Source organism: Planctomycetaceae bacterium (genome assembly GCA_041398785.1).
GTDB lineage: Bacteria > Planctomycetota > Planctomycetia > Planctomycetales > Planctomycetaceae > JAWKUA01.
In genome coordinates, this window is the sequence record JAWKUA010000008.1 from 1 (window position 1) to 55,000 (window position 55,000).

44 protein-coding genes are annotated in these 55,000 nt (G+C 60.2%); 25 read left to right on the top strand and 19 right to left on the bottom strand.

The window, feature by feature from the left end:
- From R3C19_10915 to R3C19_10930, 4 genes are all read left to right on the top strand, one after another.
- Positions 1-317, top strand: a 317-nt coding sequence (locus R3C19_10915; protein MEZ6060866.1) for a hypothetical protein, incomplete at its 5' end; no start/stop codon positions are given.
- A gap of 16 nt (positions 318-333) precedes the next feature.
- Positions 334-528, top strand: a complete 195-nt coding sequence (locus R3C19_10920; protein ID MEZ6060867.1) for a hypothetical protein — start codon at positions 334-336, stop codon at positions 526-528.
- Between the two features lie 257 nt (positions 529-785).
- A complete protein-coding gene (locus R3C19_10925) occupies positions 786-1,106 on the top strand; it encodes a hypothetical protein (protein ID MEZ6060868.1) in 321 nt (106 codons plus the stop codon).
- 912 nt (positions 1,107-2,018) lie between these two features.
- Positions 2,019-2,699, top strand: a complete 681-nt coding sequence (locus R3C19_10930) for a hypothetical protein (protein ID MEZ6060869.1) — start codon at positions 2,019-2,021, stop codon at positions 2,697-2,699.
- A 110-nt stretch (positions 2,700-2,809) separates the two neighbouring features.
- Here the strand turns inward: R3C19_10930 and R3C19_10935 are convergent, their stop codons facing one another.
- From R3C19_10935 to R3C19_10975, 9 genes are all read right to left on the bottom strand, one after another.
- Positions 2,810-5,560: a cation-transporting P-type ATPase gene (locus R3C19_10935; GenBank protein MEZ6060870.1), complete on the bottom strand. Its 2,751-nt coding sequence runs from the start codon at positions 5,558-5,560 to the stop codon at positions 2,810-2,812.
- On the bottom strand, positions 5,557-6,402 hold the full coding sequence (locus R3C19_10940) for a universal stress protein (GenBank protein ID MEZ6060871.1): 846 nt from the start codon (positions 6,400-6,402) through the stop codon (positions 5,557-5,559). The genes R3C19_10935 and R3C19_10940 overlap by 4 nt, the downstream gene beginning before the upstream one ends.
- A 216-nt stretch (positions 6,403-6,618) precedes the next feature.
- Complete coding sequence (locus tag R3C19_10945) at positions 6,619-7,104, bottom strand: helix-turn-helix transcriptional regulator (protein MEZ6060872.1); 486 nt, start codon at positions 7,102-7,104, stop codon at positions 6,619-6,621.
- Between the two features lie 71 nt (positions 7,105-7,175).
- Entirely contained in the window at positions 7,176-7,766 is a 591-nt protein-coding gene (locus R3C19_10950) for a hypothetical protein (GenBank protein ID MEZ6060873.1), read from the bottom strand.
- Positions 7,763-7,972: a ribbon-helix-helix protein, CopG family gene (locus R3C19_10955; protein MEZ6060874.1), complete on the bottom strand. Its 210-nt coding sequence runs from the start codon at positions 7,970-7,972 to the stop codon at positions 7,763-7,765. Before R3C19_10955 ends, R3C19_10950 begins: the two co-directional genes overlap by 4 nt.
- Positions 7,973-8,281: 309 nt before the next feature.
- Positions 8,282-9,577 (bottom strand): amidohydrolase family protein, encoded by a 1,296-nt coding sequence (locus R3C19_10960; protein MEZ6060875.1) that lies wholly within the window; start codon positions 9,575-9,577, stop codon positions 8,282-8,284.
- Positions 9,578-9,771: 194 nt separating this feature from the next.
- Entirely contained in the window at positions 9,772-11,043 is a 1,272-nt protein-coding gene (locus R3C19_10965; GenBank protein ID MEZ6060876.1) for a hypothetical protein, read from the bottom strand.
- An 82-nt stretch (positions 11,044-11,125) separates the two neighbouring features.
- A complete protein-coding gene (locus R3C19_10970) occupies positions 11,126-12,325 on the bottom strand; it encodes an ABC transporter permease (protein ID MEZ6060877.1) in 1,200 nt (399 codons plus the stop codon).
- A complete protein-coding gene (locus R3C19_10975; protein MEZ6060878.1) occupies positions 12,325-13,170 on the bottom strand; it encodes an ABC transporter ATP-binding protein in 846 nt (281 codons plus the stop codon). The genes R3C19_10970 and R3C19_10975 overlap by 1 nt, the downstream gene beginning before the upstream one ends.
- 194 nt (positions 13,171-13,364) lie before the next feature.
- Between R3C19_10975 and R3C19_10980 the strand changes: the two genes are divergently transcribed.
- The 4 genes from R3C19_10980 (at position 13,365) to R3C19_10995 (ending at position 18,379) form a co-directional block, all read left to right on the top strand.
- A complete protein-coding gene (locus tag R3C19_10980) occupies positions 13,365-13,925 on the top strand; it encodes a YqgE/AlgH family protein (GenBank protein ID MEZ6060879.1) in 561 nt (186 codons plus the stop codon).
- 223 nt (positions 13,926-14,148) lie between these two features.
- Positions 14,149-15,114: an aldose 1-epimerase gene (locus R3C19_10985; protein ID MEZ6060880.1), complete on the top strand. Its 966-nt coding sequence runs from the start codon at positions 14,149-14,151 to the stop codon at positions 15,112-15,114.
- 147 nt (positions 15,115-15,261) lie between these two features.
- On the top strand, positions 15,262-16,920 hold the full coding sequence (locus R3C19_10990; GenBank protein ID MEZ6060881.1) for a DUF1549 domain-containing protein: 1,659 nt from the start codon (positions 15,262-15,264) through the stop codon (positions 16,918-16,920).
- Between the two features lie 37 nt (positions 16,921-16,957).
- Positions 16,958-18,379: a DUF1553 domain-containing protein gene (locus tag R3C19_10995; protein MEZ6060882.1), complete on the top strand. Its 1,422-nt coding sequence runs from the start codon at positions 16,958-16,960 to the stop codon at positions 18,377-18,379.
- 27 nt (positions 18,380-18,406) lie between these two features.
- On the opposite strand, the gene R3C19_11000 is transcribed toward R3C19_10995, so the two are convergent.
- Complete coding sequence (locus R3C19_11000) at positions 18,407-19,180, bottom strand: lysophospholipid acyltransferase family protein (protein MEZ6060883.1); 774 nt, start codon at positions 19,178-19,180, stop codon at positions 18,407-18,409.
- Positions 19,181-19,738: 558 nt separating this feature from the next.
- On the opposite strand from R3C19_11000, the gene R3C19_11005 reads away from it, so the two are divergent.
- Entirely contained in the window at positions 19,739-23,086 is a 3,348-nt protein-coding gene (locus R3C19_11005; protein ID MEZ6060884.1) for a sigma 54-interacting transcriptional regulator, read from the top strand.
- A gap of 15 nt (positions 23,087-23,101) precedes the next feature.
- Here the strand turns inward: R3C19_11005 and R3C19_11010 are convergent, their stop codons facing one another.
- The 4 genes from R3C19_11010 to R3C19_11025 form a co-directional block, all read right to left on the bottom strand.
- Positions 23,102-24,118, bottom strand: coding sequence for a DMT family transporter (locus tag R3C19_11010; GenBank protein MEZ6060885.1), 1,017 nt, complete (start codon positions 24,116-24,118; stop codon positions 23,102-23,104).
- A 1-nt stretch (position 24,119) separates the two neighbouring features.
- The gene (locus R3C19_11015; GenBank protein MEZ6060886.1) at positions 24,120-24,554 is read right to left on the bottom strand and encodes a hypothetical protein; all 435 of its coding nucleotides are present in this window, start codon (positions 24,552-24,554) and stop codon (positions 24,120-24,122) included.
- A complete protein-coding gene (locus R3C19_11020) occupies positions 24,551-25,507 on the bottom strand; it encodes a TIGR01777 family oxidoreductase (protein MEZ6060887.1) in 957 nt (318 codons plus the stop codon). Before R3C19_11020 ends, R3C19_11015 begins: the two co-directional genes overlap by 4 nt.
- 430 nt (positions 25,508-25,937) lie before the next feature.
- On the bottom strand, positions 25,938-27,209 hold the full coding sequence (locus R3C19_11025; protein MEZ6060888.1) for a beta-ketoacyl-[acyl-carrier-protein] synthase II: 1,272 nt from the start codon (positions 27,207-27,209) through the stop codon (positions 25,938-25,940).
- 187 nt (positions 27,210-27,396) lie between these two features.
- On the opposite strand from R3C19_11025, the gene R3C19_11030 reads away from it, so the two are divergent.
- The 5 genes from R3C19_11030 to R3C19_11050 all read left to right on the top strand — a co-directional run bounded on the left by R3C19_11030 (position 27,397) and on the right by R3C19_11050 (position 33,815).
- On the top strand, positions 27,397-29,493 hold the full coding sequence (locus R3C19_11030) for a prolyl oligopeptidase family serine peptidase (protein ID MEZ6060889.1): 2,097 nt from the start codon (positions 27,397-27,399) through the stop codon (positions 29,491-29,493).
- A 42-nt stretch (positions 29,494-29,535) separates the two neighbouring features.
- Positions 29,536-30,339, top strand: a complete 804-nt coding sequence (locus R3C19_11035) for a DUF4058 family protein (GenBank protein MEZ6060890.1) — start codon at positions 29,536-29,538, stop codon at positions 30,337-30,339.
- A gap of 56 nt (positions 30,340-30,395) precedes the next feature.
- Positions 30,396-31,010, top strand: a complete 615-nt coding sequence (locus R3C19_11040; GenBank protein MEZ6060891.1) for a hypothetical protein — start codon at positions 30,396-30,398, stop codon at positions 31,008-31,010.
- Between the two features lie 239 nt (positions 31,011-31,249).
- On the top strand, positions 31,250-32,935 hold the full coding sequence (locus R3C19_11045; protein MEZ6060892.1) for a cation:proton antiporter: 1,686 nt from the start codon (positions 31,250-31,252) through the stop codon (positions 32,933-32,935).
- Between the two features lie 67 nt (positions 32,936-33,002).
- Positions 33,003-33,815, top strand: coding sequence for an ankyrin repeat domain-containing protein (locus R3C19_11050; protein ID MEZ6060893.1), 813 nt, complete (start codon positions 33,003-33,005; stop codon positions 33,813-33,815).
- Between the two features lie 62 nt (positions 33,816-33,877).
- Here R3C19_11050 and R3C19_11055 read toward each other — a convergent pair whose 3' ends face one another.
- Positions 33,878-34,447, bottom strand: coding sequence for an SRPBCC domain-containing protein (locus tag R3C19_11055; protein MEZ6060894.1), 570 nt, complete (start codon positions 34,445-34,447; stop codon positions 33,878-33,880).
- A gap of 189 nt (positions 34,448-34,636) precedes the next feature.
- Between R3C19_11055 and R3C19_11060 the strand changes: the two genes are divergently transcribed.
- Positions 34,637-37,846, top strand: a complete 3,210-nt coding sequence (locus R3C19_11060; protein ID MEZ6060895.1) for a M28 family peptidase — start codon at positions 34,637-34,639, stop codon at positions 37,844-37,846.
- A 36-nt stretch (positions 37,847-37,882) separates the two neighbouring features.
- Here R3C19_11060 and R3C19_11065 read toward each other — a convergent pair whose 3' ends face one another.
- Together R3C19_11065 and R3C19_11070 are read right to left on the bottom strand one after the other, a co-directional pair.
- Positions 37,883-38,695, bottom strand: a complete 813-nt coding sequence (locus R3C19_11065; protein MEZ6060896.1) for a hypothetical protein — start codon at positions 38,693-38,695, stop codon at positions 37,883-37,885.
- The gene (locus R3C19_11070) at positions 38,692-41,124 is read right to left on the bottom strand and encodes a HEAT repeat domain-containing protein (protein ID MEZ6060897.1); all 2,433 of its coding nucleotides are present in this window, start codon (positions 41,122-41,124) and stop codon (positions 38,692-38,694) included. The genes R3C19_11065 and R3C19_11070 overlap by 4 nt, the downstream gene beginning before the upstream one ends.
- A 239-nt stretch (positions 41,125-41,363) precedes the next feature.
- Between R3C19_11070 and R3C19_11075 the strand changes: the two genes are divergently transcribed.
- The 3 genes from R3C19_11075 (at position 41,364) to tpx (ending at position 43,282) form a co-directional block, all read left to right on the top strand.
- Positions 41,364-42,245 carry a Gfo/Idh/MocA family oxidoreductase gene (locus R3C19_11075; GenBank protein MEZ6060898.1) on the top strand — a complete coding sequence of 294 codons (882 nt, stop codon included), beginning with the start codon at positions 41,364-41,366 and terminating at the stop codon, positions 42,243-42,245.
- Complete coding sequence (locus R3C19_11080; GenBank protein ID MEZ6060899.1) at positions 42,217-42,675, top strand: hypothetical protein; 459 nt, start codon at positions 42,217-42,219, stop codon at positions 42,673-42,675. The genes R3C19_11075 and R3C19_11080 overlap by 29 nt, the downstream gene beginning before the upstream one ends.
- A 91-nt stretch (positions 42,676-42,766) precedes the next feature.
- On the top strand, positions 42,767-43,282 hold the full coding sequence (gene tpx, locus R3C19_11085) for a thiol peroxidase (protein MEZ6060900.1): 516 nt from the start codon (positions 42,767-42,769) through the stop codon (positions 43,280-43,282).
- A gap of 162 nt (positions 43,283-43,444) precedes the next feature.
- Here the strand turns inward: tpx and R3C19_11090 are convergent, their stop codons facing one another.
- Positions 43,445-44,614, bottom strand: coding sequence for an LptF/LptG family permease (locus tag R3C19_11090; protein MEZ6060901.1), 1,170 nt, complete (start codon positions 44,612-44,614; stop codon positions 43,445-43,447).
- A 119-nt stretch (positions 44,615-44,733) separates the two neighbouring features.
- Between R3C19_11090 and R3C19_11095 the strand changes: the two genes are divergently transcribed.
- The 7 genes from R3C19_11095 (at position 44,734) to R3C19_11125 (ending at position 53,051) form a co-directional block, all read left to right on the top strand.
- Positions 44,734-45,519: an HAD-IIIA family hydrolase gene (locus tag R3C19_11095; protein MEZ6060902.1), complete on the top strand. Its 786-nt coding sequence runs from the start codon at positions 44,734-44,736 to the stop codon at positions 45,517-45,519.
- Between the two features lie 22 nt (positions 45,520-45,541).
- Entirely contained in the window at positions 45,542-46,447 is a 906-nt protein-coding gene (locus R3C19_11100) for a diacylglycerol kinase family protein (protein ID MEZ6060903.1), read from the top strand.
- A gap of 32 nt (positions 46,448-46,479) precedes the next feature.
- On the top strand, positions 46,480-46,920 hold the full coding sequence (locus R3C19_11105) for a hypothetical protein (GenBank protein ID MEZ6060904.1): 441 nt from the start codon (positions 46,480-46,482) through the stop codon (positions 46,918-46,920).
- A gap of 200 nt (positions 46,921-47,120) precedes the next feature.
- Positions 47,121-48,584 carry an ATP-binding protein gene (locus R3C19_11110; GenBank protein ID MEZ6060905.1) on the top strand — a complete coding sequence of 488 codons (1,464 nt, stop codon included), beginning with the start codon at positions 47,121-47,123 and terminating at the stop codon, positions 48,582-48,584.
- Between the two features lie 2 nt (positions 48,585-48,586).
- On the top strand, positions 48,587-49,945 hold the full coding sequence (locus tag R3C19_11115; GenBank protein ID MEZ6060906.1) for a sigma-54 dependent transcriptional regulator: 1,359 nt from the start codon (positions 48,587-48,589) through the stop codon (positions 49,943-49,945).
- Between the two features lie 401 nt (positions 49,946-50,346).
- The gene (locus R3C19_11120) at positions 50,347-51,912 is read left to right on the top strand and encodes a Do family serine endopeptidase (GenBank protein MEZ6060907.1); all 1,566 of its coding nucleotides are present in this window, start codon (positions 50,347-50,349) and stop codon (positions 51,910-51,912) included.
- A 230-nt stretch (positions 51,913-52,142) separates the two neighbouring features.
- Positions 52,143-53,051 (top strand): sigma-70 family RNA polymerase sigma factor, encoded by a 909-nt coding sequence (locus tag R3C19_11125; GenBank protein MEZ6060908.1) that lies wholly within the window; start codon positions 52,143-52,145, stop codon positions 53,049-53,051.
- Between the two features lie 116 nt (positions 53,052-53,167).
- Here the strand turns inward: R3C19_11125 and gdhA are convergent, their stop codons facing one another.
- Positions 53,168-54,520: an NADP-specific glutamate dehydrogenase gene (gene gdhA, locus R3C19_11130; protein MEZ6060909.1), complete on the bottom strand. Its 1,353-nt coding sequence runs from the start codon at positions 54,518-54,520 to the stop codon at positions 53,168-53,170.
- Positions 54,521-55,000: the final 480 nt, after the last annotated feature.

Consider the following 55,000-nt stretch of genomic DNA (forward strand, 5'->3'; position numbering starts at 1 on the left):
CAGCGAACGTTTCAGCCCATGTCGGGGCACATGCACTGCATGCTGCGGCCTTCATCGTAACCTACTTTCCTTCAACGATTTATCATTTCACGTCCACAGCTGCCGCCCAGTCTATTACTGCCAGCGGCACGATCAACGCCGGTGCGGGGTTGTTTGGGCGAGGCGTCTACGCCTCCTCTTTCAACAGCGCACTCTTGGCCCGTCTTATGGGAGCTGGCTCAACTGAAACAGTCATTGCGATATCCGTCCGCGGAATCTCGAGGGTGCCCACCTTGTTGCCTGGGGCGTGGCGAATTCTTCACGACGTCATTCTTTAAGTATCTGGAGTTAGCCATGAATGTCCTTGTCAAGTCGTGGTTCGCTGTCATGGCTGTCTTTCTTTTCCTCGCCATCATCGTACGTGTATTGCACGACCGTCACGGCTCCCGCTCACTGACCGGAATGTTGGCCCTCGCCTCAATCGTGTTCGCAGTGATTGCAGGAGAGCGAGTGTTTCGCTACTTCAATTCGTCAGACGGCCCGAAGTAGCCTATCAGCTGGCGACCTACAGCATTCGCGAACACGACGCTGACATGCAATGAGGGAGAACGCTAAGATGGCGAATTCTGCATTGCCACAAGACACAGCAGCTGCTTTCGACCCACGCGAGTGATATCGACATTCGTCACCGTCACGGCTCGACATGCCTGCCGCAGTAGCAACGGGCGAATGTGAGGGTGTCCGGCCACTGGAGGGGCGATTCACCCAACCGCAGCGCAGTTCACTGCCAACGTAACATGAACTCTATGAATGAGATTGACGCGATGTACGTTGCTCTGTTCACACGGGGAATGACTGCACTGGGGCTGGCGATTAAAGGAGACAACCTGCAATGGGCGAAAGCCGAGTATGAATTCCTTCATAACATCCCAAGCCTTATTTCTGAACCAAATCACCACCGACATCAGTACTTTTGGCAGGAGGAAAGAGTTACGTACCTCGAATGGGTTGAGAACCGAGGCCTGGACGGAACAGACGCAGCTCCGGATGTCCTGATTGGATTTTACGACGACCTGTTGGCAAATATGGAAGTTCAGTTCAGAACTCTCAACTGGTTTGCGGTTTAGCCTGCGCAGAACCTCATCCGACGATCGAGGACCATCCGGCACCGCGAGTGCAGTGTCGCCGCTCGGCTGGCTGAAGGAACGTGTGGCTTCGGATCGGGGGCCGTTGCCGTGGGCGATCCTTCAGTTTCAGTCGCTCCCGGATGAGGCTGGATCGCTGGCCCAAGCGCGCGATGCTGGGCTGGTCGGCTTGTTCCTTTCGTCGACGGCGACGGCGGCAGCACGGCGATCGGTCGCCACGGCGCGGAGTGTCCCACTTCTGAGTATGCGAGGGTTGGCACGGTGCGAACGCACTGGCACCGCCGGTGGCACACTTCAGAATTCTGTCAATCTCCAATCCTGCGACAGTGCCACACAGCCGTGACGGATGTTATCCTTGGGGCCAGAAGCTTCAGCCCGCCAAAGGCAAGGCGGCTCAGCGACCGTGCGATGGGTCGAAACAGGTGATACGTCGTTGGCCAAAGATGAATGGACAACCTACCGCTGGGCGCTTCGATGGTTCCTGGGAGCTTTCATCCTGGTTCCGGGGCTTCTCACGTTGCTCATGGGGTTGTGCTATGGTTTGGGCGTCGGCCCCAACATCACGACGGGTGTCTTCCTTGGCGCTGTCATGGTCTCGGGCGCACTGTGGGTCGCCAGTGCGATGACGATCTCCTGGTGGAGGTGTCCAAACTGCGGCCGGATGTTCTTCTGCAAGTGGTATATGTCCAATCATTTCGCGTCGTCATGCGTCCATTGCGGGCACGCCAAATGGCGAAACAAGCCACACCCGCATCCATCAGGTCCAGAGAAGTAAGAGCTGTCGAAGTTCCACGGAACGAATCGTCCGGAAGCCGGGGTGGCCGGTGGGGCGAAGGTCGCCGGAAGACACGATCCGCGAAGAGTCCGTGAGCCGATCATACGGAAGAAAGAAGCGTGTCTCCGACGCTCAGCGAGCCTGAAGTTATGTCCTGGTATCGGGCCGCATCTGCGGATGGAACGACCAACCGGGAATTTGAGGCGACGGGCGATGGAATCACTCCGCCGCGCGAAGTTTTCACGGCAGCAGAAGTAGACCTTGCATGGCTGCATCATGTCGAAGCCTGGCTGGGAACGATTCTCGGCACACTCCTGACACTTCTGGTCGGCGGCGTCATGCTGATCAGAACGCCCCCGATTCTGGCCGTTGTGGCGCTGGCCATTGCGTTCGGGGAGTATTCGTTCCTGAAACGAATGTGGTATGCCACAGTGACGGGCCGGCGTCCGATCGGTGTTGCCGTGGCGTCGGGGGCTTCGGTCGGGAACAGAGCCATCCGGATTCTCGCAGCCGGCTGGTGGATCTTTCACATTGCGATGGCGATGGGCTTCGTTGTGTTCCTGGAAGCAATGCTCATCGAGCGAGGTCAGGTCCGGCAGCTTGCGCCGACCGACGTGACCCAGACGTTGGTGGTCGGCACGATTGCCTTCGGAATCTCTATCTGCTGCAACACCTACCTTGCGCTGCTGGTGAAAGCTGTGTTTGGTTCAGACACAGCCGTCCGATTTTTCTGGCGAGGTCGCTTCATTGTGGACGTCGCCATGACGCTGCTGGCCATTTTGTTTGCAACTGCGGCGTGACGGCATCACGTCGCTGCGACGAAGCGAGTCGCACCAGACGAAACGTCCGGCCATTTCGCAGATTACCCTTCTTCATCGGCGTTCCGTTTCGATGCGGCTTTTGACAGCCATCACCGCGTGACAAGGCGTTTGCGAAGCAGGTCGAGCAGGAAGATCAGCGGGATGCCGAGGAAGGCGAGAGCATAGATTTCCGGAGCCACCGGTCCGGTCCGCAGGAATTCTCTGGCGGGCGGGAAGTAGAGGATTGCCCACGAGAACGTCAATTCCAGGACCATGCCGCCGACGATCAGCCGGTTACTGAACAATCGCAGGTCAAGTCCCGAGCGACGCAGTGATCGGCGGCCGACAACGTTTCCGATCTGCATCAGCATAATTGCCGACAGCGTGATTCCCGTCGCGGAATGATACAGCGGGTCGTGAATGCTGAGTTCCTGACCCCACTTCCAGTTCCCCTGATGCAGCACAAGAAAGAACAGCGTCAGCGACCACGCCGCCTGAATCATCCCCAGAAACAGATAGGACGTCGCCATGACGGGCAGCGACAACAGCCGCTGATCCAGTCGCCTTGGCGGCCGCTTCATGCATTCGCTGTCGGGAGGCTCCTGTCCGAGACCGATCGCGGGCAACAGGTCCGTCCCCAGATCGATGCACAGAATCTGCACGATGGTCAGAGCCAGCGGAACGGGCAGAACAACGTACAACAGAAACGGGACGATTTCCGGAATGTTACTGGTGAGCACATATGTGGTGAACTTCTTCATGTTGTCGAAGACGGCTCGCCCGCCGGCGATGCCGGCCACGATGGACGCGAAGTTGTCGTCCAGCAGGACAATGTCCGCAGCCTCGCGGGCAACGTCGGTCCCGCTCAGACCCATGGCGATTCCCACATCGGCGGCCTTCAGTGCGGGAGCATCGTTGACGCCGTCGCCCGTCATGGCCACTACGTGTCCGAGTCGTTTCAGGCCAGTGACGATCTTCATTTTTTGCTCGGGTGTCGTGCGAGCAAACACGGCGACTCCGGCACGCAGACGCTCAACAAGCTGGTCCTCGCGCATGGATTCCAGTTCGCTGCCGTGAAGTACAAAGTCTTCTTCGGCCTGTTCGGGACTCAGGATTCCACATGACCGTGCGACGGCGGCGGCTGTGTCGGGGTGGTCGCCGGTAATCAGCAGCACGCGAACGCCTGCGCCATGGCAGGCTCGCACGGCGCCGGGCACTTCGTCCCGCAACGGATCATCAAGGGCCATGAACCCGTGCAGACGAAGTGAACGTTCCAGCGGATCGGGCGGAAGTTCGGGATCCGGAAGAGCCACGAGTTGCCGCGACGCCACTGCGATCAACCGCAGTCCGCTGGCCGAAAGACGCTGCACGATTTCGTCGCACTGGCGGAGGGCGTCGTCGCTGGCGGGCACGGCTTCGTCAGCCTCGGACGTTTCCACCGTTCCAATCAGCGGCCGCAGCGATTCCCACGCACCTTTAACGGCAAACAGAATTCCATCCGGGCTTTCCAGAATCCCCGCTTCGCGCCGACGTTCCAGGTCGAAGGGGAAGTGGCGGCGAGTCTCCGCGATGATCCGGCCGGGATCTCCCAGGCGTCCGGCGTACATCCGGGCGACGGCAACGTCCAGCGGATCTCCCGACCAGCGAGCCTGATTTCCAGACTGTTCGCCGCCGGAAACGTCCGTCTCCACCGCTGACCGTGCGATGACGCCGGCGGCCTGATGTTCGCGAACTTCCGACGCGATCAAAGCCGCCTGGAGGAATGGTCTCACGCGGTTCTCATCGCTCAGAGGCCGGCCCGACATCGGATTGATCAGACCCGTAATCGCCAGCTCATTTCTGGTCAGAGTCCCGGTCTTGTCGGTGCAGACAACATGCGTCGCTCCCAGAGCCTCGATGGCTTCCAGGTTCCGGACCAGAACCTGGTGGCGGGCCATTCGAAGACCCGCCACCGACAGCGCCAGCGTGAACGTCGGCAGCAATCCTTCGGGTACGTTCGCCACAATGATTCCCAGCATGAACACGATATTCACCCACAGCGACCGGCCGATCGCGACACCGTAGGCGAAGAACAGCACGCCCATCACAACCGCGATGACTGTCAGCACGCGAATCATGTGGGCCGTTTCGCGTTCGATGGGCGACGGCGGCCGGCGGACGTCTCGCGACAGAGCCGCCAGACTTCCGAACTGAGTTCTGTGACCTGTGGCGACGACAACCGACGTGCCGTGGCCGCGCATGACGGAACATCCGGCGAACGCCATATTCGGACTGTCCGTCAGTCGTCCGGAAGCCCCCGCTGCCGTGGCCGCCTGAGACCGCGACTCACCGGTCAGCGGAGCGTTGTTGATCAGCAGTGCTTCGGATTCCACCAGCCGTGCGTCGGCGGAAATCCGGTCGCCTTCGCCGAGCAGCATCACATCGCCGGGAACGAGCTGTTCAGCGGTGATCTGTTCGTCACGACCGTCACGACGGACTCGGACAGATTGAGGCAGATAGCGCCGCAGTTCGTCCATCGCATGCTCGGCCCGCATCTCCTGAGCGAACGCGAACAGAGCATTCAGCACCGAAACCGTCAGCAGCGCCCATCCCAGAACCTGCATACCTTCGCCGGGCTGGACTGATTCCGCCACGAAGCAGGCGGCCGCCGCAACATCCAGCAACAGGCTGAAGAAGTTCAGAAACTGCCTGGCAAGAGGTCGCGCCCATCGCCAGCGATCGGGCAAATCCAGAGCGTTGGGGCCGACGTCCCGTTGTCGCTGCCGGGCTTCGTCCGCTGTCAGACCGGACGGCCGCGTCCGCAGCAGGTCAAACACCGCGTCCGGTTCGACTTCATGAATCTGGCCGCGCTCGGAGTTCATGTGACACCTCGATAGATGGCGACGTCACACGTGGCGGTCCGCAGAACCTGTTCGATCGGATTGCCGTGAAGTATTCGTTCCGTGAGATGCCGTTCCGATGCACCCAGCAGAATCAGTTGAGCGTGCAGACGGCTGGCCGCCACAACGATCTCCCGCGGCACGTTGTCGGAAACCGTCACCAATGCATCCAGCAAGGACGGCGACGAAGGCAGCTCCGTCAGGATCTCCGCTTCGATCCGACGGCAGTATTCGCGGCCCGCCGTCTTGAGCGATTCGACAGCCGATCCGGACAACAGCCGCAGGCGCCGGCGGCTGACGGGTTCGACAAACAGCAAATGCAGCTCCGCCGCATCGCGAGCCAGCATCTTCAGAAACGGCAGACCATGACAGAATCCGCGAGGATGACCGGACACCGGCAGCAGCAATCGGCGCGGAGCACCCAGCAGTCCGGGCAGAGCCACGTGGATAGCCAGCATCCGGCAGTGGCACAATCGCAGCATTCGTTCGGACAGACTGCCCGTGAACAGCCCGCGACTTCGCTCGCGACCCCGAGTTCCGCAGATCAGCACACTGTCCGGCCCGCGCGGCACGGTGTTGCAGATCGTGTGTTCCACCGAAACCTGCATGGGAACTTCAAGAACCTGAAGTTCGACCTTCAGCCGCCGCGACTCGGCCTGCAGATGTTGCAGTCCAATCTGACAGTCGCTGACAGAACGGCGTCCATCCTGCACATGGACCACGTGCAGTGTGCGTTCTGCGCACTGTGACACGATCCGCGCGGCATAGTGTGCGACCCAGTCCCCGTGAGTCGACGCGTCATAGGCCAGAAAGAAGTTCGCCACTGCGCCGCTGCCTCCCGATCACCCCGACCCGCTGCCCAGCCCGTTTCAGTGCACATCGAGTGCCGAACGGGTTTGCGGTTCTGCGGCGAACAAAAGGGCAGCCTCAAAGGCGGGAGTATCTTTCTGCAGCGTACAGGTGCCTCCCCGCATCCGGCAGATGCGGTGGACTGGGTCTCAACATGTGTCCGCTACTTCACTCCTGTTCCGAACATCCACTTACTCCACTTCTGTTGATTCAATGATGACCTTCACGAACTCTTCGTACGCTCGTTCTTCTTCCTCGGTCAGGGCGGCCATCGGTTCGGATCGCGCAGCGAACAGATATGCTGCATGTCCAAGGCGATCGTGTCTGCGCCGGACCAGCCCCGCAATTTCAGCCACCGCCCCGGTCGGCAACCGGAATATCTCCGCCAGTTTATGCACCGTTCGGGGACTTGGATCACAGCATTCTCCACGTTCAATCAGCACGAGTTCTTCGACATCGACGTCGGCGTCCGCTGCAAGCTGCTCAACGCTGAGCCGCAGGCGCCGACGAGCAAATTCCACAAGCTGGCCGAATACGGCTGGCCCCTTCTGGTCATCGGGATCATAGAATCCAAACCGTGTTGCCAGGCCGCCAACGGAGATCGATCCGCATTCTGCTTCGTTATTCGCTGATGCCTTCAGCCATTCAGGATTGGTTCGTTTGTTTTGATCTGTCATTGTTCCGCACCCCGCGAGCCGGGTGAATAAGTCCGTGACTCCAAGCTCCGCAAACCGAGCGGATCCTTCGGTCAGGGTTTTTCGAAGTACAGCAACCCCTGTTTCGATGCGTCCCTTCCAAGCGGCGTCATCCCGCATTTCTCCTCGTAGAACCGCTCTGCCTGAGGCAATGCGTGAAGACCGATTCGCCCTTTGAATCCCTCTTCCCTGCTCTGCTGCTCAACGCGATCAAACAGAATCGGCCCACAGGCACCAAATTCAGCCGTCTGCCCGATTTCGTCGATTGTCCAGTTCCACGGAGCAACTTCGATGAAGTCCAGATAAACCAGGGGCTTTCCCAGATTGTCCGGCTTCCTGCATGTGTAGCTGACGCAGTCTGTCAGACACACCGCCTGCCAGTGACCCCCCATTGTGATGCCGAAACCGCGTACCGCGAGCTGCTTCAACTGAGCCGATTTGGAACACCAGTTCCAGTGCAGGCTCTCGGGCCACTTCCTTCGCGATATTCCTGCCATTAGCAGCTTCTGATGAACCGTGTGCCGTGTTGCTTCCCATTGCCGTTCCACCAGGAGCAGATCGCTGGCTTCAAGATTATCGAGCAGCTCCGCATCCACGAGCGCATTGTCTACCCGGCGAATGATGCGGACTCGTTCAGTATTCACAGCACGACGACCTCCGATTTCTTGTCCTGCTTTTCGTCTTCAAAAACCAGCTTTTCGCCGTCGCGAACTCTGGAATCGACGAGCTGGTAAAGTCGCAACGCCTGGCGGAGGACCCCTGTTTTCGATAGATCCTTACGCTTTGCCAGCTCGTCCAGCACCGCCATTTCTTCGCTCGTGAGATTCAGAGTCATTGTTTTCTTCGACACCGGATTCTCCTGCTCTTCCTGCGCAATAATACCACTTTTGGCCACATAATCAATGTTGTTTAGCTATTTTTTGGCTGTTTCATGATCCGAAGGCGATTGACAGGAACACGAGCCTCAACGGGAATTGTGGAGATGGCCCGGCCTCGAAAAAAACAGGCACTGCCCCGGTCCAAGCTTCACGTGCCTGCGGACAACGACGATGCGTCTTCTGGCGGACTACGGCCGCGCAGGTGCGCCGCTTTCTGACCCGGGATATCTCGACGATCGATCCTCAACCGGCCCCGCGGCGCGCGGTCCCACGGCATGAACTCACCCCTGCACGGTCACTTCCGTGCGTTGGCGCGGGGCGAGGCGGCCGGCTTTGGTGATGCCGCCCTGCAGAACGGCGATGATGCGGTCGCGGTCTTCCAGCAGCGAGATGTCCGCGAGCACGTCTCCGTCGACAACCAGCACGTCGGCCAGCTTGCCGGGTTCCAGCGTGCCGAATTCGTCACCGCGGCCCATGATTTCGGCTCCGGTTTTTGTCGCGCACATGATCGTTTCCAGCGGAGTAAAACCGACATCGTTGACGAAGAACGTCAGTTCGCGAGCGTAGTCGCCGTGAGGATTCCAGCCGAAGCCATAGTCGCCGCCCATGCCCACTCGACCGCCGGCTCGCAGGATTCGAAGAGCGCTTTCGGCTCCTCCGTCCAGCGTTTCCTGGTGGCCGTCGATGACCTTTTGAGGAAGACCGAACTCCGGGCCGCGTTCGACGCTGGCCTTTTCGAAGTACAGCGCGGGAACCACCGGAACGTCGCGCGCCAGCAGCATGTCCATCGCTTCGTCGTCCATAAACGTGGCGTGTTCCAGCGTGTCATAGCCGGCTCGCAGGGCATTCCTGATGCCTTCCGTTGCGCGGCAGTGGCCGGTGACTTTCATGCCGTGGTTGTGAGCCGTCTGCACCACGGCGTTCATTTCGTCAAACGTCATGCACAGCGTGTGATGGTCGTTGGTGTCGGGAGCCGCCGCGTCGCCGGTCGGGTAGGTCTTGACCCATTCGACTCCGTCCTTCACCAGCGATCGCACGGCGCGACGGGCGTCGTCGGCGCCGTTGATGATGAACACCAGGCCTTCCATGCCGATCTTGCGGAATTCCGGATTCCAGTCCATCAGTCCGCCGGCCGAACAGATTTCGCGGCCGGACGACGACAGTCTGGGACCGGGGATCAGATCGCTGTCAATGGCCTTCTTCAGCCACACATCCACGTTGAACAGACAGCCGCCCGATCGAGCCGCCGTGTAGCCGCATTCCAGAGCCAGGCGGCAATTGACCGACGACAGCAGACTGACGTATTCGACCGGGTATTTGATGTCCAGGTCTTCCAGTGCCCGGATATTGAAGTACGTCGCGTGGAAGTGAGCTTCGACGAGCCCCGGCATGATCGTCCCGCCGCGGGCATCGATGATTTCGGCATCGGATGGAAGGGCGGGAACATTCGACGCTGCGCCAACGTAGCTGATGAGTCCGTCAGTAATCACCACAGCGCCGTCAGGGATGGCGGCGGCTCCTGTGCCGTCGACAATCTGGCCGTTTCGAATCACAGTCGTGCCGGTTGCGGTTTTCATGTTCTGGTCTCAGAGTGTCGTTGGCTGGGAAACGCGGCGAGGCGCAGTGTACTTTTGCCGGATACTTTTCGCCCTGACGATTCATGATCGCGAACTTCGGGACCTCTCGCTTCGCACCATGACCGGGGCGATTCGAATCAGACAACAGTGATCGCTGACGAATTCTCGCCGTTCAACATCGATGCGATCAGCGATCACGCTCGCCAGTACGTCGAAGCCTCCGGAGCGGTGTAGCGGACGGACATTTGCGGCGTATCGACAGGCTTCTGTCCGGCGTGCAGCGAATCGACTCCCGCGATGACCATCCCTGACGTCAACAACGTTCGTTCCACCGGATACGGCGCTTTGCCGGTCAGAACTGTGTCTTCGATATGGCGAGTCAGCGGGTTGAAGAAGTCTGCCGTGGTCGAACCGTGGGTGGGCATCGGCAGGTACATCTGGCAGGCCACGAGTTCGCCGTTGCCCAGCAGTCCGGCGTAGTTGAAGTCCTGAATCGCCGTCAGAAAAATGGCCGAACGGAAACCATCGCGGTGCTGCACGAAGACGCCGGTCGTGTCGGGCAGAGCCTTCTTCGCCCATTCGTAGGTGACGGCATCTGTGGGGAAACCGCCCTGGACCGGAAGATTGTGGCTGCATGTCAGAGCGGACACGAACAAATCGCGCGTCGTCGCGCGGTTGTCGGCTTCCAGAGCGGTCCACAGGGCGTCGCCCTTCAGCGCGTGGACCTGACTGATGCCGACCTCGCCGCCTCTGCGACGTTCGGACATGCATTGCGCCGTTTCGTACGCGTGGAAGTCGTAGCTGTCGATTCCGCCGTACGCGACGCAGACGCTTTCCTTCAGGTCGGCGTTGAAGGGCATGTCGAGCGACGGCAGCCGCCACGTCACCGGCAGCGATGAACCGGCAAGGAACGGAAATTTCAGCCGTTTGGAATCCTCAACCATTTCGACGCATTCATCCCACTCCGTCGACAGGTGCTTGTCGTTGAACACGGGAACGGCGCGGCCGCTGGATTCGAAGACATCCACCACTTCCTTGAACCACTTGTAGCGCGGATATCGCTTTTGTCCCTTGTCGTTATCCGGGTACCTGCCGTGTTCGCCGATGATGACAACGCCGTCTACTGCCAGGTTCGTTCCACCCAGCGTCAGGGCGTCTTTGATCGTGTCGAACTGTTTCAGGTTGTGCCGGGCGATGCGGTCCTTCGCGAGATCGCTTTCGGGGAACTGATCGACGTAGACGGAAGCGACATCGACGCGAGGCGCCTGCCAGTGACCGCGCCAGGCATAGCCGAACGTCAGACGATCCAGGAAATGCTGAGCGTGAGAATGTTCGCGCACAACGGTGCCGATGAAAGCAACCTTTTTTCGCGCGGACGACGGCTGAGCGGCCTGGCTGATTCGCGGGAGAGTCGAAGCAACAGCGATCGCGGCGGAAGCACCAAGGAACTGACGGCGAGTGGGCATGGCGGGATTCCTGGAAGGAGGGACTGGAGACCATCGGAAGGAAGCACAGCGGCAGGTTCAGGCAGGCAGCGCGAACCGACCGTCAAAACAATATCCGTCGCAGCGAATCCGACGCAACCCAGCTGGTCAGCCAGGCACTTCCCGCCGCCAGCAGCAGACCCGCAAGCAGCATCAGCATCAGTTCCGTTCCCAGCAACATGGCGATGGTGCCGCGACTGCAGCCGAGCTTGAACATCGTGCGCATCTCTGCCGCGCGCAGCCGGATTGAAAGCAGCAGCACCAGTCCCAGCAGCACTGCGGTCACAATCGAGGACAGCACGGCGCTCAGCCAGACGAGTTGCTCAATTCGAAACACGATGTTCAGCAATTCGTGAACGACATCGATGGGCTTCAGGCACTGAGCGACATCGTTGCGCACTGACGCGTAACGTCCCAGCAATAGAGTCTGCGACTTGCGGTTGCGCGGCACGGCTATGACCGCGGAAACGGGGAAGTTCGCGGGGTCGCCGTGGAAGTGAAACGAATCGATATTGTCCGGTGTGATTTCCGTGAACGGCAGCACGGCGGCGCTGGCGGTGACGGACGTGTCATCCTTCTTCAGCAGCATTGACGCGTCCGTTTGTGTGTCAAGCTGCTGATGCCCGTGGCCAATCCCGTCGATGATCCAGGCCGTGCGAATGTCGACGAACACAACGTCGTCGTCGGACGAATGGGACCGCGCGAGGATCCCGGTGATATTCATCTTCAGCGGATAGTCGCCGGCCAGGTTGAACGCGTTTTTTGGAGCCGACAGGATTCTGTCGCCGGGCCGCAGATTCATTCGTTCGGCCACGTCGGCACCCAGCACGCAGTCTCCCAGCAGTGTCAGTGATTGTCCCTTCGCCAGTCGCAGCCCGCGGAATTCGAAGTATTCTACCGACGTGCCGACGATGGGAACTCCGTCGATGCTATTCACGCTTTGCGTTCTGTACTTCACGTGCAGCGGAATTGCGGTCGCGAAGCCGGTGTCGCGCACGTAGTCAGCCTCCGACATCGTCGCGTTGTCCGGCGGAGCAGTGTCGAAGTACAGACCGTGCAGCACCAGATCGATGCGGCTGCCTCGCGCGCCGATGATCAGCGGCGTCGCTTCGGCTCGCGCAAGGATGTCGGTCCGAAACTGGTTCAGCAGCAGCCGAACGGTAATCGGCAGCCACAGCGTCAGCCCCAGACACAGGACGATCGTGATCGCTCGCCCGCGGAACCACCACAACGAACGGAAGGCAAGATACAAGGCGTGCCGCATCAGGATGCCTTCCCGTCCACGGCGCCCGCGTGTCGCGCGGTGAGAAACTGATCGAAGGAAATCGTGCGGTCGAAGTGATGCAGCAGCGAATGGTCGTGAGTCACCATGATCAGCGTGCGAGCGTTCCGTTCCGTACGATGAGTCTCCCAACCCGATGCACCGCCCGTACGATTGCCCTCCGAGGCCGTCCAGTCACTCGTACGATGGCCCTCCGAGGCCGTCGGGGCGTTCGCTGCATCGTCAGCAGAACCGGCCGACGAATTCTCAGTCGCGCCATGAGATCTCACCTGGTCCAGCAGCAGCTGCATGATGACGTCCGAAGTGGCCGGGTCGAGGTTCCCGGTTGGTTCATCGGCCAGCAGCAGGCATGGTTCCGGCAGCAATGCTCGACAGATTGCCACGCGCTGCCGTTCGCCCTGAGACAACCTGGTCACGGACTTGCGGACGTGATCCTTCAGCCCCACCTGCTCAATCAGCGCCGCGGCACGTTCGCGAGTCTGCGAAGTCAAAGCAACGGAGTTGCCGATCCGGCACGGCAGCAGAACATTGTCCAGCACGCTAAGGTATTCGATCAGCTCGAAGTCCTGAAACACCAGACCGACGTGACGGAGCCGGAAGGCTCGCCGCCCGCCTTCTGTCAGTCCGGTGACATCGGTTTCGCCTACGCGAAGACAGCCGGAATCCGCGGGACGAATTCCGGCCATCAGGTTCAGCAGTGTCGTCTTGCCGGAGCCGCTCGGTCCGACAATTGCCACCGCGCGGCCGGTTTCAATCTGCAGTTCCGGCACGTGCAGGGCAAAACTGCTGTGCGGGTACTGGAATCTCAGATCGTCAATGCGGATCATGCAGGGAAGTGTAGCGGAGACCATACTTCGTTTAACCTGTCGTCAGACACAGTCCCGAACGGGCTGACCGTCGTCCCTCTTCGACACAACGCGGCTGCGGACGGGAGACGACTTGCCTGCGAACACGAAGACTGCGTTCCGCGGGCTGGCGCTGGCCCTGTGTGAAGCCTGCTGTGACTGGAGGATCATCCGAAATGTTTCTGCACGGACAGTTCTTGATCGCGGCAAATCACCTGCGCGATCCCAACTTCTATCGCACCGTCGTCCTGATGCTCGAACACAATGCCGAGGGAGCGATGGGGCTTGTGGTCAACCGTCCGTCATCGATCGCTGTCGATGCGGCACTGTCCGGCCAGATCCAGGGAACGAAGTGCCAGTCTCCCATCTTCGTCGGCGGTCCCGTCGAAAACTCGGCTTTGTTCATCCTGCATAACAGCGTCGCCATCGGAGCCAAAGACCAGGAAGTCGCACCGGGCGTTTTTCTGTCGGGCAGCCACGAGTCCTTCGAAACCGTGGTTCGCGAAAGTGATTCCGGAAAAAGCGCGGCCGTGTTTCGAGTCTACTGCGGTTACGCGGGCTGGGGTGCCGGCCAGCTCGAAAGTGAAATTGAACGCGGCGACTGGCGAAACCTGCCCGCTACCGACGCGATCGTCCTGGAAGAAGACCCCTACGGAATCTGGGAAGTGTGTACGCGCAAACTTCAGCGAGCCAACCGACTGCTGCCGCACAACGTGCGGAATCCGGAATGGAATTGAGCAGGCCCGAATGGAATTGAGCAGGGCTGTCCGGTTATCGCCACATCCGTCTGAACAGTATGCTTCACGTGTCTTTCCCGCCCCATTCCACCCCCGCCATTCCCGCGCAGCCTGCACCCGCGCAGGCGAGTGGCGGGAACCGAGCCGCACTTCCGTCATTCCCGCGCGGGAATGACGGGACCAATGCTGGACAACCACCCTCGTTCTGAAAATATTCCACCTCATGCAAATCGCCGTTATCACTGACCCGGTCACGGGTTCTCACGCGAAGATCGCTGTCGCCCTGGGATTCAACTGCTTCGAATTTGTCGCGAAGCTTTCCGAGTCTGAATCCATCAACGTCATCGACGCCGCCGACGGGTTCGAGCACGGAGACAAGCCCGTCAGCCACAGCGGAATTCCTCTGCTGTTTCCGTTTCCCAATCGGATTCGCAGCGGAAGATTCACCTGGGACGGTCAGGAGTTCGATTTGCCCGAATCGCTGGTCGGATTCAACAATGGCAACGCCATTCACGGATTCGCTCTTGATCGACCCTGGCGAGTTGTCGAACAGACGGAAGCATCGGTCACCGGCACGTTCAAACTCAGCGATGACGCACCGGAGCGACGTTCGCTGTGGCCCGCCGATGCTCAGATCACCCTGCGGTATTCGCTCAGCAACAACAATCTGCGAGCTGACATCACAGTCCACAACCCGGACGACAAGCCGCTGCCGTGGGGATTCGGGACTCACGCGTACTTCAAGTTGCCGCTGGCGGCCGAAAGCAAGCCGGGTCACTGCACGATTTATGCTCCGGTCAGAAAGCGGTGGGAGCTGGAGGGATGTCTGCCCACCGGAAAGCTGCTGTCGCCGCCGGAAGACGGTCGACTGATCGAAGCTCCCTACTTTGACACACTGAAGCTGGACGACGTCTACACTGACATCGTTCCGAAAGACGGCATCGTCGAATGTCAGATCATCGATGAACACGCCGGTGCACAGGTCGTGCAGCGCTGCGACGATTCGTTCCGCGAAATCGTGGCCTTCACGCCTCCCTGGACGTCAGCCGTTTGTCTGGAACCGTACACCTGCACAACCGACGCGATCAACCTGCAGCAGCGGGGCATCGACGCCGGCCTGCAGGTACTGGCTCCCGGAGCAAGCTGGCGGGGCTGGATCGAAATCGCCGTCGGGCCGGTCCTGTGTTAGCCGAAGACCGGAGCCGCGAGAAACCGTCAACTGGTTTCCGGGTTGCCGGCACGCGAGAATACTCCAATGGAATGACGAAGCCACTTCGTCTTCCGGCACAGTGGGAAGGCCGACGTCGAGTCGCTTTGCAGAGATCGAAGTATCGCCATGAAAACACACAGTTCGACCTTCGCTGTTCTGGTTCTGACCGCTCTGGCGTCCCACAGCGCGGCAGCCGATGACCCTGTTGACTTCACGCGTGATGTCCGCCCGATTCTTTCCAACGCTTGCTTCCACTGCCACGGACCGGATGAGAAGACTCGCGAAGCGGACCTGCGAGTTGACACGCGGGCCGGGCTGTTCGATGAGCGAGACGGCGTCCGCGCGGTCGTGCCTGGAAACATCGAAGCCAGCGAACTGGTTTCCCGGATCCTCTCGGACGATCCCGACCTGGCGATGCCGCCTTCGACGTCGAAAAAATCGCTGACCGACGAACAGCGGCAGACGCTGGTTCGCTGGGTGAAACAGGGAGCACCCTGGGAGCAGCACTGGGCTTTCATCCCGCCCGTGAAAGCCGATCTTCCGCCGGTCAGCAACGAAGCGTGGTGCCGCAACGAAATTGACCGCTTCGTGCTGGCTCGCATCGAAGCCGCCGGACTGGAACCTTCGCCCGAAGCGGATCCGTACGCGCTTGTTCGCAGGATTTACCTGGACCTGATCGGTCTGCCGCCGACTCCGGACGAAGCCGATCAGTGGGTGCAGGAGCTGCAGAGGGAAAACGAAACCGCCTGGCAGCGGCTTGTTCAGCATCTGCTGGATTCACCGCACTACGGCGAACGCTGGGCGCGGCGCTGGCTGGATCTTGCCCGGTACGCCGACAGCAACGGATACGAAAAAGACCGCGACCGTTCCATCTGGCCGTACCGCGACTGGGTAATCAGCGCGATCAACGACAACATGGCGTTTGATCAGTTCACAATCGAGCAGCTTGCGGGCGACATGATCCCCAACGCGTCAACGTCGCAGCGCGTGGCCACCGGATTTCATCGCAACACAATGCTGAACGAAGAAGGCGGTATCGATCCGATGGAGTTTCGTTTTCACGCGATGACCGATCGAGTCTTCACGACCGGCACTACCTGGCTGGGGCTGACTCTGGGATGCTGTCAGTGCCACACGCACAAGTACGACCCGATTTCGCAGACCGAGTACTATCAACTGATGGCGCTGCTGAACAACGCCGACGAACCTTTGCTGGATCTTCCGGATGACGACTTTCAGCAGACCTGGGACCACAACAGGAAACAGGCGGCCGAACTGCTGGCGGAAATGCCGAACAAGTGGCCGGATGACGCCGGGATTTCCATCGACGAGGCATTCGAAAAATGGCTCGCCGACGAAACCGCCAACGCCGTGCAGTGGACCAGCCTGAAACCCGTTGAAGCCACGTCCAACCTGCCGATCCTGACGATTCAGGATGACGATTCCATCTTCGCCAGCGGCGATACCGCCAAACGCGACGACTACTTCATCAGCCTGGCCGCGTCAGACAAACCGATCACCGCACTGCGTCTGGAAGCCTTACCCGACGACCGCCTGCCCGCCCACGGACCAGGGACGACGTACTATGAAGGCACGCCGGGCGATTTATCTGACCGAAATCGCCGCCAGCGCTGCCTTCGAAAACGACGACAAGGCTGCGTCAAATCAGCCGCCAACTTCCGATGCCGCTGCGGCACAATCCGGCACTCCGAACGACCGGCCGCAAGCTCGAACGTTCCCGTTTTCTTCGGCCACGCAGTCGTATGCGAAGAACCGGTTTGGTGATAACCCGGTCAACGCCGATCTGGCGCTGGACGGTGATGTGCAGACCGGCTGGTCGGTTCACGGGCGGCAGGGAGAACGGCACGTAGCCGTCTTTGTCTTCTCGGAACCGGTGCCGGCCGGTCAGCCGCTGACCATTCACCTGACGTTCGGTCGCCACTTCGCAAGCTCGCTGGGCCGGTTTCGATTTTCCGCCACGGATGCAACAACAACTCCGGAAGCTCGCGATCATTCATCCGAAGTCGAACGACTGCTACTGCGGGATCGTACTTTGTGGTCAGAAGACGAACGCCAGGCAGTTTTCCAGCGCTTCCTGTTGACGGTACCGCAATTCGCCAAAGACGCCGACAGGATCCGTTCACTGCAGAAGCGGCCGGAAACGGCGTCGACACTCGTGATGCGCGAACGCCCGGCGGACCATCCCCGGCCCACGCATCGGCACCACCGCGGTGAGTACCTGCAGCCGAAGGAAGAAGTCCACGCGGGGCTGCCGGCCGTGCTGCGAGGCGATGCGGATGCCGGTACACGGCTGGAGTTCGCCCAGTGGCTGGTTTCCCGAGACAATCCGCTGACCGCGCGCGTCGTCGTCAATCGGCAGTGGGCAACGTTATTCGGCACGGGCATTGTCCGAACGGTTGACGACTTCGGGTTCCAGGGAGAACCGCCGACTCATCCGGAATTACTGGACTGGCTGGCAGTGACGCTCCGTGACAATGACCACTGGTCGCTGAAGGAACTCCATCGCCGAATCGTCAGCAGTGCCATGTATCGTCAGACTTCGGTTGTCTCGGCCAGGGCACTGCAGACCGACCCGCAGAATCGCTTGCTGAGCTATGCACCTCGGTATCGATTGGACGCGGAGATCATCCGCGACCGGCTGCTGGTTTCGGCCGGCGTGTTTTCCGAAAAGCGGGGAGGTCCCCCCGTGCGTCCTCCGCAGCCGGCAGGCGTTACGGAAGTCGCTTACGGCAGCCCGAAATGGTCGGCCAGTGAAGGAGAAGACCGGTACCGCCGCAGCGTTTACACGTTCGTAAAGCGAACGGCTCCGTTCGCCATGTTTTCGACGTTTGATGCTCCTTCCGGAGAGGCCTGCATCGCTCAGCGCGACCGCAGCAACAGTCCGCTGCAAGCTCTGACTCTGCTGAACGACGTCATGCTGATGGATCTCGCTCGCAGGACGGGTGCGTCGCTGTCGTCAGCAGAACAGGATGACCGGTCGAAGATGATCCGCCTGTTTCGACAGGTTCTCGTTCGTCCTCCAACCGAAGAAGAGGTCCATTCGCTGCAGGAATTCCTGACACGGCAGCGAGCGCACTATGAAGCGGAACCTTCGACCGCACGGCAGTTGCTGGCGCTCGAAGACGAGCAGCAGCGGGACGGTGGCAACGTCATCGACGAAGCTGCCTGGACCGCGACCGCACGAGCTGTGTTCGGGCTCGATGAAGCCCTGACCAGGGAATGATGCACACTGCCCGCGCGGCAGACACAGCTACTCGGAGACAGCGTCCGTTCCTGTCAGCAGCGGCGTGAATTCAACGCCTCCAAGCTCCGCCAGCGAGGCCATGATTCGGTCCGCGACTTCCCTCAGGTCGTCCGTCGTCGCCTTGCTGTCCCGCCATGGGCTGAGATCGATTTGCTGACCGTACACAATTTCAGTGCGGGCCGGTTTCAGGAAAGATGTCACCATGCCCCGGCCTCGCGGAGCATTGCGGATGAAAACCGGGATCACCGGAGCCCCCGATTTCAAAGCCAGCCAGGCGGCTCCGGTACCCGATCGCAGGAGCTTCGTGTCCGGCGTTGCCACATTGATCCGCCCCTCCGGAAACATCCCCAGCAGTTTCCCCTTCTGCAGCCGGTCCAGCGCCGCACGGACAGCTCCCGTGTCACGCCCCGAACGTGTTGCCGGAATACTTTCCATCGCGCGAAACACCCAGCCGACAGGTCCGCCGATCCGGAAATACTCACCCGCCATCATGTAGCCGATCACTCGAATTCGTCGCCGCCGGAACTGCCGGAAGTGACCCATCCAAAGCAGAACCGGGTCAACCGGCGACGTGTGATTGCCCACGATAATCGCAGGCCCTTCTTCGGGAATCGTACAGGGGTTCGCTGCCTTCCAGCGAAACAGTAGCGGGCAATAGACGCGAGTGATCTGGTACAGCACCCACGCCTTCCAGCCAGCCGGGCACAGGCAGGCTCGAACCACAATCGCCGCAACAACCAGCACGGCGATAACCAGGGCGGTCGCAATGGGTGAAAGCATCGGCTGCGGCAATGAATCGCAGAAGCAGTGAGTTTGCTTCGCCTGGAACCGGGGCGATCAGCAACGGGCCATCGACGGAACGACAACCATCAAACTTGCATCGGATTCTGGCAAAAAACCGCTGGATGACAACTGTTCATATCGTACCGAACAGAGGAAGGCCCCTGGGCAGCGCGCACGAAAAAGCCCTTTGAGCGATGGAGGTGCTGGGGAAGAACGCGCGTTAATGGGTCGGCACAGAAGGCTCAGGGTGCTGGGTGACAGCCTGATTCCCGGGGATTTCCCGCGTTCAACACCTGTCAACTGCTCAAAGGGCTAGCTGGGTAGTCATGACGAACTGCAGACTCCATGCCAATCGGCGCGAAATCGGAAACTGGCGAGTAATGAATTGGAATTGCTCTCGTCGATCGCCGGATTGACTTTGTGAACCGCCCTGCCCCGCATCCGATTCGGCGCTTCGGCGCATGTTCGACATGACTGTTCGGCGCTTCGGCGCTTGAATGTTCGGCGCCACATTGGTAGTTTTGCAGGAATTCGTCACCTTCGGCGCCCAAGGAAATGAGCCGCCTCAAAAGCCCAATTATCGCAAATTCCATCGCGTATCCACAAACGGCGGTACTGCAGCTTCGCGCGATCGTCGCCGGGATCTGTACAGCGTCCGTGATCTATTCGCTGATCGTGTTGTGGTACGTGGCGACGTTTCCGGACATCGGAATTCGGTGTTTGCTGCCGACTGAGTCGTCGCCGGAATCTGCATCGTCGATTGCCGTGACGAAGTTCGTAAATTCTGAACTCGACGGCATTCCGTATCTGCCGGAAAGGGGCGATCTGCTTCTGACCATCGGCCGGGAACCGGTGCGCAACTTCCTGGAATTCGCGCGAGGGATGTCAGATCTGCGATCGGCGAAGATTCCACCGGGTGGCCAGCTTGCTCCCGGTTCCGACCCGGCCGAGTATTCTGCGGATCTGGTGCCGGGGCTGGTTGAGATACCCGATGTGGACGGCACAACCGCGACTCGGATGGTGGAAGTCACATTTCTGCGGCCGACGTCGGAGACACCTGACAATCCGCTGCGGACCTACGTTGCCGTTCGTCCGCTTCAGGACTACGACGTGGTGCTGACGATGTTCTGGTTCCTTTGCCAGTTGGCGATCCTGCTGGTGGCATTGACCGCATATTGGCGCCGACCGACGAACCGGATCGTGCGGACATTCTGCCTGATGTGCGCTGTTTCCATGGCGGCGTTTGTCGGTGGATTTCACTGGTGGATCATTGCGGGAACTCCGCTTTTGAATCTGCCATTTATCCTGAGCGCTTCTCTGCTGCCTGCGGCGGCGATGCATTTCTTTTGCACGTTTCCCCGCGACACGTGGATGCTGAAACGATATCCCAGAGCCGGAGTGCTGGGGATTTACAGTCCTGTCGCCAGCGCTGCGCTGCTGCTGATGTTTGCGTACTGGTCGGCCTACAGTCTGGGCGGCACCATCGCGGATGCCGGGCAGCTTTCCGCGTTCCAGAAGCTGGCGACAATTGGCTGCAATCTGGTCTACGGCAGCGGCGGGACCTTTGCAGGATCGGTGGCTGCCGGACAACTGCTGCATACGCTTCGGACTCTGGTCTATTTCACGATCTTCCTTGGTTCGGTTTATTTCGCGGCAACGGTTGTAGCGCTGGCATTCAGCCTGGTGCGAACGCAGAACGTCCTGGAACGTCGCCAGGCGTCCGGCATTCTGCTGGCGTCGCTGGCCGCCGCGGTACCGATTCTGTACACGCTGTATCTGGCGGTTTATCAACAGGAGGAGTTCGCTCTTGGAAAAGCTCAGGTTCCGATGTTTGTCGCGAGCGGTCTGTTCATGGCGGCGTACGCTCACGGAATGCTGCGGCATCGACTGATCCTGGCCGACGAAATTCTGGAGAGCGGGCGCCAGTATTCTCTGATGACGGCGGTTGTTACGACCAGTGCCGCGATGCTGCTGGCGGGCGGAATCTTCGCGACCAGTGTTTACGCGCTGCCGCCCGAATCCTCCCTGCCGCTGCGCGTTTCCCTGTTTTCGATTCTGGTGGTCGGAGTCGTGTTTGTCCTGTGGACCCGAGACCGTCTGCAGGCCGTGGTCGACCGCCGGTTCTTCAGCGAAAAGTACCAGCTTGACCGAACTCTGCAGCAATTGAATCAGGCGGCCGGATACCTGACCGATCCGTCAGCCATGGCGGAACTGACACTGCGAACCTGCCGCGACGTCATCGATGCGTCCATGGCAGCCATGTTTGTTCGAGACGGATCAGGGACCTTCCGGCTGATCGGGGTCCACAATGATCCCGGCATGCCGGATGCGCTGCCGGACAGCCTGCCGGGACAGGTCCGTCAGGCCGGGCCGGTGATTCGTCGCGTGCCGCCGGCATCCAGTCGTGAGACGATCAGCGATCTGCAGCGGATGCTGCATTCCCTGAAATCTGAGCTGATGTGCGTGTTGCGCGATGAGCACGGCGTCGACGGCATGATCTTCGTCGGCCGGCGCAGCACGGGCACTGCCTACTCGGCGGAAGACATCGCCTTCCTTCAGGCGATTGGCCAGATGACGGTTTTGGCGCTGCACAGTTCGCGAGCCAACCAGAATCTGGCCAGGCTGAATTCGGAACTGAAGGTCAAGGTCGACCGCATTGCGGAACAGCAGCGGCAACTGGCGATTCTGCGCGGGGAACTGACCAGTCTGCAGGATTCCATGGACGAATCATCGCCGCGGGCCGCTCGGGACGGATTTGACCGCGGGCAGATTCGCGGCAGCAGCACTGCGATCCAGAGCGTCCTGGAGATTGCCCGCAAGGCCGCGGACAGCACGGCAACAGTGCTGATCCGGGGAGAAAGCGGAACGGGAAAAGAACTGCTGGCTCGCGTCGTGCAAAGTAACAGCGATCGTGCCGATCAGCCGCTGATCTGCGTCAACTGCGCTGCTCTGGCCCCGTCGCTTCTGGAAAGTGAACTGTTTGGCCACGTTCGCGGTGCCTTCACCGGAGCCAACGCCGACAAGGCCGGGCGGTTCCAGGCTGCCGACGGCGGTACTCTGTTTCTGGACGAAATCGGCGACATCTCGCTGGAAACACAGGTCAAGCTGCTGCGAGTCCTGCAGGAGCGGAGATTTGAACCGGTCGGTTCCAATACCAGTGTCAGCACCGATGTGCGGTTGATCGCCGCGACAAATCGCAATTTGGAAAAGATGATCGCGCGCGGCGAGTTCCGGGAAGATCTGTACTACCGGCTGAATGTCGTCAGCATCACGCTGCCGGCACTGCGAGACCGCAGAGAAGACCTGATTGATCTGGTGTTCTACTTCCTGAACCGAACCGTGCAGAAAACCCGGAAGAAGGTTCGGCAGATCGACAAGGATGCTCTGGCGGCCCTGGAAAAACATGCCTGGCCGGGCAACATCCGCGAACTGGAAAACACGATCGAACGGGCTGTTATCCTGGCGGAGGGAGAGACGATCACGGTCCGAGACCTGCCGTCCGAAATCGCCGACGCACCGGCATTGACGACGGTAGCGGAATCCAAACGGACGGAGGCCCCATCCGTCTTTGGCGACAGTTGGCCGCGCATTCCGGGCAGAACTTCGGCAAAGCCAGGCGACGCAGGGGCCAACAATCAGGAATCCTCCGGCAGGGTCGCCGGGGCTTCGGATTCGCGGGAATCGAGACCAGCCAACTCACCCGTTCCACGCAATGACGAGACTCGCGGAAAGGCAGCCGTTGCTGACGAACAGTCGGCGCCGACCGTCGACGCGGACGAACTGGCGGAACTGCAGCAGGCCCTGCGATCAGCTCGCGGCAACAAGGCTCAGGCTGCTCGTATCCTGCACATGCCTCGCAGTACGTTTTACAGCAAGCTGAAAAAGTACGGCATCGGCGGGTGACGCGACGAATCGGCATCACGTTCGGTCCAGTGCGGCCAGGCCCAGCATGGTCAGCACGATACCCGCAACCATCGAAGCGGTCAGCGGTTCCGAAAACACCACGACGGCTCCCACAGCGCACATGGCATTCTGCGTGGCGTTGATCACGTTGACCCGGCTGATGCTCATCAACTTGAACGCGTAGGTAACACAGAAGAAAGCGAACGCGTTGAAGCTGCCGGCGACCAGAATCATCGCCCATTCACCACCCGTTACGGTTCGCAGCTCATGGAGTCCCAGCATGGCAAATCCGGTTGTTCCCAGCAGGATTGTGCCAGTCGTGCCGAACACGACCAGCGTGGATTCCACCGGCAGCTTGTCTCGCACGTATCGCCGGATCACGACTCCGTTGACGCCGTAGCTCAGGCCGGACACGATTGCGATGGCGACTCCGATGACGGAATTGATGATCCGTTCGGAATCGGTCGCAGCCGTCAGCTTCTCGCCTCCGGCCGCCGCGGTGGATTCGTCGGTTGCCGCCGTCGACAGAGCGACGATGGCCAGCGTCATAAGCAGCATCGCGACAATGGTTCGGGGCGTCACGGGGTCACCCAGAAATGTGCGGCCCAGCAGTGCTCCGGAAATAATGATTCCGGCGAACACCAGCGGAACGGTGATGGCCAGCCCGATAAACCTGAGAGCCGTCTGAAATCCGACATTGCCGCCGATCTGCATCACCAGCGCCGCAGCGATCAGCGGCAGCAGAAGCTGTTTCGGCGGCAGCAGGGCCTGCCCCGGAGCACGATTCTTCAGCACCAGAATCCACGCCAGGCAAGCTGTGGGCACCGCCTTCCCCGCCGAAACCCAGATGTCCCACCCCTGGCCCCCGTGAGCCCCCGAAAGATCCCTCAGCGCCAGATTCGTGACCGAATAGCCGATGGCCGAGATCAGCGCCAGCCACGCGCCGCGCTGGGATTCCGGGATGCGATTGAACAAGAGGCTCTGCCGAAAACGCAGCGTAACGCGGGAAACAGAAAGAGGTCGCAGCGGCATGTTATCGAAGTTGTCGCGTCACTGCTTCGCTGTCTCCTGTTGATTTGTGAAAAGCGCTTCGCAGGATAGCGGCAAACGGCAGCCACCAGACCACATCGTTCAGCGGCAGCAGCCACAAGACGCGCGATGAAATGTCGCCCTGCCAAACCGTCCACGCCATCCCCATCGGTCCGAGAATTTTTCCCAGCAGCCCGATCGCCACAACGGCCCAGTGCTGACGCGGATCTGTCGAAGCGATCCCGTAGCCGATCCCGAACAAGAGGATGACCAGCCCGGTACCCTGCCAAAGGTGAACGTCAACCACGGGCTTTTCGAAACCGTAAACGTCTGCGGATGACGCCGGAAACAGCATGATACCGGCGCCCCAGGCGATGCAGTGGACTGACGCCAGTCGCAGAGTCCACACGTGCCATGTCACGCGTTCGCGTGGGTTCATCGACGATCCAGTTCGAATCTCAGGCATTCTTCCAGATCACCATGGTCGAATTGAAAACCGCTGCGCTGAAGTCTTTCCGGAATCACGCGAGTACTCGCCAGAAGCAGCTCGTCCGCCATTTCTCCCAGCACCAGCCGGGCCGCGAAACCGGGCAGCGGAAACACGGTCGGGCGATGCAGCACTTTGCCCAGAGTCCTTGTGAATTCGCCATTGGTAACCGCACCCGGAGTCACAGCGTTAACCGGTCCGGCAATCGAATCGTTGTCGACGCAGTAGGTGACGGCACGGGCCAGGTCGGCGAGTCCGATCCAGCTCATGTACTGGCGTCCCGATCCGACGACTCCGCCGACGCCCAGCCGGAACGGCAGCAGCATTTTCGCAAGCGCTCCTCCCCGCGGACTCAGCACTACGCCGATTCTCACGCAGACGACTCGCACGTCCAGCTTCTCCGCAGCCATCGCTTCGGTCTCCCACTGCCGGCAGACGTCCGCGAGGAACCCGCTGCCGGCATCCGATGACTCAGTCAGTTTCTCGTCGCCGCGGTCGCCGTAGTAGCCAATCGCCGACGCGCACACCAGCACTTTGGGGCGCTGCTGCACGGCCGCGATGGATTGGACCAGGCTGCGAGTTCCCTGCACACGGCTGTTGCGAATCTTCGCCTTCCGTTTTTCGTTCCAGCGCCCGCCGGCGATGTTTTCCCCGGCCAGGTGAACGACCGCGTCGACGGATTCCAGCCGGCCGGGATTGATGAGTCCCGAGTTCGGATCCCAGCGAATGGAATCTTCGTACGCCCCGCTTTCGCCGCGAGTAATCGCGACGACTTTGCGACCTTCAGACGCGAGGTTTTTCGAAAGCTCGCCACCCACCATCCCGCTGGCTCCGGTGATCGCGACGGTGGTGAGCCCCGAAGACACGGCGGCGGTTTGCGGATCGGTCGATGTGGAGCCGGACATGGTGTTTCTCCTACTGGGGCGGTGATGTGGAACCCTGTGTTTGTAGACATCATGAGCCCGGATTCAAGATTCTGCATCCGATCATCACGTCATACCGTTGTGCCCACAATTTCCCGAAACGCCGTCACGACGGAACTTCGTTCGATGTGTGAACTGTTTCCCCGAGGCTGGGCGATTCGCCGGCCGGTTGGGCCTGAACCGCCGGCAAAGTCGTGGCCTAACCGGACCGATGCGGTCACCGCGAATGTTACGACGTCTCTCTGCCCGTACCAGGGCTCCCGCCTCGCTACTCGTTCCAGGGCTCCCGCCCAGGAACGAGACGGAAGAAATGAACGCAGAGCCCCGGAACGAGACGGACGCTGGGTCCTGGCACAAGTAGTCTGCCACGCAGCGGGCTCACGCACTGACGCCGGAACGCAACGGGCCGTTTTTATTCTCGCTGCAACGCGGCATCATCCACTCGTTTGGCCACCAGCGACACGTTGTGGCCGCCGAATCCAAAGCTGTTGTTGATGGCGAAATCGACGGTCGTCTGCCTGGCCTGATTCGGGATATAGTCCAGGTCGCAATCCGGGTCCGGCGTTTCGTAGTTGATTGTGGGCGGCAGGACGCCGCGAGCCAGAGCCAGAGCGCAGGCCGACATTTCAACCGCGCAGGCCGCTCCGATCATGTGGCCCAGCATGCTCTTCGTCGAACTGACTCGCAGTTTCGACGCGTCGTCGCCGAAGACGTTCTTCAGCGCGACGGTTTCCATCGAGTCGTTGTATTTCGTGCTGGTGCCGTGAGCGTTGACGTAGGTACGGTCAGCGATTTCGGCGGGATTCAGGCCGGCCGCGTCCAGAGCCATCGTGATTGCCTTGATTGCCTTGCGGCCTTCCGGATCAGGCTGCACCAGGTGAAAAGCGTCGCTGGTACTGCGGCCGCTGAGCACTTCCGCCCACGCTTTTCCGCCGCGTTTTCGCAGATGGTCCTCCGTTTCAAAGACCAGCACGGAGGCTCCTTCGGCCATGATGAAACCGGACCGGTCCGCATCGAAGGGACGCATCGAACCTTTCGGGTCGTCATTACGATCGCGGCACATGGCCTTCATATTGACGAAGGAGGAAATCCCGAGCCTCGTCAGTGACGCTTCGGTTCCGCCGGTAATGACGAAATCCGCTTCACCGCGGCGCAGGTATTCCGTCGCGTCGATCATGGCGTGACCGGACGACGAACAGGCGCTGCTGCACGTGTAGGCGGAACCGTGGATGCCGAAGGCCAGGCTGATGTTTCCCGGAGGAGCATTCGGCATCAGCATGGGAATGGTGAACGGGCTGACTCGCGACGGACCTTTCGTCAGCAGGCGTTCCATTTGAAATTCGTAGGTCTCCAGCCCCGCCAGACCGGCTCCGATGATGACGGCCGCGTTTTCGCCGATGTCCGATGTCGGCAAACCTGCGTCTTCCAGCGCTTCGTGAGCCGCATAGACGGCGAACTGGCTGGCTCGGTCCATCTTCTTGGCGGCCACCAGGTCGTTGACGTTGACTCTGTCCAGATTCAGGTCGCGGACTTCACCACCGATCGTGACAGCCATCTCGCGAACGTCGTGGTCTCGCAACTGATCCAGGCCGCTAATGCCGGATGTCAGGTTCTTCCAGAAGGTTTCACGGTCATTGCCCAAACAGGTTGCGAACCCGATTCCGGAGATAAAAATACGTTGCATAAATCTGACTTCCGAGGTCCCTTCCTTGCAAAACCGTACTACAGCAAACAAAAACGCGGCTGCAACGTCCGGACGAGCCAAAACGCTGAATCGTCGGTTTTTTTGCGGGTTGCTGGCAGGCGGAAACTCGCGCTGGCAGACTCACGGGATCCCGCCAACCGTTCGACACTGAATTCGGAGCCGATCCATGCGATTTACCGTGGTCCCGCCAATCGTGCTGCTGTTGCTGACAACCGGAATTCCCGCCCTTGCCGACGGCGAAGGGGACAACAATCCCACCACGGTGCGACGTATTCCCGCGGAAGGCATCGACGTTCCGGCTGATCGCGAAGCCGCTCTGCGATCGCAACTGGACGCGCTCCAACAGCACATCGCCGAACTGAAACAACGAAACGATCCGACCACCAGCGAACTTCTGCCGGACGTGATGATCTTCGAACGAGCCGTCCGGGTGGCTCTGGACTACAACGAATTCTTCGACCCGAAAGACATCGACAAGGCCGACGAACTGCTGGCCGAAGGAATTTCGCGAGCCGAACAGCTTCTCGACGGCAAGCCGCAGTGGCCGGAACAAAGCGGACTGGTCGTGCGAGGCTACATCAGCCGCATCGACCACACCGTGCAGCCATACGGTCTGGTGATGCCGAAAACGTACGCGTTCAATCACAGCGTGCCGACTCGCTGCGACATCTGGTTCCACGGCCGTGGCGAAAAGCTGAGCGAAGTGAATTTCCTGTGGGAACGAATGCACCGACCGGGCGAGTTCACTCCGGACCACACCATCGTGCTGCATCCGTACGGCCGCTATTCGAATGCGTTCAAGTTCGCCGGCGAAACGGATGTGCTGGAAGCTCTGGAAGACGTGCAGCGGCGATACCGCATTGACGAAGACCGCATCAGCGTGCGAGGTTTCTCGATGGGCGGCGCAGCGTGCTGGCAGTTCGCCGTCCACTATCCCGATCGCTGGTTCGCTGCGAATCCGGGGGCCGGCTTTTCGGAAACGCCGCAGTTCCTGAAGTTCTTCCAGAAGGAAACGCTGAACCCGACATGGTGGGAAAAGAGATTGTGGCAGGTGTACGACTGCGACAAATACGCGCTGAATCTGCTGCACTGCCCAACGATCGCGTACAGCGGTGAGAACGACATTCAAAAACAGGCGGCTGACGTGATGGAAGCGGCATTGACGGAACTCCATGTTCCGCTCCGTCACATCATCGGTGCCGGAATGGGACACAGATTTGACGATCCGTCGAAGCAGATGATCGAAGCCAGCATAACTTCGCTGGCGAAACAGGGCCGGGTATCGCCGAAGGTCGATCTGCGATTCACGACGCCGACTCTGAAGTACAACCGCATGCACTGGCTGACGATCGACGGCCTGGAACGGCACTGGGACTTTGCCAGTATTTCTCTAAATCACAATTTCCCGCCGCCGTCAACACATCACATGATCGGACGCAGCAAGAACGACCTGTATTGCATTGCGACCAACGTGGCAGCATTCACGCTCGATATTCCGGCGGGAACATTTTCAAACGACGCGGCGGACAATGCTCGCTTCGGTTCGATCTTCACCGTGTGGTTCGACGACGGAAATGGTCAGCCGAAGGACTACGTCAGCAGCGCTGGGATATTCTCAGACGGCTCCGCCCGATTGCAGGCTCATAGGGACGCAAACGGCAAATGGGTCAGCGGGCCGCCGGAACCTGGCCTTCACAAACGCCACAACCTGCAGGGGCCGATCGACGATGCGTTCATGGATTCCTTCGTCTTCGTGCGCCCGACCGGCACAGCAGCAAACGAAGCCGCCGGAAAATGGGCGGCGTCGGAACTTGAACGAGCCATCGAACACTGGCGGCGGCATTTCCGCGGCGACGCTCGAGTCGTCAACGACAGCGATGTCACCGACGAACTGATTCAGTCGGCGAATCTGGTGCTGTGGGGCGACCCTTCGTCCAACAGCGTCATGTCCCGCATCGCCGGAGAACTGCCCGTCAAATGGGACAGCGATCAGATCACCGTCGGCAGCAAGACATACGACGCGACTCACCACGCTCCGATTCTGGTTTATCCCAACCCACTGAATCAGGACCGTTACGTCGTGTTGAACAGCAGCTTCACGTTTCGCGACTATGCCTATCTGAACAATGCTCGTCAGGTGCCGATGCTGCCGGACTGGGCCGTGATCGATCTGAATACGCCGCCTGGTTACGTCTGGCCCGGCAAGGTCGTAGCGGCGAATTTCTTCGATGAACAGTGGCAACTGAAACAGGTCGACCGGTAGTCGGCAGTTCGATCGGGTAGAATCTCTCGCGGAGGATTTTCAATGCCCAGCCCGTTTCCCGGCATGGACCCGTATCTCGAAGCCCACTGGCGAGACGTCCATCAAAGCCTGATCATCTACATTCGAGACGCCATCCGGCCCGGTTTGCCGTCGGACCTGCGGCCGCGGGTGGAAGAGCGTGTTTTCGTGCAGGCTTCGTTCGACGAGTCTCGCACTATCTACCCGGATGTCAGCATTATCGAACGCCACGACCATGATCATTCCGGCGGTGGGACACTGACGGTGACCGATGTCGCGGAACCGATCATCGTGCTGCTGGAGGACGACGAGATCTCAGAGAATTTCCTGGAAATCCGCGAAGCCGGAACCGGCGGCCGGTTGATCACAGTCATCGAAGTGCTGAGCCCTTCCAACCGGTTGCCCGGCCCCGGTCGCGATCAGTACCTCCGCAAACGGACGGAGCTGCAGCAGGGCGGCGTCAACTTTGTCGAACTGGATCTGATTCGCACCGGCGACTGGATGCTGCTGATTGACAAATGGCGACTGGCGAACGATCTGCACACGCCCAACCGAGCGTGTGTCTGGCGCGCCGCGCGGCCGAATTGCGTGGAGTACTATCCGTTTCCGCTGCGACAGCGGCTGCCGTCGATTCGCATTCCGCTGCGGCCGACGGATGAAGACGTCCGGCTGGACCTGCAGCCGCTGATCAACAAGTGTTACGAAAACGGCGGCTACGACGACATCGACTATTCTGTCGACTGTGATCCGCCGCTGACCGGTGACGATGCGGAATGGTCGCGGGCGCTGCTGACCGCGGCCGGACTGCGTTCTGCGAAGAAGCAGTGAGCTGCCGAAACCGGTGTTCCTCCGAATCCGACAGCGATTCACGGTGTCGTTTTTTCATGGCCAGCGTATCGCAAGCTTCATCGGTCGGTTCACAAGTCCGCAGTCACGGCTTTGCTGTCGTTGACAGCGTCCTGGATGCCGGTACCGTCGCTTACTTCGGCCGGCTGGTGGACGACGCTCGATCGAAGTCGCAATCCGCGGAAGCAGTCACCAACAGCAGCGGAACCTACGGGCTGCGGAACCTGACGGATGTCATCCCGGAAGTCGCTGACCTGGTGCGTCATCCGCAGGTCTGCCGCCTGGTCACCGACATCGCTGGCGACGGAGCGTTCATGGTTCGAGCGACGCTGTTCGACAAGACGCCGGGCGCGAACTGGGGAGTCTTCTGGCATCAGGACCTGTCGATCGCGGTTGCATCGCGTCACGACGTCGCCGGCTTCACGTCATGGACTCGCAAGGCCGGAGTGGACTGCACTCAACCGCCAGTCGCGATCATGGAACAGCTACCGCGGTGCGGCTGCATCTCGACGACTGCACGGCGCGCAATGGGCGTTGAGGGTTCTTCCGGGAACGCATCTGCTGCAGCGGCTGTCGCAGGGACAGTCGGATGCCGAACAGGCCGGCGCGAACGGAAATCGTCTGCGAAGTCCCGGCCGGCGGTGTCGTGTTGATGAGACCTCTGCTGCTGCACGCTTCTTCGCCGATGGAGGTGCCCGCGAGTCGCCGTGTGATTCACTTCGAATTCGCCGCCTGCGAATTGCCGGCTCCGCTGGAGTGGAGATATCGGATTGCCTGCCGAATTCGATAATGCTCACCGGACTTGTCCGGAACCGCGCTTTCCCGGAGACTCAGCCGCCATTGAACAACCCAGCGCTTGTCATGAACACGAATCGGACGAATCGGACGTTATATGGGTCCATTTGATCTGCATATCACAAGCACGCTGGGGCTGCTGCTGGGAATGAGTCTTGCGGCCGGCGTGTTCGCGGATCTGCTGCACCTGCCGAAAGTCACCGCATATCTGCTGGTGGGCCTGCTGGTGGGGCCGGGCGTCCTGGATCTGATTCCCGAAGGACAGGTCGATTCGTTTGAGCCGGTTCTGGAACTGGCGATGTCCGTGGTGCTGTTCAACCTCGGCAGTGAATTCACCTTTCGAAGAGTGCGACGATTCGCCGCTCGCTGCCTGGCGATTTCCGCCGGAGAGATCGCAACAACGTTCTGCATCGTGACGATTGGCCTGCTGGTGTTTGGCTATTCGGGCAGCATGGCCGTGCTGCTGGGTTGCCTTGCGATTGCGACCGCTCCGGCCACCACGATTCTGGTTCTGAAGGAGTTTCGATCGGAAGGTCCGGTGACGGACTACACCGGCTTTCTGGTCGCGGTCAACAACTTCGCCTGCATTGTGGTGTTTGAACTGGCGTTTCTGGCCATTCACCTGCTGCAGGGCAAGCTGCAGATTGGTGTCGGCCAGCAGCTTGGCCTGCTGGCGATGGATATCGCCGGATCGATGGCAATCGGAGCGCTCGGCGGAGTCATCGTCAGCTACAGCTGCAGTCTGCTGGCGCGAAGCCGCTGGCTGGTTCTGCTGGTTGCCACAGCCACGTTTCTGCTGGGCATCTGCATCACGCTGGACATCCCCTACATGCTGACGTTTCTGGTCATGGGAGTCACTGTCGCCAACACATCCGACAGCACAGCCAAGATCTCTGAAGAGCTTGATCATCTTTCCGGTCTGCTGGCGGTGCTGTTCTTTTCGGTTCACGGAACACATCTGGACATCCATGCGTTCGCGGATGTCGGCAAGCTGGGAGCCATCTACATTGTCTGCCGCTTTGCCGGAAAGTGGCTGGGTGTGTACTCGGTAGCCCGAATCACGCGGCAGTCGTCGGAGATTCGACACTGGCTGGGAAGTTGTCTGTTCGCGCAGGCCGGAGCCGCCATTGCTCTGGCAACGATTGCCGTGCATCGCGATGCCGAACTGGGCAAGCCCATTCTGGACGTGATCCTGGGATCCGTCGTCGTGTTTGAAATCTTCGGACCGCTGTTCATTCGCCAGTCGCTGCTGCGAACCGGTGAAGTTCCGCTGGCCAAGGCGATCCGCCATACGAGCAGTACTCCGCTGGACCAGGCCCGGTCACTGACCGACCGTTTCCGTTCGGCGATCGGCCGGACGTCACCCGCAACCGTCGGCGGATCAAAGATCAAAGTCAGCGATCTGCTTCGCAAGAGCAAAGGGATTTCTCAGTCGGCGAACTTCGAGGCCGTGATTTCGCACATCGAACACAGCCACGAAAACACGTATCCGGTTGTGGACGACCGCATGCGAGTCGTCGGCGTCATTCGCTATCCGCTGCTCAGCAACGTCATGTTCGACAACAGCGTCAGGGAACTCGTGCGCGCCGAAGACCTGGCGACACACACGGATGCCTTCCTGTATCCCGACGATCCGGCAACGCGCGCCTTCGAATTGTTCCAGGCCGAGACCGACGACTGCATCCCTGTCATTGCCCGGGAAGAACCCCACGAACTTCTGGGCGTTGTCCGACGAAGTGACGTGATGCACGCTCTGATCACACAACATCGACGCAGAAAATAGCATGTCCCGACTGACGTGCTGACAGTTGCCCGCAGCCGCCTGCTTCGCCCCGCGGAAGGTCCGTGAGATGAACATGACACTTCACAACTTCATCGACTTCCACTTTGGTGTGGATGGTGAGTCTGTTTTGCGGCAGCGGCTGGACGCGGGAGAGCCGGTCAACGCGTTTCTCGACGGAGAAACGCCGCTGCACGTCGCCGTGCGCCGACGCCGAAACGGCGCCGCTGAGATCCTGCTGGAATACGGTGCCGAAATCAACCTGAAGAATGCACATGGAAAGACGGCGTACGCTCATGCGATTCGGCGCGGCTTCGTCGAAACGGCGGAACTGCTTTCGTCACGAGGCGCCAGTCCGGAATTAAACGCCGCTGACCGTTTGGCCGTCGCGGTGGTCAGTGGCCGGCTCGACGGTGCGCGTGCGATCCTGGCAGAACACCCGCGCGCTGCCCGAACCGGCAATCCCGAAGAAGATCGCCTGCTGGCTGATGTCGCCGGACGACAGAATTCGGAAGCCGTCATCCTGCTCATCGCGGCCGGCGCCGATCTGGCTGCGCCGGGTCTGGATTCGGGAACGCCACTGCATCAGGCCGCCTGGTTCGGGCAGCCCGCGAACGCCCGACTGCTGATTGACGCAGGAGCCCCGCTGGACATTTTTGACAATGTCCACAACAGCTCGCCGCTGGGCTGGGCGGTCCACGGTTCGCGTTACTCCGGCGATGCCGACCGGCACCAGGCAGCCTACGAGGAACTTGTTCAAATGCTGCTTGATGCCGGGTCATCCCTGCACTATCCGGATCAGCCGGACACGAGCACCTACCTGACCCGACTGCGCACCGACGCGACTCCGGGTGTGCTGGCGCGATTGCCGGAAATTCCGTAAGTCATCTGCGACAGAAGTGTGAACTCCCTCGCAAGAACTCCGCCGTGAGGCAAATCAGCAGCTCATCGCTCGGCGACCGCTTCTTCGGCTCGTTCCTTCAGTCGGCCGAATTGTTCGCCCAGAACGTGATCCACAGGCATGGCCCAGTTGGCAAGTCCGCTCGGGACGAAACCGCCGACGTTGTACGTCACAACCAGTTCGGTTCCAGCGCCTTTTTCTTCGAGAGTCACCGTCAGGACTCCATTCACGCCGTGTTCCTGCAACGGTCCCAGAGCTCCAGACAGCCGCAGCATTCGATTTGGTCGCACATGGATCACCTGCATGTGCTGAACGAAGCCGCCGTCGGGCAGTTTTTCCTGAAACAGACCACCGGGTTCCGCCGTCATCGAAAGATTATTGCTGTCGCCGGAAAATGTATGGTCGGAACTCCACCAGCCCGCGATGTCGACCAGTGTGCGATACACGGTGCTCGGTGCGGCGCTGATCTGGTACGTCTGCTTCAATGCGAATCCGTGTTCCGCAGTTTCCACGACCTCCCCGACAGCCGGTGTTGAGCAGATCAGGAGTGCCGCCGTGATCAGGACACGGCGGTTCGTTGTCGAACGATTCAGGCGACATGACAGGAGCTGCATGGACGGTTTCTCCACGGGACGTTACGGATGGCTGAAGAACTCGTTATCACGACGCCGGAGTGCCCCGGCAATGGTGTTCGCTCTGTTCCGCGCTGGGACGCGGGACCCGCACGGCGCTATAATCGGCGGTGTCTCGCGAACCGGCGTCCCTCTGACGGGAACCAATCACACTGACTCAGGATGCTTTCGATGACTTCGCTTCGTTTTTCCGCTGTGACGCTCGTACTCGTCGCGTCATTGTCCTCACTGTCCGCGAACACCGCAACGGCTCAGGACGACGACATCACGGTGACAAACCCCGCGGCGGCAACAAGGCTGGAAGGACAGTTTCTGTCGCGAACTCGGCAACTGACTTACGAAGGCCGCCGAGCGGGCGAAGGCTATTTCAGCGCCGACGGACAGCGGATGGTCTTTCAAAGTGAACGCGAACCCGGCAATCCGTTCTTTCAGATCTATCTGCTGGATTTCGGCAACGGAGCCACGCGAAGGATTTCTCCCGGCACCGGCAAGACAACCTGCGCCTGGATTCATCCGGATGGCGGCCGGGTTCTGTACGCGTCGACTCAGGACGATCCGGATGCCGTCGCCGAACAGAAAGCCGAAATCGAGCTTCGTGAATCCGGTGCGCAGAAGCGCTATTCGTGGGACTACGACGAATTCTTCGACATCATCGAATATGACCTGTCGAAGGATGCCTACCGTCACCTGACGAACGCTCGCGGCTACGACGCGGAAGGATCGTATTCGCCGGACGGCAGCCTGATCGCCTTCGCTTCGAATCGCTCTGCGTACGAAGAAGCTCTGACCGAAGAACAACGGCAGAAGTTTGAGCTGGATCCGTCGTGGGCGATGGACATCTATCTGATGAACGCCGACGGCAGCGATGTTCGCCGGCTGACGACGACTCCCGGCTACGACGGCGGCCCCTTCTTTTCTCCTGACGGAATCCGCATCTGTTTTCGACGCTTTTCCGAAAACGGCGCCACGGCCGAAATCATGACGATGAACATCGACGGCAGCGACCAGAAGCGCCTGACACACCTTGGAGCCATGTCATGGGCTCCGTTTTACCATCCTTCGGGAAAGTACCTGATCTTTACCACAAACCGTCACGGCTTCGCGAATTTCGAACTGTACCTGATCGATGTCGATGGTCAGCATGAACCCGTTCGAGTCACGCATACGCCGGGCTTTGACGGGCTTCCGGTGTTCACTCCGGACGGAACGCAGCTTTCGTGGACAACAAACCGCACGACGAATAACCAGTCGCAGATCTTTCTGGCGGAATGGAATCATCGGCACGCGCTGGAGGCACTCGGACTGGAAGCTGCGTTGCCGGCGACGATCGCGGAAACTCCGGCCTCGGCGGCGACCGGCCGGAAGCCGCAACAGCGATCGGCGTTCGCCGCGGCCGATGCCGTGCGACACGTCGAGTACCTGTGCCGCCCGCAACTGCAGGGCCGCCTGACGGGAACGCGCGGCGAAAAACTTGCGACGAACTACGTGGCGCTGTATCTGGAAACGCTGGGACTGGAACCAGCCGGCGACGACGACACGTGGTTTCAGGAATTCGAATTCACCTCCGGCGTTTCGACCGGGGAGAACAACCGACTGATTGCCAGTTTTCGACCTGCTGATGAAGTCATCGCGCCGAACGAACAGAGCGATGCCAAACCGGGATCGCAGGCAGATGCGCCAAAAAACGCTGACAGCGCAACACGGAATGCCACCGATCAACTGACCGCGACGAAGAATTACCAGCCCGGCGCTGACTGGCTGCCGCTTGCGTTTTCCGCGACGGGCGAATTCGCACCGGCCGATGTCGTCTTCGCGGGCTACGGAATTCAGGTGCCGGAAGGTGAAGGCTTTGAGGAGTACGATTCCTTCGTGCATCTGGACGTCAAAGACAAATGGGTGCTTGCATTTCGGTTCATGCCGGAGGATCTGACTCCCGAACGCCGCCAGTATTTCGCCCGGTTCAGCAGCCTGCGATTCAAAGCGATGAAGCTGCGCGACATGGGAGCTCGCGGGCTGATTCTTGTCAGCGGTCCGACATCCGGCGTGCGGGAACAGCTGATTCCGCTGCAGTTCGATGGCTCGCTCGCCGGCACAAGTCTGCCGGTGATCAGCGTGACGAATGAAGTTGCGGGGGAATGGCTGAAGTCGGCGGGTCGGGGCCTGGCGACGCTGCAGAAGAAGCTGGATTCGGGCGACCCCGCGATGGGATTTCCGATTCCGGGAGTATCGCTTTCCGCCGTCATCGATGTTCAACAGGAAAGGAAAACGGGCCGCAATGTGCTGGGACGCCTGCAGCTCGGCGACGCTCCCGCGCATGAGATCGTCGTCGTCGGTGCGCACATTGATCACCTGGGAGCGGGATCAAATTCCAATTCCCTGGCGCGCGATGATGAGCAGTCGCAGATCCATTTTGGAGCCGATGACAACGCGTCCGGTGTCGCCGCGATGCTGCAGATCGCGGAAGCGCTGGCTCAGGCGCGCGATGCCGGAGCACTGGCAGGAAAGCGCGACGTGGTCTTTGCTGCGTGGTCGGGTGAAGAACTGGGGCTGCTGGGATCAAGCCACTATGTGAAGCAACTGGAAACGCTGTTTTCTCAGCACGCCGCGGCGCTGAGCGGTTCCGAGCCGGAATCCGATGCACAGAATCCGGACGCACCCGATGTCGAACAGAACGCCGAAGCCAGCGACGACACATCCGGGCCGAATACCGGCGGACTGCACATGTACGTTGCCGCGTGCCTGAATATGGACATGGTCGGGCGCATGCAGGAGAAACTGATTCTGCAGGGAATCGGTTCCTCCACAGCGTGGGACCGGCTGATCGAACAAGCCAACGTGCCGCTGGGTTTGCCGGTCACGCTGCAGCAGGACAGCTACCTTCCCACCGACGCCAGCGTCTTCTTCATGCACGGTGTCCCCATCCTGTCCGCTTTCACGGGCAATCACGGCGAATATCACACTCCGCGCGATACACCCGAAAAGCTGAACTACGAAGGCATTTCGAAAATCGCTCACCTGATGAGCCTGGTTTGCCGCTCGCTGATCGCCGACGAAAAGGCGCCGCTGTACGTGTCGCAGGATCGTCCGAAGGATGGCCAGCGCCGCGCCAATCTGCGTGCCTACCTTGGCACGATCCCGGACTACGCGGAATCTGACGTCAAGGGAGTATTGCTGTCGGGAGTCTCAAAGGGCGGCCCGGCCGACACCGCCGGAATCCAGGGCGGCGACGTGATCGTGATGCTGGCCGGGAGAAAGATCGAAAACATCTACGACTACACGTACGCCATCGAAGCTCTGAAGATCGACCAGGAGGTCGAAATCGTCGTGAAGCGGAACGACGAGGAAGTTCCGCTGAAAGTCACTCCCGGCTCGCGCGAGTGACGTATTCGCCCGCATTGAATGGCTGACTTCTGCCGGCTAACGAGCGGCTTCCAGGAGCGCCATCAGGTCGGACAATTCCTCGATGGAAATCTGTTCGTCCAGACCTTTCGGCATGATGGAAACGTCACTGGGATGCTGTTCCTCAATGTCGGCAGCGTTCAGCGTCACGGTCTGATTCGGACCGGTGACCAGTTCAATCCGGTCGGCCGTTTGCGATTTCACGATGCCGTTGTGCGTGAGCCCGTCGACGGTGACGACGCTGACCGGCTGATAGCTTTGTTCCAGCCGCGAACTGGGATGCAGAATGGCCTCCAGCAGATCATAGCGGGTGCGAGTTCCGCCGATGCGTGACAGATCGGGGCCGATGCTGGTGCCGACGTAACCAATCTTGTGGCAGGCACTGCAGGCCGCTTTGCTGCTGCGGAAGACTTCGTATCCCTTTAATCGGTCACCGGGTTTCAGTCGGCCCAGCATCTCGTTGACGTGCTGCCGAATGTCGGGAGTCGGCTGTTTTATCGCTTCGACAAGTTCTGCCGCGTGCCGCTGAAGTTCGCCACTGCGGTGGCGATACAGGTTTGTGATCTGGCTGGCCGACAGTGTTCGCGCCGTTCGCACCGATTTCAGCCGATCGAGCATTTCGGCATCGAGAGCATCATCTTCCAGCGAACTGATCGCGGCCAGCACCGTCGGCAGATGCAGCGGCGCAACCGCGTCTATGTGATCGAGAAGTCGGCGAGCCGCGTCGACAGGCAGACGCAAACGTTCCAAAGCCGTGGCAGCGTAAGGAGTGACTAATTCTTCCTCAGCCAGCAGGTATCCAACGACGACGTCCGCGAGTGTCTCTCTCACTGGCGTCCGTGGCGGCAGTGCAGACAGGAATATGACCGGCACAGGATATGGAGGGTCAGTGGTTTGTTCTTCCGCACGCGCACCAGAGACCGAGAGAGCCCGGAGTCCGGCTTCAAACCCTGCGGATGATCCGCCAGCCACTCAGCGATCTGGTATGCGATATCCCAATCAGTCTCCTGCAGCCAGTTCGCCACGGGGTCTGGCCAGGATGCCGGCAATTCGTTCTCAGGAAATGCATCCAGCAGAGCGACAAGCAACTGCTGCTGAAATTTGGTTCGCTGCGGCGCTGCGGTGATCCAACCGGCAATCATCGATTGAACGTCCAGTTGCGTACTCCAACCGGCAACGACAGTGGCAAGCAGTTCCGCTTCGCGTGCGTACGCGTCTGTGCGTTGGTCGCGGATTTCGAGCGACTCCGCAGTGTTTTCCCACGCCGACTGAATCTGTCGCAGAATCTCCGGCGACGGTGATGCCGGCGGGTGTGACTTCAAAATGTCCAAAGCCGTTTTGCGGAGCGCGTCGTCATCTGACTGAGCGGCGGCAAACGTCTCCGACAGACTCAGCAAGTCAGGTCTCGTCTGATCCAGAACAATCATCGCCGCTCGGCGCTGCAGCGAGTCGCCGGCAGTCAGGTATTCGCGGACAGTGTCCGTCTGTTCGAGTTCCATCAGGGCGTACAACAGCGAATGTTCGAGAATCCTGTCGTCGCGGACTGATGCAATCGCCTGCATCAGAGGCTCGATGGATTCGTGGCTGCCGACTCGGCCCAGTGCTTCCGCGGCGGCTCGGCGAACCTGCGGTGACTGTTGCGATACAACAAGTCGCTGCAGCGGTTCGACGGCCGCCTTCCAGCGATTCACGCTGACTGCGTGAGCCGCCGCACTCGCCAGTGAGTCCGGTGCTGCCTGGTCGTTCAGCACGCCTGTGATCGCTTCCAGCGCGGCCGGAGAACCGATGCGGCACAAGGCCCAAAGTGCGTCGGTGCGGTGGCGAACTTCGACCTCCGATGAAATCATATGTTTCGTCAGTGCTGGCGTCGATTCGTCGGCGCGACGGATCAGTTCGGCGGTCGCGGCACGGCGGGCAATCGAATCGACGGAGCTGATGTCAGCGACGAGCCGGTCGATCGGCGCATTGGCCGCGGGCGACGATCGCCGCGTCGCTGCGGTGGCCGGCGTCGATTCTGGTGAAAGCCGATAGATGCCTCCGGCCGCGGTTTTCTGGTCGACATGAGAACTCGGGCAGCACAGGTCGTACCAGCCGCCGGTGTCGATCACGATCAGGCTGCCGTCCGCGTCTTCGATCACTTCTGTCGGATGGAAGTCGATGCGATCCGCAACCAGCAGATCCCGGTTTTCGGACCGAAACCCGGCTCCGTCGGGTGTCAGTGAATGCAGCGAAACGCGGTGCAGGTTGAACTGCGCCGCGACGAGGACATTGACGGGATCGGAATACACCAGCGACGCAACTCGCGGCGATTCCAGGTACGCCAGGCCGGCGGGAGCAGCGGCGGCGAACTGCACCGTGATCGGCATCAGATCTCCCGTGCGAAGGTGTCCGTTGATGACGTCGTGATCCTTGCCATAGACGCCGCCGTACACGGCGTGGGCAACCCCGTCTCGCGCGCCATCGCGAGGGTGCTGCAGGAAGGTGCTGGTGAAGAATCGTTCGCCGGAAGGCAGAAACGCGGCTTCAACGGGGTTGTCCATGCCTCCGGTCATCACGGGTTCAACCGGTCCGCCTTCCAGTCGTCTGCGAAACATGTGAGCGGCGGAGCTGACCAGCTTTCTTCCACCGGGAAGTTCGTGAGTCTGTTCCGCAAACGCTCCCTTGCACCAATAGATCCAGCCGTCGCGGCCTTCGTACGGTCCATGCAGGTCGTTTGCGCAGCCGGTGATTGTTCCGGCGTCGTACCAGATTTCACGCTGTTCGCAGACGCCGTCGTTGTCGTTGTCGATCAGACGAAAGATCTGCGGCGGCGCGGACACCAGCAGACTATTGCCGACACACAGCACGCCTTCGGCAAACGGAAGCTGGTCGGCCGCAAGGATCCGGCTGTCGAACGTTCCGTCGCCGTCTTCATCGACGAGTCTCACGACACGATGCAAACGCTTTTCGTTGTGTTCGGCGATTGGCCGGCTAACTCCGCCCGATTCGACAACGACCAGGCGTCCCTGCTGGTCCCAGTCGGCGACAACCGGCCACGTCACCAGCGGCTCGCCGGCGATTTTGGTGACGTGAATCCCGGCAGGAACTGTCAGTGAGACGTCTTCAATCCGAACAGACTTCGTTGCGAATCCGACAGCGGTTTCCGGACCTGCAGTCACCGCGGCGTTCTGCGCGAAACACGCATCCGCACAAACGGAGGCCGCTACCACAACAAACAAGGTTCCTGACAACTCGCGGCGCAGGATGCTGGACGTGAACATGACGGTTCGCTCTGCAGAAAAGGACGGGCTGGACGCAGCAGCAACGTGAAGTCACCTGCGGCAGATGTTACCAGAGGTCACCGGGAATTCTCCATGGCGCCGACCGGGAATACTCCTCACGACGAACGCTTGAACTTTGCCGCGCGCCGGACGAACCTGCGGAAGGCTGAAGTTTCCGGACACGCAGTCCGCCTGGTTTCCTGCAGGCTGTCTCGTTTTTTTGCAGAAGGTGCGCTTCCATGAAAACACCCGTCAGCACGACTCGCCGCGACTTTCTTGCCGGCACGGCCACGACCGCGTTTGCGGCGTCACTGGCTTCCACGGTTCTGCCCGCTCGAGTGCTGGGACGCGAAGGAAAAACGGCGCCCGGTGACAAGATCTCGCTGGGAGTTATCGGCATCGGACCGCGCTGCACCTACGACCTGAAATCGATGCTGCAGTTCGAAGACATTCAGTGCGTTGCGATCGCCGACGTGCAGGAATCCCGACGCAATGCCGGGAAGAAACTGGTCGACGAACACTATGGCAACACCGACTGCGTGCTGTACCGCGACCTGCGCGAACTATTGGACCGCGATGACATCGATTCCGTAATCGTGGCGACCGGTGACCGCTGGCACGCGGCGGCATCGATTCTCGCGGCGAAGGCCGGCAAGGACGTCTACAGTGAAAAGCCCTGCGGCATTACGATCAAAGCCTGCCAGGATCTGGCCGACACGATGCACGCTGAACAGCGAGTCTTCCAGGCGGGTACTCAGCGCCGCAGCGTTCCGAACTTTCAGAAGGCGGTCGAGTTCGCTCATACCGGGAAGCTCGGCAAACTTCACACACTGCACGCGTCAATCTACATGCCGGTGCTGGATAACACGTGGCTGCCCGCGGAACCGACGCCCCATCGGGACGTCGTCGACTGGAACCTGTGGCTGGGTCCGGCGGCATGGCGGCCGTTTAATCAGAAGTACGTCGACGGTCGCTGGCGCGGCCAGTGGGATTTCGATTCCGGCGCTCGCCTGCACGACTGGGGTGCTCACACGGTTGATCTCTGCCAGTGGGCCAACCAGGCCGATGACGATGCCGATCGAATACGAACCGATGGAAGACAAGATCGTCTGCCACTATGAAAACGGCGTGAAGCTGATCATCGACTTCCTGCCTGATCCGTTCGGCGACCGGTCGCCGCATTACATCACACGTCTGGGCACGTGCCCGGTGCGGTTTATCGGCGACGAAGGTTCTGTAGAGACCGGCGATGAAGGCGAGATCGTGGTTTCATCGGATTCTCTAAAGAAGGAACTGCCGGATCCGTCGAAGCGAGTTCGCGGCCTGGACGTGTCGGCACATTCCCGCAACTTCTTCGACTGCATCCGCAGCCGCGGGATCACGAACGCGAACCCGGACGTGATGCGGCGTTCTCACATCGCCTGCCACGCGGCTGCAATTTCGTGGATTCTGGGACGAAAGCTGCGGATCGATCCCGTGACCGAAGAATTCATTGATGACGCCGACGCCAACCTGCTGCGATCCCGCGCCGAGCGCGACTGGACGGTCTGAAGCCGGTTGCAACGCTCGAACGAAGCGGCATACTACGCGCCCCACAATTCTTTGACTTTGAAATCTCTCCACCTTCGACAGGAAGCCAGACATGACAGACGTTCGCAGCGGTGCCGTTACTCTGAAGGGAAACCCCGTCAACCTTGCCGGAAAGGCCCTGGCCGCCGGAGACAAGGCCCCCGATTTCTCACTGCAAAGCAATTCTCTGGAAGAAGTGACTCTTGCCGCCAGCGCCGGAAAGACGCGGATCATCGCGACGGTTCCGTCGCTGGACACCGGCGTCTGTCACGCCGAGACAAAGCGATTCAATGACGAAGCCGCAAAGATGTCGGGCGTTGAAGTACTGGTCGTCAGCATGGACCTTCCGTTCGGTCAGGGGCGATGGTGCGGAGCGGAAGGCGTCGAAAATGTGAAGACCCTGAGCGCGCATCGCTGCACGAAGTTCGGTGAAGACTATGGCGTCCTGATTCAGGGCGGCGGGCTGGACCGCTGTCTGGCTCGAGCGGTCTTTGTGGTTGATGGAAGCGGCACGGTGAAACACGCCGAGTACGTCAGCGAAATCACCGAACATCCCAACTACGACGCCGCACTGGCAGCAGCGAAGTAGCACGTCGTTCCAACTGATAACTGCTCGTTTCCGTAGTGGGCGAGACTGCGAGTTCCGTAGCTCCCGTTGTGGTTCAGGACTCGTGGCCTCGTCCATGACTTTGGATACCGGTGCCGCGTCGTGGCCCGAACCATGCAGCATCGGGCCACGCCGAACCGGCTGCTATGTCTGCACATAACCAGCGGTCCAGACGCCCGTACTTCCTGTCACGATGACGGGAATCCACGCCGCCAGGTCCGGGCGAGAAATCAGGCCGGAGCTGCCCAGAATTATGCTGCCCTGGGTAAACACATAGAAGAATCCCAGCACCGCCGCGCAGATCGCCATGTTGGCGATCAGGCTCCGCGATTCGCGCCGCATCACCAGCGGCAGCGCGATGGTAATGCTGAGCATCGACAGGATGGGCCGGGTGACTCGCGAATGCAGCGCCAGACTCTGACCCCGAACGGGAACCGGCCCGGTTGACGGATTGCGGATGCGCTCGATCAGCTGCGCGGACGAAAGCAGCTTCAGGTTTCGTCCGCGGTTGTAGAGCTGGTCAAAGCTGACATCGGACACGACAAATACGTCCGTCCCGTTGGGATGCGGTTTCACTCGGCGCCGGCCTTCTTCGGTCAGCAGTTCTTCGTCAAAGACACCGGTCAGGTTGTGGAGCAGCCAGCCCGGCGGATGTTCGCCGTTTTCGTCGATGTAAACGGCGGATTCCGCTCGCAGCGCACAAACCTCCACCGCCAGTTCCCGGGGAAGGTTGAAACTGGCTTCCTTCAGTCGTCGTTCCTCAACAATCACCTGCTCACCGTCGATGTGCATCAGATAGTTGGAATAGTCATAGACCGGTTCCACTCGCTGTACTCTGGCGTGATCGCTGCGCGGAGTCTGCAGCTGAACGGCGATGTTGGGAAGGACAACTTCCTGGTTGGCGACCAGCGCCGCATTCAGCAGCGCGGCTCCAAACAGAAACGGGCGCAGCAGTCGGAACGCGGGAATCCCGGCGGCCAGCACGGGGTGTGATTCGCGGTGCTTTTCCAGCAAACCCAGCACAGCGACGACGGACACGACAATCAGGATCGGCCCGGCAAGTTCGAAGAATTCGGCCGCACGAAACGCATAGTACTCAGCAATGCGGATCAGCAGATCCAGCAGCTCGTCTCTGGCGGACATCGCGTGGCCCAGCTTCGCGGATTCCGCCGCCGCGGCCGAAACGCCCAGTTGAAACTCATCGATATTGGTAAACAGATCGATGACGATGTACAACCCGTAGGTCGCCACAAAGAACACGGCAAACGTGTGCAGCATGCGTCCCAGCAGATACTTGTCGAACGTGGTCAGCATCAGCCCGTTGCCCTGTTGGCGTCTCCCGGCTGCAAAAAAGGGCGAATTACACTTCAGTTTCCACTTCCAGGTCAATACGGCTTCGTTTGCCGCGAAGCGACTTCGGGCCGTTTGCAGACATGACCCAACCGTCGGCGTCGCAGGTTCTGAATTCCTCTGTTGAAGGTTCGTCCTTTGACAGCGTGTCCGCAGTGGTCTTTGACGCGGTGGGGACACTGATGTTTCCGCAGCCGTCTGTGGCCGATACTTATGCCGCCGCCATTCGTCGCCATTGCGGAATTGACGTTGCCGCCGAACAGGTGAAGACTGCCGTCCGAACGGCACTGGAAAGCCGCTCACTGGGAGACGCTCTGCGGACCGACGAAGCGACGGAGCGGCAGTTCTGGGCCGATCTGATTCACACACTGTGCCCGCAGTCCGACGGATTTCAGAACTGCTTCGATGACCTGTTTGCTCACTTTGAAGACGCCCGGAACTGGTGCTGCTTTCCCGACGTCGAACCTGCAGTCCGCGAGATCTTCGCGGCGGGAGTTCCGGTCGCCATCGCTTCGAATTTCGACCGTCGGCTGAATTCCGTTTGCCAGGGCCTGCCCGTACTGCGTGACGTGCCGGTTCGCGTGATCTCTTCAGAAGTCGGTTGGCGCAAACCGTCGCCCGAGTTCTTTCAGGCCGTTGCGGACCGGCTGCAGATCTCCGCGGATCGCATACTGGTTGTCGGTGACGACCTTCACAATGACGTCCGCGGCGCACTTGCTGCGGGAATGCAGGCTGCCTGGATTTGTCGCGGCGGCACAGACCGTTCTGTGCCCGAGGTGGCTGATCGGGCGGCCGTTTTAGGATCGCTCGCCGAGCTGCCGTCGCTGCTGTTTGGCGGACGATTGCCAAAAAGCCCGGCGGCTGACTGACCATCGCGAGGGAGACGGGGCCTTGTCGGAAATCGCGGATCCGGACCGAAATCTTGTAGTGATCCAGCGAAATCCCGTGTCAGGCACCGGGCAGACCGGTCGCCATCTGAAACGACTGATCGCGGAGCTGCGGGAACTCGACTACCAGGTCCGCCTGTTCGCCAGTCGCCAGCGTCTGGACGATTTCGTTGCGGAACCAGGACAGCGCGATCGGCTGCGCTGCCTGGTTGCCGCCGGAGGCGACGGAACGCTGAGCAGTCTTGTAAATCGTCATCCCTCACTGCCGATCGCCACACTGCCTTTGGGAACGGAAAACCTGGTCGCCCGATTCCTGAACATCCCTCGCTGCGGAGTGACGGTGGCACGTCTTGTTCACGACAACTGTCAGCATGTCTTCGACACCGGTCTGGCCGGTAATCACCGATTTCTGATCATGGTCAGTGCCGGTATCGACGCCGCAGTCGTGCGACGGATGAACGCCATTCGCGGCGGGAACATTCATCGTCTCAGCTATGTCGCGCCGATCTGGCGGTGCTTCATGACTTACACGTTTCCGGAGATTCTGGTCACCTCAGCCGACGGGCAGCATTCGGCAAAGGGAACTCACGTCATCGCGGCCAACATGCCTCAGTACGGGTTCGGCCTGAAGTTCGCAACGGATGCCGATCCATCGGACGGAATGCTGGATATTCGGGTTTTTCAGGGAACGAATCGCGTTCAATCGGCGCTTCATGGGCTGAAGCTTCGATTTTCCGCACACGGCGGCAGTCACGTTGTCAGTTTCCGCAGCCGCTCAATCCGGCTGACTTCGCCCGCGAACGGTGTGGCGGCGCAATGTGACGGCGACCCGATCCCGCCACTGCCGGCGGAAATCCAAGTCGACCCCGGATCGATGCGTCTGATCGTCCGGCGGCCGGACCGTGCGTAGATCCTTCTTCAGACTTTGTTTGGGAGTGTTGAATGATGAAGCTGATCGTTCTTGTTTGTCTGGCAGGATGGCTCACGTCGCAGTCGGAATCCGGGGACTTTCAACGCGTGGCGCTGAACAGCCCCGGAGTCGCCGAAACAGACGCTCACGCTCCGCGAGCCGAACGATCGGAACAACGGGCGAAGATCAGCAACGGACAATTCGCCGTCGTCACGGTGGCTTTGACGGACCGCCGCTGGGCGGCGATTCGGTACCACAGGGCAACGGGAAAGTGCTGGAAGTTGAAATCCGGTGTCTGGATTCCAGTCCGGGAACTTGAGCAGTTGCGACCCGAGGGGAGGTCCCGATTTGAAGTTCAGGCGGTTTGCACGGACAAGGGCCGGTTTGCGGCGCTTCGGCTCGATCGGCGCAGCGGCCAATGCTGGGAACTGGTGGAAGACACGTGGCACCCGATTCTGGACCGGGAAGAGTAACCACGCTGCGCCTGTCATCGCGGTGAATCCTCGGCCGAAATGTATCGGCCGGGCGCGGCAGTCGGTATCCGGCAGTTGGAAACGCGGGCGGGTCATGGCAACTTGACCGGTGTAGAATCAGGACGGCGGCTGTATCCTGCGCGCATTGAACGACTGCGGGCACGCGGCCTTCATCCGGAATTCGCCCCTGACCCGCACCAATGAAACTGACGCTGAAAATGATCCTGGTGTTCCTGGTGGCAGCCTGCGGTCTGGTAGGTGTCAGCGGCTATCTGGCGGTGCAGCGCGAGGTCGACTTTATCAACAGTCAGACCAGTCAGGGCCACCTGAAACTGGCCAGGGCAATTGAGCCGTACTTTCGAAGCTGGGATTCGCGTCAGTTTCTGCAGGTGCAGCAGCGGCTGAAGGGTGAGATTCTGGTCCGACGGGTCTCGTTCCATTCGAACGCCTCGGACGATCAGCGTCCGCTGGCGGCCGCCGATGTCGGCTCGAAACTGTCTCTGGATACCGCCGTTTCCGTAATTGTTCGCGGCAGTGAGTTTGGAGACCTGTTCTGCTCGTATTATCAGTTTGACAATATCCCCGGCGTTGCCGACGTTTTGGAACTTTCCGAGCCGCTCAGCAATCGGGACGAATACACCCGCGACACGCTGCTTCGCACGGCGGTACTGATGGCTTCCCTGTTCGGCGCCGCAGTGATTCTTGTGACATACTTTGGCGTTGAACTGGTCGGCCGCCGGCTTGACGCGCTGATCGAAAAAACACGCAGTGCCACCGACGGCGACCTGCTGACACCGGTGGAAGTTGGTGGCAACGATGAACTGACGGAACTTGGGACGGCACTCAACCAGATGTGTCAAAAGCTGGATGCATCGCAGCGAGCTGTTCTTCGCGAATCCTCGCAGCGGATCTCCGCCATGGAGCAGTTGCGGCACGCTGACCGACTGAAGACTGTCGGCAGGCTTGCGTCTGGAGTCGCGCACGAACTCGGGACACCACTGAACGTTGTCAGTGGCCGGGCCGGATTAATTGTCAGCGGCAAACTGAGCCCCGAAGAAACCACTCAGAGTGCGAAGACGATTCAGGCAGAATCGGCACGCATGACCGGGATCGTACAGCAACTGCTGAACTTCGCGCGACGCAACACGCCGCGTCGCAACCGATGCAACCTGCGGGTACTCGTCGAAGAGACCAGTCGCCTTCTGGAGCCACTCGCACACAAACGAAATGCAGTGGTTGCCATCACCGACGCAGCGGATTCACCACCCGTTTGGTTGCAGGCTGACGGAGGGCAATTGCAGCAGGTTTTTTCCAACCTGATCATGAACGCCGTGATGTCAAAAAACCACGGCGCGAATGTCAGCGTTTCGATGGACGTCGTCGAAGCGGAACCATCGGACGACTTGTCGCCCACGCGTCGGAATTGTGTCCGGGTTACGGTATCAGACGACGGCGAGGGCATTGACGCGGAAGCGCTGCCGCACCTGTTCGAGCCCTTCTTCACGACTCGCGATGTCGGCGAAGGAACGGGGCTTGGCCTGTCGATTGCACACGGCATCGTGGCCGAACACGGCGGCTGGATCACCGTTGAATCCGCTCCGAATCAGGGAAGTTCGTTCCGCGTCTACCTGCCGATGGACGCCGCCGCGGCGGGAGAACCCTGACGATGCCCGGACGAATCATTGTGGTCGATGACGAACGAAGCATGTGCGATTTGCTGAAGACGGACCTGACTCTTCGCGGGTTCGAAGTCGCGGAGTTCACGTCACCGGAAGTTGCACTTCGAGAACTGACTTCCGCCGATGTGCAGGTCGTGCTGACCGACCTGAATATGCCCGGCATCGATGGTCTGCAGCTTTGCGAACGAGTCGTTGCGAACCGGCCGGACGTTCCGGTCGTGGTGATGACGGCCTTCGGCAGCCTGGACACCGCGATCGCCGCGATTCGGGCCGGAGCCTGGGACTTTGTCACAAAGCCCATTGAACTTGAGCTGCTGGCGGTCGTCCTGGATCGGGCTGTTCGGCACCATTTGCTGCAGGAACAGGTGCGGCGTCTTGATGAGCTGCCAAAAGTCGAAAGCCACTTTGAGGACCTGATCGGGTCCTGCCCGGCGATGCTGAGGCTGTTCGATCAGATTCAGCGAATTGCCCCTTCGCAGGCCAATGTCCTGATCATCGGTGAAAGCGGCACGGGCAAGGAACTTGTGGCCAGAGCGATTCATCGTCACAGCGAATATCGGAACGGACCATTCGTCGCCATCAACTGCGCCGCGCTTCCGGAAACGCTGCTGGAAAGTGAACTTTTCGGGCATGCCAGGGGAGCCTTCACTGACGCTCGCGCCGAGCGGCGCGGCTTGTTCCAGCAGGCGGAAAAGGGCACTTTGTTTCTGGACGAAATCGGCGACTTCCCGCTCACACTGCAGGCGAAACTGCTGCGCGCGATGGAACAGCGCACCGTCCGGCCCGTTGGCAGCGACACCGAAGTTCCCTTCGACGCACGGATTCTGACGGCCACGAATCGCGACCTGGATTCCGCCGTCGAGGAAGGCCGCTTCCGGGAAGATTTCTACTTCCGGATCAACGTCATTCAACTGGACCTGCCGCCGCTGCGCGCGCGGGGAGGCGATGTCCTGCAGATTGCCCGGCAGCTCGTGCAGAGCTTTGCAAGGCAGAACAACAAAGCTGTCACCGGATTCAACGAAGCATTCGCCGAACGGCTGATGAACTACTTCTGGCCCGGCAACATCAGGGAACTTCGTAACGTGATCGAACGAGCCGTCGCGCTGACCCGCTATGAGAAGCTGATTGTTGACGACCTGCCGGAACGGATTCGCGACTATCGCCAGACGACGCTGCGAATCGACACGTCCAACCCCGATGAGCTGCAGCCTCTGGAAGCTGTAGAACGCCGCTATATCCGCTATGTCCTGGAATCCGTGAATGGCAACCGGACTGAATGCGCCCGCATCCTGGGTATCGACCGGAAAACGCTCTACCGGAAGCTGAAAGACTACGACTCCGCGTAGCCGCGATCCGGGAGGCCGGCGCAGACGTTCTCCGCGCAGGTCCGTGCTCGCGCCATGACCGGGCGTTTTCGAACGGGGCATTCTTCCCCAGCGTGGCATGGGCATCCTCGAAGTCGGTGACGCACCGGAAATCTCCGGCCGCGCGGCCGCCGACACGCCAGACCGGCGAAGCAACGCCGTTGGCGGCACGCAGGCGGGGAATTTCGCCCCGATCCAGGTCGAGTGCGGCACGCGGCCGTAACTGGTGGATGTCACGCCACTTAAGACGCGGGGCGAATTCCGGCACAGGAATCGCATGGTGATCCGGCATCGCTCGCCGGTCTGCGGCTGATTCGCTGGAGCGATGGAAATCGAATGTGTCTGCCCGGAGCCTCGCTCCGACTGAAGAGAGGAATATCAAGATGCAAACATACGTCAGGAACTCAGCAACCGCATGGCTGGTCGCTGGTCTGCTGTCAATCGGAACGGCTATTGGCCTCCTGGCCAGCGTGTCGTCGGCTGGCCATTCAGCGGTGCCCGAAACCGTTGCCTCCATCCACTGGAACAACGGTCTGGACGACCAGCCGTCGGCGCTGAACTCGCCCCGGATTCGCGGGAACGCGGAGTCGCTGTCGCACGCGTTTCGCGATGCTTCAGCGCAGGTGATTCCTGCGGTAGTGACGATCGAATCGTTCTCCGAAACGGCGGCAACGAGAGAAACCGGACAACTGCCCGAGGAACTGCGGAACCACCCATACTTCAAGCGGTATTTCGACAGCACACCGTATGGCGGTTCCGGCGAACCTCGCCCGCGAACTCAGCCGGGACGGCATGGCAGCGGTTCCGGTGTAATCGTCGACAAGTCGGGAATCATTCTGACCAACAACCACGTCGTCGACGGAGCGACCAGCCTGGTGGTCAGACTTCATGACGGACGCGAACTGACGGCAACACAGTGGAGGACTGACCCGAAAAGCGATATCGCGATTGTTTCGGTCGCCTCCGAGGCCGACCTGCCGACTGCAGCCATCGGAGACAGTGACGCGCTTCAGGTCGGAGACTGGGTCATCGCCGTGGGAGCGCCCTTCGGGCTGAACGAGACGGTCACAGCAGGAATCATCAGTGCAAAGTCCCGCGGACTCGGAATCACGGATCGGGAAGAGTTTCTGCAGACGGACGCAGCGATCAACCCCGGCAATAGCGGCGGTCCGCTGGTCAATCTCAGAGGTCAGGTCGTCGGTATCAACACCGCCATCTCGTCAACCAGTGGCGGCTATCAGGGCGTGGGATTTGCGATTCCGGTCAACCTGGCACGGTGGGTCAGTGACCAGCTAATCGCCACGGGAAGCGTACAACGGGCGTTCCTGGGAGTGACGATTCAGCCGGTGACTGCCGAATTGTCCGAACAATTTCACCTGGATCATGTGTCTGGGGTTGTAGTCACGAATGTCGGACATACGACACCCGCCGCCAACGCGGGGCTGCGAACAGGCGACGTGATCCTGGAGTTCGACGGTAAGGCGATTCACACGCCGCAGGAACTTCAGGGAGCTGTGGAACAGGCGGGTGTTGGCGAGACGCACAACGTGGTGATCATCCGAGACGGCAGTCGCCAATCGCTGGCAGTCCACCTGAGTCAAATGCCGGCAGAAGTCACAACCAGGCTCGGAGGCCTGCCGGACACCGGAAGTACGGCGCGGTTCGGTACTCTGGGCCTGCAGGTCGCGAATCTGACACCCGATGTGGCGGCACAGCTGCAACTTGAGGGAATTGACGGTGTGGTCGTCACCGGTGTACAGCCTGGCAGCCCGGCGGATCTGGCAGGAATCGCGGAAGCGATGGCGATCAGCCAGGTCGGGCGAACCAGGGTGGCTTCGGTTGACGAGTTCCGAAAAGCCATGGAAGGCGTCTCACTGGGGGACGGAGTGCTGTTGCTGGTCCACAACGGCGGCCGATCCCGATTTGTCGTCGTCAGGAGCAAACCGTAGATATTCGTAAGGAATCGACGTCTGAATCGAACATCGGAGTAGGGAAAACTTTTGCAAATGTGCAGCCTGGAACAGGATTCTTCGTCGGCAATCTCAAGTTGCGGAATTCGTGTCGAACCCGGCATGTCACGTTAAGGCTCCGGCGCTGGGCCGTCCCTGCAGAAAGCGCCAACTGGTTCATTGCAGTTTTCGTAAGAAACAAACATCTCCTGTAGAGGGAGGCCCGTGTCATGATTGCATTCAACGACAACATCCGCGTAACGGCCAGAAACGTCCGCTCAATCGCGCGACAGCTTGTGGATCTGGAGATCAAGTATGTCGACAGCGATGAGTTCAAGCGCCGGAACGCTGCTTCCAGGATTCTGACCGATCCGCCGGAAGGTAATCCGACTCGCGACCAGGACCGCAGCGACGACGAAATCGGTTACTACCTCGGAATCACAAGTGAGTTGCCTCTGTTGACAGCGGAGCAGGAGTTCTTCCATTTTCGGCGAATGAACTTTCTGAAGCGGCGTGCCGCGCGAGCGATTGCGAAGCTCGACCCGAGTCGTCCGTCAGTGCCAAAGGTGCGAGCCATCGTCAAGGATCTTGAAGCCGCCGACGCCGATCGCGATTTTGTCATTCGACACAATCTGCGGCTGGTGATCCCGCTGGCACACCGCTGTACGAGCAGTCGTGAGTCCATCTGGGACTACATCAGCGAGGGCAATGAAGCACTGATGAGGGCGGTCAACGGATTTGACTATTCACGCGGCTTTCGCTTCTCAACCTATGCAACGTGGGCAGTGCGCCGGTCCCTGCACCGGCTGGTGGGAAAAAAGCACCGCGACAACAAGCGGTTTGTTGCCACCGAAGGCACGCTGTTCAATCACATGGAAAACAGCGCCGATCCGGAAGTCGAACAACTGCGACGCTACAACGAAGCCAAAGACGCGACAAATCGTCTTTTGCGGGAGCTGGACTCGCGGTCTCGCGAAGTCCTGATGCTGCGTTACGGCCTTGGCCGACGCAAGACTCCGGCGACGCTGCAGGAAATCGGCGAACAATTCGGCGTCAGCAAGGAACGTATCCGCCAGATTGAAATCGCCGCACTGGGCAAGCTGACGCGCATCGCTCAGTCGGAACAGCTCGACGCATAACTGCCTGACACGCTGCCTTCCATTGTCTCCGGCCCGGCATCCCTGTCTGGAATGCCGGGCCGTTTGTGTTCCCGCCGCGCAAATTGCTTCACAGTCGTCTGCCGGATGGACTCGCTTCAAACGACGCCGTAGGCCAGCATCGCATCCGCGACCTTCTTGAATCCGGCAATGTTGGCGCCATCGACGTAATCCACGTGACCGTCCTGTCGGCCGAATTCAACACAGCGGTCGTGGATGTCCTTCATGATCGTCTGCAGCCGGCTGTCGACGTCGTCACGCGTCCAGCTGATGCGCATGGCATTCTGGCTCTGTTCCAGACCGCTGACAGCGACTCCGCCGGCATTCGACGCCTTCCCCGGAGCGTGAAGAATATTCTGTTCGCGAAACAGCTTCGCGGCATCCACGGTCGTAGGCATGTTCGCACCTTCACAGACGGCTCGCACGCCGTTCCTGATAAGGCTGCGGGCCGCATCAGCATCCAGTTCATTCTGTGTCGCACACGGCATGGCGATGTCACAGTTGATACCCCACGGGTGCGCGTCTCGATGAAACTCTGCGTTCCGGAACTTGTCGGCGAATTCCGTCAGCCGGCCGCGCCGCTTCTCTTTCAGATCCTTCAGAAATGCCAGTTGTTCGACGGTTAACCCGTCGGGCATATGCACAAACCCACCGGAGTCACTCAGCGTGACGACTTTTGCATTTTTCTGAAGAGCCTTTTCGGCTGCATATAGCGCGACGTTGCCGCTGCCGCTGATCGTGATCACCTTGCCGTCAATGTTTTCGTCGTGCTGCCGCAGCATGCGCTCACAGAAATAGACGCAGCCGTATCCAGTCGCTTCCGTGCGGACAGCACTGCCCCCGAAGGAGCAGCCCTTGCCGGTCAGAACGCCGGTCCAGCGGTTTTCCAGACGCATGTACTGACCGAAAAGAAAGCTGATTTCACGGGCCCCAACACCGATGTCGCCAGCCGGAACGTCAACGTCCTCGCCGATATGGCGGTGCAGCTCCGTCATCAGCGAGTGACAGAACCGCATCACCTCGCGATCGCTTTTCCCTTTGGGATTGAAATTCGAACCGCCTTTCGCGCCCCCCATCGGCAGCCCGGTCAGGCTGTTCTTGAAGATCTGTTCGAAGCCCAGGAACTTCAGCACGCTTTGGGTCACCGTCGGATGAAACCGCAGCCCGCCCTTGTAGGGTCCCAGCGAATGGTTGAACTGCACGCGCCACGCGCGGTTAGCCCGAATCTCGCCGTCGTCTGTCTCCCAGGTCACGCGAAAAATGATGATGCGATCCGGCTCCGTCATTCGCTCCAGGATCTGAGCCTGATGGTATTCGGAATGCTCCATGTACCACGGCATCACCGAAGAAGCCACCTCTTCCACCGCCTGATGGAATTCTTCTTCATAGGGATTGCGCTTCTTCAGGCCATCCATGAAGTGTTCAAGTGCTTTCCTGGCAGCTTCGCTCATCGTGAGAAATCCTGTAGGACGAGGGGACAACCGAACATGGCGGAACGCTGCAGGAGTGTCGTTACGAGTTCCCCAAAGGTCAATTGCAACATGTCGCATGGTGATCCTCTGCTCGGTACGACCCGATAGCGGGGAATTCACCCATGGCCATGTCGAAACGAAACGTCAAACCATCCGAACACCGCGACTCCGCGCTTTGCCGTACGCATTTCCAGCCACTTGACGCTGCACGGCAACCTGAAGACGATCTCCTGCTACTCTCTGGACTGGTCTTGCGGCGAGCGGAGAAGTCGACGGCATCGACCACGCCTTCCGAGTCGCAGCATGAGACGACACGGCGCAGGCTGAGCTCGCGTGCGTTCCAGGTACGCTGGCTTCACCGGCGCACCTCCTGTGTGGCCACTCACTATGTCGTTCAACAAAGTGGCGGCACGACCGACGCAGATCAGAATTGACAGCGTCGAAACGGCTGGCAGCGCT

What these genes read in the sequence shown, in the direction of transcription:
- R3C19_10920 (MEZ6060867.1), top strand. Translation starts at nt 334, where the DNA reads ATGAATGTCCTTGTCAAGTCGTGGTTCGCTGTCATGGCTGTCTTTCTT.
- R3C19_10925 (MEZ6060868.1), top strand. Translation starts at nt 786, where the DNA reads ATGAATGAGATTGACGCGATGTACGTTGCTCTGTTCACACGGGGAATG.
- R3C19_10935 (MEZ6060870.1), bottom strand. Translation starts at nt 5,560, where the DNA reads ATGAACTCCGAGCGCGGCCAGATTCATGAAGTCGAACCGGACGCGGTG.
- R3C19_10945 (MEZ6060872.1), bottom strand. Translation starts at nt 7,104, where the DNA reads ATGACAGATCAAAACAAACGAACCAATCCTGAATGGCTGAAGGCATCA.
- R3C19_10960 (MEZ6060875.1), bottom strand. Translation starts at nt 9,577, where the DNA reads ATGAAAACCGCAACCGGCACGACTGTGATTCGAAACGGCCAGATTGTC.
- R3C19_10965 (MEZ6060876.1), bottom strand. Translation starts at nt 11,043, where the DNA reads ATGCCCACTCGCCGTCAGTTCCTTGGTGCTTCCGCCGCGATCGCTGTT.
- R3C19_10970 (MEZ6060877.1), bottom strand. Translation starts at nt 12,325, where the DNA reads ATGCGGCACGCCTTGTATCTTGCCTTCCGTTCGTTGTGGTGGTTCCGC.
- R3C19_10975 (MEZ6060878.1), bottom strand. Translation starts at nt 13,170, where the DNA reads ATGATCCGCATTGACGATCTGAGATTCCAGTACCCGCACAGCAGTTTT.
- R3C19_10980 (MEZ6060879.1), top strand. Translation starts at nt 13,365, where the DNA reads ATGTTTCTGCACGGACAGTTCTTGATCGCGGCAAATCACCTGCGCGAT.
- R3C19_10985 (MEZ6060880.1), top strand. Translation starts at nt 14,149, where the DNA reads ATGCAAATCGCCGTTATCACTGACCCGGTCACGGGTTCTCACGCGAAG.
- R3C19_10990 (MEZ6060881.1), top strand. Translation starts at nt 15,262, where the DNA reads ATGAAAACACACAGTTCGACCTTCGCTGTTCTGGTTCTGACCGCTCTG.
- R3C19_11000 (MEZ6060883.1), bottom strand. Translation starts at nt 19,180, where the DNA reads ATGCTTTCACCCATTGCGACCGCCCTGGTTATCGCCGTGCTGGTTGTT.
- R3C19_11005 (MEZ6060884.1), top strand. Translation starts at nt 19,739, where the DNA reads ATGAGCCGCCTCAAAAGCCCAATTATCGCAAATTCCATCGCGTATCCA.
- R3C19_11010 (MEZ6060885.1), bottom strand. Translation starts at nt 24,118, where the DNA reads ATGCCGCTGCGACCTCTTTCTGTTTCCCGCGTTACGCTGCGTTTTCGG.
- R3C19_11015 (MEZ6060886.1), bottom strand. Translation starts at nt 24,554, where the DNA reads ATGAACCCACGCGAACGCGTGACATGGCACGTGTGGACTCTGCGACTG.
- R3C19_11020 (MEZ6060887.1), bottom strand. Translation starts at nt 25,507, where the DNA reads ATGTCCGGCTCCACATCGACCGATCCGCAAACCGCCGCCGTGTCTTCG.
- R3C19_11025 (MEZ6060888.1), bottom strand. Translation starts at nt 27,209, where the DNA reads ATGCAACGTATTTTTATCTCCGGAATCGGGTTCGCAACCTGTTTGGGC.
- R3C19_11030 (MEZ6060889.1), top strand. Translation starts at nt 27,397, where the DNA reads ATGCGATTTACCGTGGTCCCGCCAATCGTGCTGCTGTTGCTGACAACC.
- R3C19_11035 (MEZ6060890.1), top strand. Translation starts at nt 29,536, where the DNA reads ATGCCCAGCCCGTTTCCCGGCATGGACCCGTATCTCGAAGCCCACTGG.
- R3C19_11040 (MEZ6060891.1), top strand. Translation starts at nt 30,396, where the DNA reads ATGGCCAGCGTATCGCAAGCTTCATCGGTCGGTTCACAAGTCCGCAGT.
- R3C19_11045 (MEZ6060892.1), top strand. Translation starts at nt 31,250, where the DNA reads ATGGGTCCATTTGATCTGCATATCACAAGCACGCTGGGGCTGCTGCTG.
- R3C19_11050 (MEZ6060893.1), top strand. Translation starts at nt 33,003, where the DNA reads ATGAACATGACACTTCACAACTTCATCGACTTCCACTTTGGTGTGGAT.
- R3C19_11055 (MEZ6060894.1), bottom strand. Translation starts at nt 34,447, where the DNA reads ATGCAGCTCCTGTCATGTCGCCTGAATCGTTCGACAACGAACCGCCGT.
- R3C19_11060 (MEZ6060895.1), top strand. Translation starts at nt 34,637, where the DNA reads ATGACTTCGCTTCGTTTTTCCGCTGTGACGCTCGTACTCGTCGCGTCA.
- R3C19_11070 (MEZ6060897.1), bottom strand. Translation starts at nt 41,124, where the DNA reads ATGTTCACGTCCAGCATCCTGCGCCGCGAGTTGTCAGGAACCTTGTTT.
- R3C19_11075 (MEZ6060898.1), top strand. Translation starts at nt 41,364, where the DNA reads ATGAAAACACCCGTCAGCACGACTCGCCGCGACTTTCTTGCCGGCACG.
- R3C19_11080 (MEZ6060899.1), top strand. Translation starts at nt 42,217, where the DNA reads ATGGAAGACAAGATCGTCTGCCACTATGAAAACGGCGTGAAGCTGATC.
- tpx (MEZ6060900.1), top strand. Translation starts at nt 42,767, where the DNA reads ATGACAGACGTTCGCAGCGGTGCCGTTACTCTGAAGGGAAACCCCGTC.
- R3C19_11090 (MEZ6060901.1), bottom strand. Translation starts at nt 44,614, where the DNA reads ATGCTGACCACGTTCGACAAGTATCTGCTGGGACGCATGCTGCACACG.
- R3C19_11095 (MEZ6060902.1), top strand. Translation starts at nt 44,734, where the DNA reads ATGACCCAACCGTCGGCGTCGCAGGTTCTGAATTCCTCTGTTGAAGGT.
- R3C19_11105 (MEZ6060904.1), top strand. Translation starts at nt 46,480, where the DNA reads ATGATGAAGCTGATCGTTCTTGTTTGTCTGGCAGGATGGCTCACGTCG.
- R3C19_11110 (MEZ6060905.1), top strand. Translation starts at nt 47,121, where the DNA reads ATGAAACTGACGCTGAAAATGATCCTGGTGTTCCTGGTGGCAGCCTGC.
- R3C19_11115 (MEZ6060906.1), top strand. Translation starts at nt 48,587, where the DNA reads ATGCCCGGACGAATCATTGTGGTCGATGACGAACGAAGCATGTGCGAT.
- R3C19_11120 (MEZ6060907.1), top strand. Translation starts at nt 50,347, where the DNA reads ATGCAAACATACGTCAGGAACTCAGCAACCGCATGGCTGGTCGCTGGT.
- R3C19_11125 (MEZ6060908.1), top strand. Translation starts at nt 52,143, where the DNA reads ATGATTGCATTCAACGACAACATCCGCGTAACGGCCAGAAACGTCCGC.
- gdhA (MEZ6060909.1), bottom strand. Translation starts at nt 54,520, where the DNA reads ATGAGCGAAGCTGCCAGGAAAGCACTTGAACACTTCATGGATGGCCTG.